At 32.8% G+C, this 57671-nt stretch carries 63 protein-coding genes (2 of these 63 cut by a window edge); 28 read left to right on the forward strand and 35 right to left on the reverse strand.

The features are described 5' to 3' along the window. Positions 1-186, reverse strand: the 5' portion of a protein-coding gene (locus HZC47_09230; GenBank protein ID MBI5681062.1) for a hypothetical protein. The gene continues 21 nt to the left of window position 1, outside the view; the window shows 186 of its 207 coding nt (coding positions 1-186); the start codon lies at positions 184-186; the stop codon falls past the left edge of the window. Between the two features lie 296 nt (positions 187-482). Between HZC47_09230 and HZC47_09235 the strand changes: the two genes are divergently transcribed. Further along, complete coding sequence (locus HZC47_09235) at positions 483-839, forward strand: hypothetical protein (protein ID MBI5681063.1); 357 nt, start codon at positions 483-485, stop codon at positions 837-839. Positions 840-883: 44 nt separating this feature from the next. Here the strand turns inward: HZC47_09235 and HZC47_09240 are convergent, their stop codons facing one another. Together HZC47_09240 and HZC47_09245 are read right to left on the reverse strand one after the other, a co-directional pair. Next, the gene (locus HZC47_09240; GenBank protein ID MBI5681064.1) at positions 884-2311 is read right to left on the reverse strand and encodes a replication factor C large subunit; all 1428 of its coding nucleotides are present in this window, start codon (positions 2309-2311) and stop codon (positions 884-886) included. Then, complete coding sequence (locus HZC47_09245; GenBank protein ID MBI5681065.1) at positions 2312-3277, reverse strand: replication factor C small subunit; 966 nt, start codon at positions 3275-3277, stop codon at positions 2312-2314. A 365-nt stretch (positions 3278-3642) separates the two neighbouring features. On the opposite strand from HZC47_09245, the gene HZC47_09250 reads away from it, so the two are divergent. Continuing rightward, the gene (locus HZC47_09250; GenBank protein MBI5681066.1) at positions 3643-3939 is read left to right on the forward strand and encodes a cupredoxin family copper-binding protein; all 297 of its coding nucleotides are present in this window, start codon (positions 3643-3645) and stop codon (positions 3937-3939) included. 28 nt (positions 3940-3967) lie between these two features. After that, on the forward strand, positions 3968-4186 hold the full coding sequence (locus HZC47_09255) for a hypothetical protein (GenBank protein MBI5681067.1): 219 nt from the start codon (positions 3968-3970) through the stop codon (positions 4184-4186). Positions 4187-4233: 47 nt separating this feature from the next. Here the strand turns inward: HZC47_09255 and HZC47_09260 are convergent, their stop codons facing one another. The 8 genes from HZC47_09260 to rnz all read right to left on the reverse strand — a co-directional run bounded on the left by HZC47_09260 (position 4234) and on the right by rnz (position 11575). Continuing rightward, a complete protein-coding gene (locus HZC47_09260; GenBank protein MBI5681068.1) occupies positions 4234-5469 on the reverse strand; it encodes a roadblock/LC7 domain-containing protein in 1236 nt (411 codons plus the stop codon). Between the two features lie 164 nt (positions 5470-5633). Beyond that, positions 5634-7082 (reverse strand): Ni/Fe hydrogenase subunit alpha, encoded by a 1449-nt coding sequence (locus tag HZC47_09265; GenBank protein MBI5681069.1) that lies wholly within the window; start codon positions 7080-7082, stop codon positions 5634-5636. A gap of 15 nt (positions 7083-7097) precedes the next feature. Next, the gene (locus HZC47_09270) at positions 7098-8009 is read right to left on the reverse strand and encodes a F420-nonreducing hydrogenase (GenBank protein MBI5681070.1); all 912 of its coding nucleotides are present in this window, start codon (positions 8007-8009) and stop codon (positions 7098-7100) included. Next, positions 8009-8563 (reverse strand): hydrocarbon binding protein (contains V4R domain), encoded by a 555-nt coding sequence (locus tag HZC47_09275; protein MBI5681071.1) that lies wholly within the window; start codon positions 8561-8563, stop codon positions 8009-8011. Before HZC47_09275 ends, HZC47_09270 begins: the two co-directional genes overlap by 1 nt. A gap of 12 nt (positions 8564-8575) precedes the next feature. Beyond that, complete coding sequence (locus HZC47_09280; GenBank protein ID MBI5681072.1) at positions 8576-8827, reverse strand: 4Fe-4S binding protein; 252 nt, start codon at positions 8825-8827, stop codon at positions 8576-8578. Between the two features lie 258 nt (positions 8828-9085). Further along, positions 9086-9691, reverse strand: coding sequence for a sortase (locus tag HZC47_09285; protein ID MBI5681073.1), 606 nt, complete (start codon positions 9689-9691; stop codon positions 9086-9088). Positions 9692-9799: 108 nt separating this feature from the next. Then, a complete protein-coding gene (locus tag HZC47_09290; GenBank protein MBI5681074.1) occupies positions 9800-10564 on the reverse strand; it encodes a mechanosensitive ion channel family protein in 765 nt (254 codons plus the stop codon). Positions 10565-10666: 102 nt separating this feature from the next. Beyond that, positions 10667-11575, reverse strand: coding sequence for a ribonuclease Z (gene rnz, locus HZC47_09295; protein ID MBI5681075.1), 909 nt, complete (start codon positions 11573-11575; stop codon positions 10667-10669). A gap of 157 nt (positions 11576-11732) precedes the next feature. Between rnz and nadC the strand changes: the two genes are divergently transcribed. Beyond that, complete coding sequence (gene nadC, locus HZC47_09300) at positions 11733-12569, forward strand: carboxylating nicotinate-nucleotide diphosphorylase (protein MBI5681076.1); 837 nt, start codon at positions 11733-11735, stop codon at positions 12567-12569. A gap of 244 nt (positions 12570-12813) precedes the next feature. Next, on the forward strand, positions 12814-13248 hold the full coding sequence (locus HZC47_09305; protein MBI5681077.1) for a hypothetical protein: 435 nt from the start codon (positions 12814-12816) through the stop codon (positions 13246-13248). A 221-nt stretch (positions 13249-13469) separates the two neighbouring features. Here HZC47_09305 and HZC47_09310 read toward each other — a convergent pair whose 3' ends face one another. The 3 genes from HZC47_09310 to HZC47_09320 form a co-directional block, all read right to left on the reverse strand. Next, positions 13470-14024: a ZPR1 zinc finger domain-containing protein gene (locus HZC47_09310; protein ID MBI5681078.1), complete on the reverse strand. Its 555-nt coding sequence runs from the start codon at positions 14022-14024 to the stop codon at positions 13470-13472. 102 nt (positions 14025-14126) lie between these two features. Beyond that, positions 14127-15086: an AAA family ATPase gene (locus HZC47_09315; protein MBI5681079.1), complete on the reverse strand. Its 960-nt coding sequence runs from the start codon at positions 15084-15086 to the stop codon at positions 14127-14129. Between the two features lie 121 nt (positions 15087-15207). Then, the gene (locus HZC47_09320; GenBank protein MBI5681080.1) at positions 15208-15555 is read right to left on the reverse strand and encodes a roadblock/LC7 domain-containing protein; all 348 of its coding nucleotides are present in this window, start codon (positions 15553-15555) and stop codon (positions 15208-15210) included. Between the two features lie 197 nt (positions 15556-15752). Between HZC47_09320 and HZC47_09325 the strand changes: the two genes are divergently transcribed. The 6 genes from HZC47_09325 (at position 15753) to HZC47_09350 (ending at position 21168) form a co-directional block, all read left to right on the forward strand. Further along, positions 15753-16805, forward strand: coding sequence for a DUF1611 domain-containing protein (locus HZC47_09325; protein MBI5681081.1), 1053 nt, complete (start codon positions 15753-15755; stop codon positions 16803-16805). A 55-nt stretch (positions 16806-16860) separates the two neighbouring features. Further along, positions 16861-17211 (forward strand): cell division protein SepF, encoded by a 351-nt coding sequence (sepF, locus tag HZC47_09330; GenBank protein ID MBI5681082.1) that lies wholly within the window; start codon positions 16861-16863, stop codon positions 17209-17211. Positions 17212-17361: 150 nt separating this feature from the next. Then, a complete protein-coding gene (locus tag HZC47_09335; GenBank protein MBI5681083.1) occupies positions 17362-18516 on the forward strand; it encodes a DUF4388 domain-containing protein in 1155 nt (384 codons plus the stop codon). A gap of 10 nt (positions 18517-18526) precedes the next feature. After that, positions 18527-19309 carry a P-loop NTPase gene (locus HZC47_09340; GenBank protein MBI5681084.1) on the forward strand — a complete coding sequence of 261 codons (783 nt, stop codon included), beginning with the start codon at positions 18527-18529 and terminating at the stop codon, positions 19307-19309. 20 nt (positions 19310-19329) lie between these two features. Then, on the forward strand, positions 19330-20118 hold the full coding sequence (locus tag HZC47_09345) for a P-loop NTPase (protein MBI5681085.1): 789 nt from the start codon (positions 19330-19332) through the stop codon (positions 20116-20118). Positions 20119-20289: 171 nt separating this feature from the next. Next, positions 20290-21168, forward strand: coding sequence for a carbohydrate kinase family protein (locus HZC47_09350; GenBank protein ID MBI5681086.1), 879 nt, complete (start codon positions 20290-20292; stop codon positions 21166-21168). An 11-nt stretch (positions 21169-21179) separates the two neighbouring features. Here the strand turns inward: HZC47_09350 and HZC47_09355 are convergent, their stop codons facing one another. Further along, positions 21180-21935, reverse strand: a complete 756-nt coding sequence (locus HZC47_09355) for a TatD family hydrolase (protein MBI5681087.1) — start codon at positions 21933-21935, stop codon at positions 21180-21182. Between the two features lie 180 nt (positions 21936-22115). On the opposite strand from HZC47_09355, the gene HZC47_09360 reads away from it, so the two are divergent. Then, a complete protein-coding gene (locus HZC47_09360) occupies positions 22116-22952 on the forward strand; it encodes a DUF1724 domain-containing protein (GenBank protein MBI5681088.1) in 837 nt (278 codons plus the stop codon). Between the two features lie 106 nt (positions 22953-23058). After that, entirely contained in the window at positions 23059-23925 is an 867-nt protein-coding gene (locus HZC47_09365; GenBank protein ID MBI5681089.1) for a DUF1724 domain-containing protein, read from the forward strand. A 46-nt stretch (positions 23926-23971) separates the two neighbouring features. Here the strand turns inward: HZC47_09365 and HZC47_09370 are convergent, their stop codons facing one another. Continuing rightward, a complete protein-coding gene (locus HZC47_09370; protein MBI5681090.1) occupies positions 23972-24679 on the reverse strand; it encodes a HEAT repeat domain-containing protein in 708 nt (235 codons plus the stop codon). 221 nt (positions 24680-24900) lie between these two features. Here HZC47_09370 and HZC47_09375 point away from each other — a divergent pair, with 221 nt between their 5' ends. Next, positions 24901-25053, forward strand: a complete 153-nt coding sequence (locus HZC47_09375; protein ID MBI5681091.1) for a hypothetical protein — start codon at positions 24901-24903, stop codon at positions 25051-25053. Between the two features lie 29 nt (positions 25054-25082). Here the strand turns inward: HZC47_09375 and glyS are convergent, their stop codons facing one another. From glyS to HZC47_09410, 7 genes are all read right to left on the reverse strand, one after another. Then, positions 25083-26813: a glycine--tRNA ligase gene (gene glyS / locus HZC47_09380; protein MBI5681092.1), complete on the reverse strand. Its 1731-nt coding sequence runs from the start codon at positions 26811-26813 to the stop codon at positions 25083-25085. A 111-nt stretch (positions 26814-26924) separates the two neighbouring features. Beyond that, complete coding sequence (locus HZC47_09385; protein MBI5681093.1) at positions 26925-27545, reverse strand: dCTP deaminase; 621 nt, start codon at positions 27543-27545, stop codon at positions 26925-26927. 42 nt (positions 27546-27587) lie between these two features. Then, the gene (locus tag HZC47_09390) at positions 27588-28739 is read right to left on the reverse strand and encodes a DUF1512 family protein (protein MBI5681094.1); all 1152 of its coding nucleotides are present in this window, start codon (positions 28737-28739) and stop codon (positions 27588-27590) included. Positions 28740-28772: 33 nt separating this feature from the next. Then, a complete protein-coding gene (locus tag HZC47_09395; protein MBI5681095.1) occupies positions 28773-29474 on the reverse strand; it encodes an RNA methyltransferase in 702 nt (233 codons plus the stop codon). A 40-nt stretch (positions 29475-29514) separates the two neighbouring features. After that, a complete protein-coding gene (locus HZC47_09400; GenBank protein MBI5681096.1) occupies positions 29515-31005 on the reverse strand; it encodes a succinate dehydrogenase/fumarate reductase iron-sulfur subunit in 1491 nt (496 codons plus the stop codon). Between the two features lie 320 nt (positions 31006-31325). Continuing rightward, entirely contained in the window at positions 31326-31616 is a 291-nt protein-coding gene (locus HZC47_09405; protein MBI5681097.1) for a hypothetical protein, read from the reverse strand. A gap of 81 nt (positions 31617-31697) precedes the next feature. Further along, entirely contained in the window at positions 31698-32270 is a 573-nt protein-coding gene (locus HZC47_09410; protein MBI5681098.1) for a M48 family metallopeptidase, read from the reverse strand. A gap of 157 nt (positions 32271-32427) precedes the next feature. Between HZC47_09410 and iorA the strand changes: the two genes are divergently transcribed. From iorA to HZC47_09425, 3 genes are all read left to right on the forward strand, one after another. Next, positions 32428-34278 (forward strand): indolepyruvate ferredoxin oxidoreductase subunit alpha, encoded by a 1851-nt coding sequence (gene iorA, locus HZC47_09415; protein MBI5681099.1) that lies wholly within the window; start codon positions 32428-32430, stop codon positions 34276-34278. 29 nt (positions 34279-34307) lie between these two features. Further along, complete coding sequence (locus tag HZC47_09420) at positions 34308-34901, forward strand: indolepyruvate oxidoreductase subunit beta (GenBank protein MBI5681100.1); 594 nt, start codon at positions 34308-34310, stop codon at positions 34899-34901. Positions 34902-34981: 80 nt separating this feature from the next. Further along, entirely contained in the window at positions 34982-36328 is a 1347-nt protein-coding gene (locus HZC47_09425; GenBank protein ID MBI5681101.1) for a PAS domain S-box protein, read from the forward strand. 81 nt (positions 36329-36409) lie between these two features. Here HZC47_09425 and HZC47_09430 read toward each other — a convergent pair whose 3' ends face one another. Then, positions 36410-36841 (reverse strand): acetolactate synthase, encoded by a 432-nt coding sequence (locus HZC47_09430; protein MBI5681102.1) that lies wholly within the window; start codon positions 36839-36841, stop codon positions 36410-36412. Between the two features lie 12 nt (positions 36842-36853). Next, positions 36854-38158 (reverse strand): phenylacetate--CoA ligase, encoded by a 1305-nt coding sequence (locus HZC47_09435; GenBank protein ID MBI5681103.1) that lies wholly within the window; start codon positions 38156-38158, stop codon positions 36854-36856. Positions 38159-38502: 344 nt separating this feature from the next. On the opposite strand from HZC47_09435, the gene HZC47_09440 reads away from it, so the two are divergent. Both HZC47_09440 and HZC47_09445 read left to right on the forward strand, forming a co-directional pair. Then, the gene (locus HZC47_09440; protein MBI5681104.1) at positions 38503-39360 is read left to right on the forward strand and encodes an MBL fold metallo-hydrolase; all 858 of its coding nucleotides are present in this window, start codon (positions 38503-38505) and stop codon (positions 39358-39360) included. Between the two features lie 105 nt (positions 39361-39465). Continuing rightward, positions 39466-40128, forward strand: a complete 663-nt coding sequence (locus tag HZC47_09445) for an alpha/beta hydrolase (GenBank protein MBI5681105.1) — start codon at positions 39466-39468, stop codon at positions 40126-40128. Positions 40129-40152: 24 nt separating this feature from the next. Here HZC47_09445 and HZC47_09450 read toward each other — a convergent pair whose 3' ends face one another. After that, positions 40153-42312 (reverse strand): hypothetical protein, encoded by a 2160-nt coding sequence (locus tag HZC47_09450; protein ID MBI5681106.1) that lies wholly within the window; start codon positions 42310-42312, stop codon positions 40153-40155. 146 nt (positions 42313-42458) lie between these two features. Between HZC47_09450 and HZC47_09455 the strand changes: the two genes are divergently transcribed. Beyond that, positions 42459-43280 carry a CPBP family intramembrane metalloprotease gene (locus HZC47_09455; protein MBI5681107.1) on the forward strand — a complete coding sequence of 274 codons (822 nt, stop codon included), beginning with the start codon at positions 42459-42461 and terminating at the stop codon, positions 43278-43280. Positions 43281-43548: 268 nt separating this feature from the next. Here HZC47_09455 and HZC47_09460 read toward each other — a convergent pair whose 3' ends face one another. After that, entirely contained in the window at positions 43549-44601 is a 1053-nt protein-coding gene (locus HZC47_09460) for a CPBP family intramembrane metalloprotease (protein ID MBI5681108.1), read from the reverse strand. Between the two features lie 203 nt (positions 44602-44804). Here HZC47_09460 and HZC47_09465 point away from each other — a divergent pair, with 203 nt between their 5' ends. Then, positions 44805-46349 (forward strand): MFS transporter, encoded by a 1545-nt coding sequence (locus tag HZC47_09465; GenBank protein ID MBI5681109.1) that lies wholly within the window; start codon positions 44805-44807, stop codon positions 46347-46349. 356 nt (positions 46350-46705) lie between these two features. Beyond that, positions 46706-47467 (forward strand): winged helix-turn-helix transcriptional regulator, encoded by a 762-nt coding sequence (locus HZC47_09470; protein ID MBI5681110.1) that lies wholly within the window; start codon positions 46706-46708, stop codon positions 47465-47467. 2 nt (positions 47468-47469) lie between these two features. Here the strand turns inward: HZC47_09470 and HZC47_09475 are convergent, their stop codons facing one another. Then, a complete protein-coding gene (locus HZC47_09475) occupies positions 47470-48132 on the reverse strand; it encodes an ATPase (protein MBI5681111.1) in 663 nt (220 codons plus the stop codon). A gap of 164 nt (positions 48133-48296) precedes the next feature. Continuing rightward, on the reverse strand, positions 48297-48776 hold the full coding sequence (locus HZC47_09480; GenBank protein ID MBI5681112.1) for a hypothetical protein: 480 nt from the start codon (positions 48774-48776) through the stop codon (positions 48297-48299). A gap of 229 nt (positions 48777-49005) precedes the next feature. On the opposite strand from HZC47_09480, the gene HZC47_09485 reads away from it, so the two are divergent. Continuing rightward, entirely contained in the window at positions 49006-49935 is a 930-nt protein-coding gene (locus HZC47_09485; protein MBI5681113.1) for a hypothetical protein, read from the forward strand. Between the two features lie 65 nt (positions 49936-50000). Beyond that, positions 50001-50609, forward strand: coding sequence for a DedA family protein (locus HZC47_09490; protein ID MBI5681114.1), 609 nt, complete (start codon positions 50001-50003; stop codon positions 50607-50609). Positions 50610-50704: 95 nt separating this feature from the next. Here HZC47_09490 and HZC47_09495 read toward each other — a convergent pair whose 3' ends face one another. The 3 genes from HZC47_09495 to aroD all read right to left on the reverse strand — a co-directional run bounded on the left by HZC47_09495 (position 50705) and on the right by aroD (position 52277). Then, the gene (locus HZC47_09495; GenBank protein MBI5681115.1) at positions 50705-50896 is read right to left on the reverse strand and encodes a YwbE family protein; all 192 of its coding nucleotides are present in this window, start codon (positions 50894-50896) and stop codon (positions 50705-50707) included. A gap of 62 nt (positions 50897-50958) precedes the next feature. Continuing rightward, positions 50959-51609 (reverse strand): S24/S26 family peptidase, encoded by a 651-nt coding sequence (locus HZC47_09500; protein ID MBI5681116.1) that lies wholly within the window; start codon positions 51607-51609, stop codon positions 50959-50961. Further along, positions 51606-52277: a type I 3-dehydroquinate dehydratase gene (gene aroD / locus HZC47_09505; GenBank protein ID MBI5681117.1), complete on the reverse strand. Its 672-nt coding sequence runs from the start codon at positions 52275-52277 to the stop codon at positions 51606-51608. Before aroD ends, HZC47_09500 begins: the two co-directional genes overlap by 4 nt. A 231-nt stretch (positions 52278-52508) precedes the next feature. On the opposite strand from aroD, the gene HZC47_09510 reads away from it, so the two are divergent. Genes HZC47_09510 through HZC47_09525 form a run of 4 tightly spaced genes read left to right on the forward strand, consistent with a single transcriptional unit; the run spans position 52509 to position 55984 of the window. Continuing rightward, complete coding sequence (locus HZC47_09510) at positions 52509-53240, forward strand: hypothetical protein (GenBank protein MBI5681118.1); 732 nt, start codon at positions 52509-52511, stop codon at positions 53238-53240. A gap of 3 nt (positions 53241-53243) precedes the next feature. Further along, complete coding sequence (sucD, locus tag HZC47_09515; GenBank protein MBI5681119.1) at positions 53244-54104, forward strand: succinate--CoA ligase subunit alpha; 861 nt, start codon at positions 53244-53246, stop codon at positions 54102-54104. Between the two features lie 54 nt (positions 54105-54158). Beyond that, positions 54159-55370, forward strand: coding sequence for a hydroxymethylglutaryl-CoA reductase (NADPH) (gene hmgA, locus HZC47_09520; GenBank protein MBI5681120.1), 1212 nt, complete (start codon positions 54159-54161; stop codon positions 55368-55370). Between the two features lie 35 nt (positions 55371-55405). Beyond that, a complete protein-coding gene (locus HZC47_09525; GenBank protein MBI5681121.1) occupies positions 55406-55984 on the forward strand; it encodes a TIGR00267 family protein in 579 nt (192 codons plus the stop codon). A 42-nt stretch (positions 55985-56026) separates the two neighbouring features. On the opposite strand, the gene HZC47_09530 is transcribed toward HZC47_09525, so the two are convergent. The 3 genes from HZC47_09530 to aroE form a co-directional block, all read right to left on the reverse strand. Continuing rightward, on the reverse strand, positions 56027-56872 hold the full coding sequence (locus HZC47_09530; protein ID MBI5681122.1) for a TatD family hydrolase: 846 nt from the start codon (positions 56870-56872) through the stop codon (positions 56027-56029). Positions 56873-57002: 130 nt separating this feature from the next. Then, entirely contained in the window at positions 57003-57353 is a 351-nt protein-coding gene (locus HZC47_09535; protein ID MBI5681123.1) for a hypothetical protein, read from the reverse strand. A 165-nt stretch (positions 57354-57518) separates the two neighbouring features. Further along, a protein-coding gene (gene aroE / locus HZC47_09540) for a shikimate dehydrogenase (GenBank protein ID MBI5681124.1) crosses the window boundary here: on the reverse strand, positions 57519-57671 show its end. The gene runs 690 nt beyond the window's last position; 153 of the gene's 843 nt are visible here — the last part of the coding sequence; the start codon falls outside the window, past its right edge; its stop codon occupies positions 57519-57521.

The following is a 57671-nucleotide window of genomic DNA, read 5'->3' on the forward strand; positions in this document are numbered from 1 at the left end:
TCCTAGTTCTTCTTCTTCCATCTTTTTTTCTTTTTTATGCCATTCCATTTCTTCTTTTATTTGTTCTTCTTCATCTTCGCCGCCTTTATTCCAGTTTAAGGCACCATAGATCACACATAAAAGCATGCTTAAAACACATAAGATGTATGCACTCCAGACCCATGGATCTTCTATTCCTAAGACCACTTTTTCACCTCCCTTAACCTGTTTGAATAATACACGATTAATAATTAAAGATTGGAGACTTTTATATTTATCTATTTCTTTTTTTTGATTAAAATTTGAAATAGTTATACATATTAACAGATTTAGTGTAAGATTTACAACTTTTATTGATTTTATAATAGGATTGTTTAATATAATAAAAATTAAAAAATAACTAATACATGAAACTATTAATTTATCTTTCAAAGTACTATAATAAAAATAAATAAAATTTTTTGATTATAATGTCAAAATAATTCTATATAATGGTGATAATAATGGATTTGACTGGAGAAGAAATTGAAATCCTTCAAGAGCAGATAATTATTGTTTATAAAGCTATAATTCGAAATAACTCGTATCAATCTGTTTTTTATAAAGGAATTGCTTTTAAACAACCTGAAACTGGAAGTAAACTTCTAAATAAACTTAACGAGATTAAAAGCCCAGAAGAAGTACTTAAAAAATGTATAGTTGAGTTAGAAGAGATAAAAGAAAATAAAAAATTAGAAGAAAAAGTGTTCTATGAAATAATTAAAAAACATGATTTAGAGGAGTTAAATGAAAAATATGGTATAAAAAGACCTGAAGATTTAGATAAGTTAGATATAAATGAATTGTTAGGATTGATCTAACATATGGTCTTTTAAAACGAGTTTATATCATTAATTCAGTTAAATCACTTGAAACTGAAAAGAGAAACCTGTCCTTTATCCTCTGAATTTTCATCTTCCTTTGGATTGTTGTCTTTCTCGTTTAATAAATCATTTTCAGATTTTTTAATCTTAGAAATTGTCTTTTTATTTTTGGATTTATGAATAACAGTGTTTTCATTTGATTTAGATATTGAAACTTTGCTATTTTTCACAGTTTTTACGTTTGTTTTTTTAGGTTTTTTAATTTTTCTAGACCTGAAAAGCTTTATTTCATCATCTTCAAGCCCAAAGTACATCATCATGTTATAAGCGAGCTCTTCATTTTGAAACATGATTTCAAAATATGGAAATTGGGAAATCGCAACTTTTTTAGATGTATGGAGCTTTTCAGCGATTTTTAAAGCAACTCTATCTTGTAAATCTCTTTTGCTCCTGTTTTTTGAAAGTATTGTATATACTGAAGAATTGGTGTATCTTGCAAATTTTTTGTAAGTGTCATCTTTAGAAAGTGCGACCCCTACACTCATGAAATCATAAGCATATTTCCAGTAGGTGTAAGCACGTGTTGAAAAAGCTCTTCCAAGATAAATATCGGCATTTGAAACCATTTCATATGCTTTTTCTATTTCATGTTTCTTTTCATATTCACGGGGAATGTTTTCTGTGATCATTTCCAGTAAGAGGGAAGGATTTGCTTCCACTTGCCTCATAGCATCTTTAATTCTAATTGGGTTTTTACTTTTTAATACGGTTCTAACAATATCAAAGATGGTTGACCGTTCATCTTTTGTGGATGTAAGTTCCAGGTCTTTTAAAGTGATTTTTTCTTTTCCCTGGGCTATTATTTCAAGATCGGTAATTGCAGATCGTAAATCTCCATTTGATCTTTTGGCCAGTGTCCTTAAAACATGTTCTTCAAAGTTTACTCCTTCTTTTACACATATCTTCTTTAAAAATGATAGTATTGAGTTTGTGTGAACTTTTCTAAGATTTATAACCTTACATTTACTTTTAAAGCTTTTAATTCTGTTACTGTAAGGGTCATTAGCCATCATAATAATTGGCTGCTGTCCTTCTTTTATTATTTTATTAATAGCTCTTGATCCGCCCCGATCATCATTACCATGAAGCCCATCAATCTCATCAAGGATTATTAACTTTAATCTGCCTCCAAAAAGGGTTTTTGAGGCTGATGCTTCACCTACAGTACTCATGATAATATCATATGACCTTTTATCACTTGCATTTAACTCAACAGAATCAGAAAATTCGCGTGCGATTAAATGGGCGAATGTAGTTTTCCCTGTTCCTGGGGGACCTACAAGAAGAAGGCATTTTTGAGGATTACTGTTGTTCCATTCTTCTACCCATTCAAGGATTTCTTTTTTTGCTTTTATATTTCCCAGAACATCATCAAAATTCTGGGGACGATATTTTTCTGTCCACAACATCTAATCTGCCTTTGCCTTTGATAAAAACTTGGTAAGAAGTGCTTCAAGCTGAATTCTGGGGTTTGATCCTTCTCTTATTCTAAAATCGTATTCACCAATGCTTTGAATTAGATCTACATACACATTTTCGTCTATCTTGTTTTCCATTGACATTCGTGAGATTTCTTGATAAATTTGAGTTATCATATCTTCTCCACTTGTACCCTGAATTACCATTACTTCTCTTAAAAGGTCTCTTGAACCTAAAAAATCTCCTCTCAATGCCATTTTCACTATTTTACGTACATCTTGAGGTTTTGCTTTAGATACAATTTCATGGATGCTGTCTTCTGTAATTTCATCAGTTGTAGATGCTGATGCTTGCAGAATGTTAATTGCTTTTCTGAGATCTCCTTCAGCAAAATAAACGATACTTTCTATGGCATTTCTTTTTATGTTCAAATTTTCTGCTTCTGCTACCTTTTCCAGTCTTTGAATTATTTGGTTTCCTTTAACTGGCGCAAATCTGAATATTGCACATCGAGATTGGATTGGATCTATAATTTTTGAAGAATAATTACATGAAAGAACAAATGAAGCGGTCTTAGTGTACATTTCCATTTCACGTCTAAGGGCGTGTTGTGCGTCCTTAGTCATGTTATCTACTTCATCAAGGAATACTATTCTAAATGGGGCTCCAACAGCTTTTAACCGGCAAAAACTTTTAATATTGGTTCTTACAGTTTCGATTCCTCTGGCGTCTGATGCATTAAGTTCTAAGAAATTCTGTTTCCAATATTCTCCTAAAATTGATTTTGCAAGTGCAATGGATGTTGTTGTTTTTCCAACACCTGCAGGTCCTGTAAACATTAAATTAGGCATGCTATGTTCGTTAACGTATTGTTTAAGTCTTTGAATTATATGATCTTGACCCACAACTTCGTCTAAGGTGCTTGGTCTATATTTTTCTACCCATGGTCCTTTCATTTAATCACCGTTAATGTATTATTTTTTTAATCTGTAAATTAAGTCAAAAAACGTGGAATTGAATCTTAATTTATACTAAATATAATGAGCAGTGGTTTTCAATCTGCATTATAGGTTTGTTAGAAAATAGGTATAAAATTTGTTGTTAATTATTTTTTGAGTAAAAAACTATTTTTTTAACAAATTATTTAAAGTGTAACGGGCATTATTTTTGAAGATTATGTCCATCTCATTGATTTTAGGCGGTTTTACAACTTTAATTATGCCAATTAACAGCTTTTTGATAGGAATGTTAATATGAAATATTAAATAGATATACTAATATGAAAAATAATTATGTTGGAATAGCTATTATACTTTTGATAATGGGGATAGTTGCATTTTCAGGTTGCACGCAAACTCAGCAAAATGTTCCACAGAACACAGTACTCATTCAAAATTTTGCTTTTAATCCAAACAACCTTACAGTAAAAGTAGGGACCACAGTTACATGGATAAATCAAGAATCTACCACACACGATGTTATAAGCGATGATGGAACATTTAGTAGCCCCCCTATAAATAATGGGGCTAATTACACGTTTACTTTCACTAAAGCTGGAGAATATCCTTATCATTGTGGAATACATCCGTCAATGAAAGCAAAGATAATAGTACAATGATGATAATCGGGTTTAAAGGGCAGATCTTATGTTAAGCGAAATAGCATATTATCCAATATTAGGGAAGCCATTAATTCTTTATTTGGGAATCATTACTCTTTCTTCATTCATAGCCACGGCTTTAATAGGATTGATGATATTTAGGGGTGTAAAGATTCCATTTAAACTGCATCCGACCTTTGCAATTATGTCATTAATTCTGGGAATAACTCATGGAACTTTAGCAATATCTGTGTATCTACAATAATTATCATTATTTAGATAATTTATTTTCATTGTATTTAAAAAATAGAATTATTGGAATAGTTCTGCAAGTTCTGGGTGGATTTTCTCTTTAATTCCAAGTTTATCCATTGCTTCACCATAAGAATCGCTGATAACTTTAAATTCAGGCCTTACTATTCCTCTAAATGCCCCATATCCCATTACTTTACCATAATTTTCAGTTATAATTTCAATTATCTTGCTAAAATTGTTTATAAGTACAGTTTCTCTTTCTTTTAGAGGTATATTTTCAGAATTTTCCTTTATTTTAACAAAATCCACTAATGAATTACTTTTTACGTCAACACCGTTTAAAAGGCTTTTACAGTCTTCAAGTGGTAAAAATTTTTTTATAAGGCCTCTTGCAGGGGATACTCCCATAATTCTACTTGCTCCAATAGACATTGCAAGAAATATGGATTCATATATATCTAAAATTAAATCAGATTTTTCTTTATCTCCAGAGGGTATTTTAACGTCTTCAGGTAATTTTGGAAATGAAATAGGGGGTTTAATAGTAGGTATGCTTCTTACAGGTTCCGGAATTTCTTCTTTTACAGGTTCTATTTCTTCTGGTTTTGCTTCAGATTCTATTTCAGGTTCGGCAATCTCTTCTTCAATTTCTTCTATTTTGATTTCATCTGAAACATCTGCAGATTCTTCAATTTCTATTTCAGCTTTTATTTCTTCAACTGGTTCTAATTTCTCTTCTGTAACTTCCACAGGGGTTTCTTCTTTAATTTCATCTGAAATATCGGAAGCTTCAATCTCAACTTCAGCTACACTTTCTGCAGCTTCAGCTTCTATAATTGCTGGTACTTCTGTTTTGGAGGTAACTGGAACCTTTTCTTCTGGAGGAGCTTCAATTATCTCTTCTATAGGTTCAATTGGAACCATATCTTTAGTTATTTCTACTATCTGCAATGCTATTCTTTTAGCTGAAACCATTACAAGTCCAACATTTGCTGATATTTCCATTAATACTATAAAATGTACATTTCCAAGATGTAAAAAGAGAGCTTTACCGCCATGTGATTCTACCAGCACCCTTTCAATCTTTCCTTGATTGGCAGATTTTAACAATCGTTTAGAGGAGCCAGTAATTACATGGGCCATCGATCCAAAAAGGGCGGTATCAGTTCCTCGTGACATGCTATGGTACATCACATTTCCATTACTATCAGCGATTAAACTACTTTCTATACCATTAATCTTGTTCAAATCACTTAGTATCCTTATTAATTGGTTTTCTATGTCTGCGTCCATATAACCACTTTTGATATTTAAATATATCAAGAATATATTTTTTAATATGTGTTAATGGTTCTTAAATATTATCTTAAAAATGAGCTATTTTGTGTATTTATTAGTAATAAAATAAAAAAAATTAATTAAAGGATAAAAAATTGAGAAATTTGTAGCTTATTAAGCTACAATAGGTGTCTTTTTAGAAGTTCTCCATTACTATCATGTATATCTACAAGTAATGGTGATTCTCCATTTATCATGTGGGTTGCACATGAAAGACATGGATCATATGCTCTAACAATCATTTCAAGCTGATTTTTAAGGCCTTCTGATACTTCTTCGCCTTTAATCATAGCTTTAGCTGTTTCTCTTACACCTATGTCCATTGAAAGGTTGTTTTGACCTGTTGAAACTATTAAGTTGGCACGGGTTATAAATCCTGCGGCATCTGTTTCATAATCATGAATCAGAATTCCTCTTGTAGCTTCGATCATTCCAACTCCTCTTTTGGTTTCGCTGGATTCTTTGGCTTCTTCTTTGGTCATTAATGGCTCTGAAAGTCCTTGTCTTATGTCGGTGCCAGTTATTGTATCGTCTTCTAAAAGTTGTACAGCTCTTTCTGATGCGTACATTAATTCTATTAAACGTGCATAGTGGTATAGGAGAGTATTTTGGGCAATTCCATACTTGTCTTTGTATTCTCCGAAGAGTTGTGATGCTTTTTCAGTTGGAATGTTTTCTGCAATATTTAATCTTGCGAGAGGACCTACTCTGTAGTTTCCTTCGGGGAATCCAATCTGTTTTAGATATGGGAATTTAAGGTAGGACCATGGTTGTACCTTTTCTTCGATATAATCTAAGTAATCCTTTGCTTCAAATTCATAAACAGATTTACCATCTTTGTCTATAATTTTTGCAGGACCGTCATATAATTCAATGTTTCCATTGTTACTTAAAGCACCGAAGTTTGTTTCAACAGGACCTAACATATCTATTGCTTCGCTGTATTGTTCAAATAATGGTTTTGCTACTCCAAATCCTTTTTCTACAAGTCCTACTGCGTTTTGGGCTTCTGTTAAAAGTTGGCTTCTTTCTTCTTCAGTTATTCCTTTGGATTGACCTCCAGGTATTGCTGTAACTGGGCTAATAGGTTTACCTCCAACTACTCCAGTTATTGTTTGTCCAATTTTCCGGGTTTCTATTGCCATTTTAGCAAGAGCAGGGTCTTTTTTTAAGATTCCTACAACATTTCTAAGGGCAGGATCGGATTCAGGACCCATTACTAGATCTGGTGCTCCAAGGAAATAGAAGTGAAGTGAATGTGAATGTATGTATTGGCCAAGTAGCATAAGCTCTCTTAATTTTTTAGCAGTTTCTGGTGGTTGCAGTCCAAATGCATGGTCTGTAGCTTTTGCAGCAGCTAAATGATGGGCTGTTTGACATATACCACATATACGTGGTGTAATTCGCGGTGCCTCTTCTAATGCTGCACCTTCAAGAAACTTCTCAAATCCTCTTATTTCCATAACGTGAAAGTGGGCATCTGAAACATTTCCAGAGTCATCTAATTGAACGGTGATTTTTGCATGTCCTTCAATCCGGGTTACAGGGCTTATTTCAATATTTTTCATAATTATCACCTTTATTTATTTCTTGACCAGCTGAGGGATCAAGGAAACCTGTTTTTCCTCCATTATTGTACTTCCAATAACAAATCCGTAAATGACATGTCCAATATCGTAGATCTGTTTTTCTACTTCTTTTTCTGGCATTTTAGAAAGGTGTGCAATCCTTTTGATAACTCCATTGTATACATCGTGGCTCGGTTCTCTTAAAACGTCTAATGCCGGGCCTCCACATCCATGACATTGAACTCCTGCTTCTGTACAGAGTGCACCGCACCTTCCAAGGGTTACAGAACCGAGACAAACATATCCCTGGCTTAGGAAACATTGTTGTGGGTCAGGTTCCCCTTCAACTCTACGGTGTATTTTATCAAACTCTACGTGGTCCATCCATCTTTGACAGTCGGCACAAACACTTTTTTTAGGAACATTTGGAGCTTCTCCATTAATCAGAGGAATTAATATGTCTCCAGTAAGTTTTTCTTTAGGTGGACATCCTGGTATGTAATAATCGACTTCTGTAAAGTCTCCTGCAGGGTGAACAATAGGTAGTAATTTGGGTACAACTTCTGATGGCACATCTGCAGATATTGTACTCGGATTATCTGAGTATGTACGTGATGTTACTTCTTCTGGACTGTATAAATCTGCCATTCCAGTTATACCGCCGTAACATGCGCATGTTCCATATGCAATTAGTGTTTTTGATTTTTTTCTTAATTCTTCAAGTCTTTCTTTGTTCTCTTCATTTCGAACAGATCCTGAGACTATTGCAATATCAACGTCGTCTGGAATTTCTTTTGAATCCATTAAGACAGGTGCATAAACTATTTCTGATTTTTCAAGTATCTTTAGTAAATCTTCATGTAAATCCAGAATTGATATTTCGCAACCTGCACAGCTTGCGAGGGCTTCCATAGCAATTTTAACCATTATTTACCACCCCATTTTATTGTTAGGGTTTTAAGACAAGCGTTTGGTCCTACGTGGTCAATATCAATCTTGCCTTTAATACTCATAACTTCCTCAACTGCGCCAACCATATATCCATATAATAGGTAGCAGAGTGGTCCTTTTTGAGGTAATCCTGTTCTTCTTAATGTTTGTCTAACAACACAATCCATAAATAAAAGTTTCACAATTGTTTCATTGCCTTTTTCAATTGTGTAACCTTCTTGACCTGCTGGTTTCCACATTTCAAAATAAAATTCAATTCCAAGAATCTCGCTCAATTCATTCATGGCTTTTTCGAGATTATCTGTTTTTTCCACCATTTTACCTGCTTCATGTCCCATTCTTTTCCCTGCCTGGTAAACAATAGCGTTAGCACCACGGCCTGAAACTTGTTCTAATGCGCTGGACATGGATCCTACAAATTTCATGAGAACGTGTAGGGCTTCTTCATAGTCGTCTATGTCCCCACCAGTTTCTTTAGGAATTAATTCAGGTTTAAAATCGCCTCTTATTTCTTCCCGTTCAATTTCCATATCTAAATCACCTTATATTATCTTTTCTAAAGCTCTATTAACTTTTCTGTCAATATATAACCTTTTAGCTACATGTATATCGTCGTGTTCCAGTGCTTGGGAAGGACAAATTTCGTGGCATGAAAGACAGGCCATACAATCTTCTTCATTCACTACAACTGTTTTTCCATGTTCTTTATCCAATTCGTATACGTCATTCGGACAGTCTTCAACGCAAGACCCACATCCAACACATGCATCTTCGTCTACTTTTATTTTTACCATACCAATCCCCCGATTTTTCCTTTTTAAAGCATTTGGGAAGATTTTTTTACATTCGCTAAAATCTTCGATGGGTTTATTAATCTAAAAATTTATGCTTTTTTAGGAATGTTTTTATATAAAATCTCTTTACTATTAAGGATTTATATTGAGTTTCTACACCTTCTAATGCAGGATAATAAGAAATTATTACTCGATAATAAAAAGTAGGGTGGCAATTTTAAGAAAAAATAGAATTTAATAATGATTTATAACATCAAATCATTTTAGTGGGGTTGTAGATACTAATTTACAATGACATATGTAAGCTGCTTGTTTTTTTCCAGGAGGATAACATGTAACAAGTAGTAATCTGGCCTCTCCGCTCTGGTCAAATTCAATTGGATTTTGTTTGTAATCCCATCTAATATCATTTCCGTTGGATGTGACTTTATAAGTGTATTTCTTAGATTTGGCGTAATCTTTTATTATTACTTCGTCACCTACTTTAAGGCTTCCTAACTTACCAAACAAACCTGAATATGTTGTTCTATGGCTTAAAAATCCGCATTCTCCATTTTGACCAGGTTCAACACTCTCAGTATAATGATAAACAGCATTGTAGGAGTTTACAGTATCTGAGCGTATGGATGCGTCAACCCCTATCTTTGGAATTACAATTCGTTGGGCTGTTGCACCTCCAGAAGCAGATTTGGATGATGTAGGATATAGTACATTGACAGGAACACTTTTATTTACTTTAGCATGCACTGTGGCTTGATATGCACCTAACTCTTGAGACTTTTCAAAACCAGCCATTATCATACTAAAAATTATTAGAATAGTGATACCAACAACAGCAACGGATAACAGTTTATATCTAAGCATTTCCCACACCTATGCATATACAATATTATGTTGAAATTTCCATCGTATATACTTTATTATATGATTACAAAAATCTGTTAAGTTTATTCTTACTTAATTGATATTGAATTAATTATTTTTAGATTCCATATTTTTTAATAGTTTTTTAGCTTCTTTTGCTAGATTGGATTTTGACTCTGCCACTTTCCATGCATCATTAATCCATATATTTAAAGTCAACTTAACTCCAACGTCAGATAATTCTTTAACAATAACTTTAGGCTGCGGAGTTTTTAAAGCCCATTGGCATTGTGAAGCCATATCTTCAAGTGCTTTCAAGGTTTTATCCAGTTCTATATCATTGGGCAATGTTATATTCAGATCAACTCTTCTTAAATCTGATGCAGTGTAATTAATGTAAGGGCTTGATGAAAAAATAGAATTAGGAACTTTAATAACTCTTTTATCATAGGTAAGTAGTGTAGTAGTTCTAAAACCCATTTTAGCCACTTTTCCTTTTTGATTGGATATTTCAACAATATCTCCAACTTTAATACTTTTATCTGCAAGTATAAAAAGCCCTGAAATGAAATTTGATATTGTGTCACGTGCTCCAAAACCAATAGCAATACCGAAAATACCTAAACTCAAAACAACTGCAGTTAAATTATATCCTAATTCATTAAGGATAATAATTAGGGCAATTAAATAAATAGAATATTTTGTAATTTCTTGAGAGGCTTGAATTAGAGTCAAATCTACGTCCCATTTCTCATGGGTTTTTTTAAGCAAATATGTTGCCCATTTAATAGATAATAAAGCTCCAAGTAATGTTACGGCTATTACGATAATATCCTTAAATCTTGGATCTCCTAGCAACGATTCAATATTCATTATTTCACTTCCAAAAAACATTTCATTAGTTTTTATTTTTGTATATAATATTAAATAGTTTTAGTTAAAAAGAGAATGAGTTTCAATTAGGTTTTCAGTTGATTATTCGTTGTTGCGTTTTATTTCCATGCTCATAAAGTCTTTTGCAATGGTTGAATTTTTAAATATTTCTTTTGCTTCAGCTTCAAGTAAATCTGAATTTTTATATCTGGTACTTATATGGGTAATTATCAAATTTTTGACATTTGATTTTTTTGCAATCTCTGCAGCTTGAACGGAGGTTGAATGACCCATTTCACATGCTTTTTCATTATATTTACCTTCAAAGGTTGATTCATGAATTAAAACATCAGCCTCCCTTGCAAATTCAACCATTTCCTTGCAGGGTGATGTATCACCAGAATAAACGATTATTCTACCTTTTCTTTCTTTTCCAAGTACTTCTTCAGGTTTTATTTGTCTATCTCCAATATTTACTGAAATACCCTGTTGAAGCTTTCCAAAATCAGGCCCTGGTTTTATTCCAAGGGCTATTGCAGTTTTTTTAATAAATTTAGGCCTTCTTTTTTCCTCTATTTTGAACGCGAAATTTAAAACACTATGGCACATTTTAGAACAGCTTATCATGTAATTTTCTTCTTCTAAAATAATTCCATCATTTATTTCATGGACGTGGATTTCAAAGGTAAGGGAAAAATATCCAAAGTTTTTTATCATTTCAATTATTTTAATTAACCCTTTGGGGCCATATACGTGTAATGGGCGGTTTCTTCCCCTAAATGCCATTGACTGTATGATTCCAGGAAGGCCAAGTATATGATCTCCATGTAAATGGGTTATAAATATTTTTGTTATTTTCATTGGACTTATTTTGGCTTTTAACATTTGAAGCTGTGTATTTTCGCCACAATCAAATAACATTACTTCCCCAAATGCTTTTAAAGTAATTGCGGGGTGACTTCTGTGGTTTGTGGGAAGTGCTGCTGATGTTCCTAAAAATACGAGCTCCATTGATTTCACCTTTAGTAATAAGAATTTCTAGTAGTTATAAATTTAGTATAATAGTATGATTCAATTTATTTATGGTGTTGCATCGAAAATTGAGTATAAATATTTCTACAGTTAATAATTTATATCTTTTATCTTATATAGCTAAATAGGGATAATTATGAAGGATATTTTAAAACAGATGGTTTATGAAGATATAGGTTTTGAAGATATAACAACTAATGCACTAATTCCAGAGGATTTAAAAGCCAGAGGCAAAATAATAGCTAAAGAAAACGGAATTATCGCAGGTATGGATATTGTAGGGTGTTTAATTGATGAATTTGGACTTAAAAAATCATTAATAAAAGAAAATGGAGATACTATAGCTGCAAATGAAACTATCCTGGAAATCAGTGGTGATGCAAGGTTAATTTTAAGCTTAGAACGTACACTACTCAATTTTCTTATGAGAATGAGTGGTATTGCCACTTTAACCTTTAATACTTTAAAAGAGATACGTGAAGTTAATAAAAACGTTATTCTTGCATGTACACGCAAAACAACTCCGGGATTACAGATATTTGAGAAAAAAGCAGTTAAAATTGGCGGCGGCGACACTCATAGGTTCAGATTAGATGATTGTGTTCTTATAAAAGATAATCATATTGAAATAGTGGGCAGTGTTAAGGATGCAGTGATTATAGCAAAAAATAATGTTAGTTTCACCAAAAAAATAGAAATTGAAGTTGAAAACGTTGAAGATGCAATAACTGCTGCAAAGGCCGGTGCAGATATCATAATGCTGGATAATATGGCTCCATCTAAGATTGAAACTGTTTTATCTTCTCTTGAAGCCCAAAATTTAAGAAAAAATGTTTTAATAGAAGCTTCTGGAGGTATAAATCCTGAAAATATTATAGAATATGCCAAAACAGCTGTAGATATAATTTCAACAGGTTATATAACTCATTCAGCAAAATCACTGGATATAAGTCTTGAAATTACTCAAAAATAATATTAAATTTTTAAATACTGAATTTTAATTTCCAAGTGATTTTATTCAATGACTTTTCTATAAATGATGCATTTTTATTATAACTACTAATTAGTTTATAAAGCTTGCAGAATAATTGAAGAGATGAGCAGTATTTATGCATAGATTTATAAGTATTGATGTTTAAAATGAGACTATATGTTAAATTCTTTTACATACACTATTATTCATTCTTATACTAATAATTAATTTATGGAGGAATTTTATGGACGAAGAAGAAATACAACAAACAGAAGAAAATCAGGAAGAAATACAAGAAGAGATATTAGAAGAAGTTCCAGATGAAGTTCCAGAAGAAGCTGAAGATTTACCATTTGCTAAAGCAGAAGTTGTAAGGTTAATGAAACAGAACTTAGATAATGACAAAATGATAAGAGAACGTGTTAAAGTTGAAATGAACAAATTCTTGGGTCAAATTTTGGAAAATGTCTGTAAACAACTAAATGAATATCCTTATACCACAATCGAGTATGAAATGCTCAAAGAATCCATATATACATACAAAAATGTGGAAAGGATAAATGAAGAAAAAGAAAGGATTTTAAAGCATTTAGATGCTATTAAGGCTGACTGTGATGCTTTAAGTCTTGATGTTAGAAGGACTTTAAAGTTAAAAGAAGTGGAAGATACAGTATATTAATAATTAATATAGTATACTTCTTTATTTTTTTAAAAGTTTTTCTTTGCTTCTATTTTTTTAGTTAATATATGAATTTTTTATTTTTAAGTCAACATTATATATTATTTATTTTGGCCGGCCTTTAAGATAAAGACGGCCGAATTTTATGGTTATATAACTAATTATAACACATAATCCTATAATAAGTGCCAATATCCCCGTACTTATGAAAACACCTTCATTTATTGTTCAATTGTTGTAAAACCTGTTTTTAAACCTTTAATTTCATCTTCTGTTAATTTTCGCCATGATGCATCTTCATGAATTATGATACTGTGTCCAAATGGGTCCTCAATTATTAGTTCTGCATTTCCTTCTCCATGCTTAACATTTTCTATCTCAACAAGTATTTTAGATGCATTCCTTTTTGATTCTTCATCATCAACAAAGTTTAAAGCAGTTTTAACAGCATCTTCAAATCTTTTTAGCACACCTTCAACATTAGATATATAACCTTGTGATTTAGATCCAGGCTCTACCTTCAGCCCCAATTTAGGTATTGTAACCGTCGCAGTCTGGGATTTTACAACTCTTGCATTTAAAGTGTTCTTGTTAATTTCTAAAGAATATCTTAAAGGTTCCTTTTGCTCAAGACATATCATATCAGAATGTTTATACCCGCAATTAGAACATATAATTGTTGATTCCATAATCTTACCAAAATATGGTATTTCTTCGGTTTTAGAAATAAATTCAATAGTTCCAGTTGTTTTACAGACAGGACAATCTCCTTTCATCTCATTCAAAATTAATTCTCTCCTTAATTATTAATTTATAAAATATTACTTCAAATTTAATATATTGTGGAAACCCAATATAATTAGAAAGGCAATAATTGTTTAAGGATGTTCCTTCTCTTCAAACAAAAATCCTTTTTCTTTCAGTTCGTTTATCATTAGTTCAAGGCTTTCATCATCTGGAGCGCATAATCGATGGCTGTGAAAATTATCTGAAAGTTCATAAAGTCCAGCTAAGTCATCTCTTCGCTTTTTATTTTTCTTTAATAAATTAAAAAAGCGTTCAGCTTCCTTTGGATCATACACATCAATCTTTCTTCTAAGTGGCTCAGAAAAACCATGTATAAAATAAGAGATATCTTCCATTCTTCCACCATATTTTAAAACTATGCCTGTTTCACTTTCTATATCATCTGCAGAATGTTTAAAAATCATAGTTTTACATATTTGCTTTATATGGGTGAGCATTACTTTAACGGTAGTTTCAATATTATCATTATAAATAACTGGAACACCATGTTCGGCTGCTTGTTTAGCTAAGTAGTCGTGTATTATTCGGTTTTCTTTGAAATATTCTAAATGTTTGCCGCCACGTTTGATTTTCATAGCTCTTTTCACGAATCGTTCTTTATGAGCTTCTTCTTCAGCATTTAGCACAAAAAAATGAATCGACGCATCATCACTGAACTGATCAATATTTACAAAACCAGGTACTAAATGTACTCCTTCAATCACAATATCGTCAAAATCATCTACAGCTCGTTTAATGACTTTTTCAATTGCAGGAATAACAAAAGAAGCGTGTTCTTCAAAACCAGCACTTATTAGACTTTTACCATTATCTTTGTATCTCTCTTTATCCCTTATAGTAACATATGCATCAAAAGAAGATTTATGGAGTGCCGGAGCAAACTCCGGACCAATTATGCCTCTTACAATCTCCCTAATGAAGTCAGTTTCTATTAGGTGTTTTATTCCTAATTCTTTAGCTAGTTCTGAAGCTATAGTGGATTTACCAATACCTGAAGCACTTCCTATTAATATAACATATGGTTTTCTCAACGTGACATCTCCCTATATAAAAAAATCACATTATTATAATTGAAAATATGGTTATTTGACGGGATATTATCAGTAATTACACAATGTTATATATGAATGCTTATTTTATGACAATTACGAATTATGTAAGAAGATCGATAATACGTTCAGCACTTCTTCTCATTTCAATTCTGATTAAACCCAAATTAATATCAATATCAGTTATAACTACTAAAATTCCTTCACCTGCATCTATCATAAGAGTTTTACCTTTTTCTCCTTCTATCATTACTTGTTGTAATGGTTCGTGTTTCATTTCCTCAGCAGATCGTTCAGCTGTACCGAAAACTGCTGATGACATTGCTGCTACAAGTTCAGAATCTATATCTCCTGGAACTTCACTTTCTATGATTAAACCATCTTTCCCAACCACTAAAGAACCGTTTACTCCGTTAATTCTACCTAAATCTTTAAGTACTCTTTCTATCATATTATGCCTCCATAAAAATTTTTATTTTTATGGGGTTCAGAATAATGCTTTGCATTTTTCTTCAACCTCCACAATAGATTGCCTATCCATACCCAAATTATATATCTTAAAGTATATATCTTGGTTTAACATTTATTAAATAAATAGGTAATGTATATTCTCATAAAATCCTAGTAAATGATAATAGGAGTGATTATTTGTATGACATAACTTCTGTAAAAGAACTTCAAAAGCTTAACCCTTTTGCGGTTGTTGGATGTGGTGGCGGAGGTGAAAAATTCGCTAATTTTGAAGGTATAAAAGCTGTTGGATTTGTCGATGATGATATTAAAAAACAGGGAATGGAATTTTGCGATAATTTAATATCCTCAAGCTTAAGTGAAATAATTGAAAATAATGACGTTAAAAGTGTTGCAATAATGCTCCCAATTGGTGCTGAAGGTGCAGCGCTTAAGTATGCAGTTGAAGCGATAGATAAAGGAAAAAATGTTGTTGTTTCATTTAGATCATTATCATTAAATGAAAATAAATCGCTTTTAATGTTTGCCAAATCAAAAGGAGTGCTTATTAAGGAAATTAGTCCGCGTTTAGATGTTATAAACAAAATATTTGGAACATCTCCACTACAATGTACTGAAGTACTGCCTAAACTTAAATATAAACCCAAAGTACCCGTTGTTTTTATAGGAGGTACTTCTCAAGAATGTGGTAAAAGAACTACTACAAGAATTCTTGGAAAAACAGCTGAAGAGAAGGGTTTAAATGCAGCTATAATTTCTACTGATGAAATGGGGCTTGAAGATCCAGTTGATATGAATTTTAGGGCAGGAAGTCTTTCAGTTATGGATGTAGCAGCTGCAGTAATGGGTGCAATGAAATATATGGAAAATAAGAAGAATCCAGATATAATATTCATTGAAGGCCAATCCAGTCTTACTGAAGATGGAAATCCTCATCCGAGAGGTCTTTCAGCTGCAATACTTATAGGGGCCATGGCTGACGCTACTGTTGTTTGTCATAGACCTAATCATCCGTTTAGGAAACCGCGTGGAATAGGAACTGAAATTAAAGCTATAGAATCACTGGAACCCACAAAAGTTGTTGGTATATCTTTGAATATGAGAAATGTCCAAAACAAAAATGATATATTAAAGTATGAGGAAAGATACAAATTGCCAGCAGTAGATATTAAAAATGGTGGAGCATCAAGATTACTTAATGTAATCATGGATTATGTTGGACTAAATTAATGGTGTTAAAATCATTTTAACCAGTTAATAAACTGTTTATAGGGGAATTTTAAAAATGAAAGATGTCATGGATTATATAAAGAAAAATCTAGGGTTAGAAGATGAAAAAGAAGAGGAAGAAGTAGAAAATATAATAGTTCCTGAGCATTCTTTTTATGAAATAATCTTGATGAAGGCCCATGGGATTCATGATTTAGATGATGCATTGAATCAAATAAAAGAAGAAAAGAATCCTATTATATTGGATATGGGTTTTATAGATGATGATCCTGATGAATTTAAACAGGCAGGCGAAAAATTAAGAGATTTTCGAAACACAGTAGGTGGAGAAGCAATATTACTGTGTAAAAGCGGTAAAAACGTGGTAATTATAACTCCTCCCGAAATTAAGCTTGTAAGAAAGTAATTGCTGAGTATTTAATTTTATTAAGTTAATATAAGCTAAAAATAGAAAAGGATAATATACAGTAACATAAAAATATTCAGTAATATAATAAATTCAATTAATTAAATATCAATAAATTCTACTATTAAATGTTGTCTTGAGGAATTAAAAATGCAGTTACCGATTACACGACCTTCCCGAATGTCATATGCTGATGAACTTAATTTCAGTGAACTTTTAGGGGAACTCAAATCAAACAGATTTAATGGATTTATCAGAGTAACTTCTGGATCTTTGGAAGGCTATATCCTTTTTAATGAAGGTAAACAAGTTGCAGCGTCATATGGTGATTATTCTAAGGTAGATGCAATTGAAAACATAAAAGTAGCGATAAAAGACAGTAAAACATTAATTGAAGTCTTTGATATTAGAGAATCTCAAATTAAATATTTTATGGACATGAATAAACATTATTTAATTAGTATTGATCCTAAATTTGATGTTTTGGACGAACTTCAAAAATCAAAATCAGATGTAGAAGAAAAAATAATGCCTACAAATTCCGAACCATCAAAATCTGAAATGGAAAATATTCCAGAACCAGAACCAAAGACACCAAAAGTGCCTGAAGAGGTTAAAAAAGAGCCTGAAGAATCAGTAGTGGCTGAGACATCTGCGGAGCTGGTTCAAGAAGAGCCAAAAGCTGAAACAGAATCTTTGAATAATTCAGATGAACTAAAATCAGAAAAAGCTCCAGAAACAGAAATAAAACCCGATATTAAAGAACAACCGGCTGCTGAAGAACATGATGTAAAACCCGATATTAAAGAACAACCTGCTGTGGAAGAAGCCGAGATTAAAGAGCCTGAAAACATTGAAGAAATTGAGTTTATAGAGCCCGGTGTTGAAGCTGAAGCTGTTGATAGGGCTGAATTAATGAAAAAATATGGTTTAAAAGATGTTGGGGAGACAGAAGTTGACAACATCCTGGAAACATATAAAGGCGGATCATTAAGTGATGAAGACATTGAAAAAGTAGAATTAACTCTTATGAACAAAATTAAAAAATCTATTTTAGGCATCCCTAAAATTAAGGGAACTGAAGTAATGGTTTTTTTAGATAATAGCAGTGAATTAACTGGAAATATAAATATAATTACAGAATATGAATCAAAAGGATTTTTATCCAGAATTGTTGGTGATTCAAAAGGTATTGAAAAGTTAAGAAAGCAAATAATAAATATAACTCAAATTGAAATAAAAAAAAGTTTTAGAGGATATCCCGAAATTGTAGATGATTTTGAAATAAATGTAGAGATCAGCTAGGAGGTACTAAATGACAAGAGTTATAACTGTCGCCTCAGGAAAAGGCGGAGTTGGAAAAACAACCGTAACTGCAAACTTAGGAGTAGCTTTATCGACTTACGGAGAAGAAACCATAGTGCTTGATGCAGATGTAGCTATGGCAAATTTAGAACTTATACTGGGAATGGAAGGAAAATCAGTAACTTTGCATGATGTTTTATCAGGGGAAGCTACTATTGAAGATGCCATATATGAAGGGCCTGGTGGTGTTAAAGTAATTCCTGCAGGAATTTCACTGGAAGGACTTCGTAAAATTAGATTAGATAGGCTTGAAAATGCTTTAGAGACAATAGTTGAAGAGGCAGATATTCTTTTAATCGATGCACCTGCTGGGCTTGAAAAAGATGCTCTGGCAGCAATAGCAGCAGCACAGGAACTTATATTAGTTACAACACCGGAAGTTCCATCTATAAGCGACGCATTAAAGACTAAAATTGTTGCTAACAAGCTGGGAGTGGACATAATTGGAGTTGTTATTAACAGGGAGCAGCATGATAAAACATTTTTAACTGTTAATGAAATTGAAACTATTTTAGAAGTTCCAGTAATTGCAGTAGTTCCTGATGACCCTGAAGTAAGTAGAGCAGCTGCATTTGGAGAACCTCTCGTAATTAGAAACCCCAAATCTCCTACAAGCAATGCAATCATGCAATTAGGAGCAGATCTTATTGGAGAAGAGTATCATCCTATTGAACCAGATAAAAAAGGAGTTATCTCTAAACTGGTTGAAGGTTTACTTGGAAAAAGAGGATAAAGCTCAAATAAATGGTTAAAATGTCAAAATTTATAGTAATTGCTTCTGGAAAAGGAGGAGTTGGCAGAACTACACTAACATTTAATATTGGTGTAGGGATGTCATTATTCGGCAGAAATGTGGTAATGTTAGATTTAGACTTAGTTATGGCAAATATGGATATAATAACTGGCCTTTTAAATCCAGATGTCACATTACATGATGTACTTGCTAAAAATAGGTCTATTGAAGACTGTGTTTATGAAATTGATCATGGTATTCGAGTTATTCCTACTGGAATACATTTTGAAACATTAAGACATATAAATCCAAAATATATATCCTGGAGTAAGATATTAGATGAAATATCAGAGTATGGAGATGTTTTCTTAATGGACATGCCTGCAGGTATTAATTCTAACATTTTTGAAGGGCTTCCTGAAAATTCAGAAATGATCATTGTCACAAATTCTACAATGACTTCAGTTGCAGATGCCCTTAAAATCAGAATTTTATCTAATGAGCTTAGCATTAATATAATTGGATTTGTATTGAATATGTGGTATGATGATGGTTTCCTGCTTTCTGTAAACGAAATAGAATCCATACTGGAAGTTCCTATGATTGGAATTATTCCATATGACCGCGAAGTTGAAAGATCAATGGCTCTTGGAAAATCAGTTGTTGAAATCAACCCATCATCCCCTACAAGCAATGCTATCATGCAACTTACAGCACATTTGCTGGGAGAAGATTATAAGCCTATTGAACCAGATAAAGCCGGCATCCTAAATAGATTGAAGAAATTTATAGGTATACTGCCAGATTAAGGCCATATATTGCATTTTAAATCATTTTTTAATTATATTATTTATTTCAAGTTATTTTCAACCATATTTTAGTTATTAATGTGGATTATGTTAATTTTTAGAAATTTAGTAAAAGTTATTTTCCAAATAAACCTATTTAGAACTAAATAAAATGAAAATGGGGACAAATTTTTGCCAGTGGATGTAGTCGGACTGGGGGCGTGTAATGTTGATTTTATCCAAAAAGTAGATAAATTTGCAGCTCCAGATGATGAAGTAGCTATAAAAGAACTTATCCTATCTGTTGGAGGATCAGCATCTAATTTTACTATTGGCATTTCACGTTTAGGTGTTAAAACCGGCATTATGGCCAGAGTTGGTCATGATTATTTTGGTGAAGTGGCAGAAAAGGAATTTAAAACAGAAGGAGTTGAAACTCAAAGATTTTTAATGACAGATGAAAAAACAGGCATGGTTTTTATTGCAGTTGAGCCACAGGGAGAAAGATCAATGTATACGTTTATAGGGGCAAACCAGAAATTTCAACTGGAAAAAGAGGATATTGATTATATTAAAGAATCAAAACTCCTTCATGTTACTCAAATGTATCAGAATGTGGTTGAAAGGGCATCAAAACACGCTAATTGTCTATCATTTAGCCCCGGACCGATACTTTCATCTTTTGGACTTCATAAACTTGAAAAAATCCTCAAAAGAACGGATATTTTATTTTTAAATAAAAAGGAAATGACTATTTTAACTGGAATGCAAATGGACGAAGGTGCACAGATACTTATTGATATTGGAGTTTCTAGAGTTATTGTAACCTCTGGAGAAAAAGGTGCGACTCTTTACACTCGAAATGAAGTTATTTATTCACCAGCAAAAAAAGTTAAATCAATAGACACTACTGGAGCGGGAGATGCATTTGCAGCAGGTTTTATTGCAGCATACATTAAAGAAAAAGAGTTAAAAGAATGTATGGAGTTTGCAAATAATGTAGCATCTTATTGCGTGAATAAATTAGGTGCTTTAAACACTCCAAGACTTCAGGATTTGGGTTTTAAATAGTTAAAAAACATTTAAATTCCAAAAAACATTGCTGCATTATCATGTGAAACTTTTTTGATATATTTTTCTTCAAAACCAGCTAATTTCATTTTATGAACAGTTTTGGGTACAGACAAACTATCAGAAGGTGAAGAGCTTATGTCACTATCAATGGTGAACTTTTCAAATCCATATTCTGCGATTAATGAAACAGCTTCGTCAGGAGTCATTTTTTGGGGCTGAACAGTGATTCCAAGCATTGAATCAAGCTCAATAACATCATCAACTATAGTTTTATCTACATGGTCTATGATAACCAATGCAGGGTCTATAGTTTCTTCTATAATTGAAGCTGTAACTTTACTTACATCTTTTTTGTTTGTACGTGGTGTGTGGACAACGACTTTCATTTTTAAGTCTTCAGCAAGTTGTAATTGTCTTTTAAATATTTCTTTTTCAGAATCTGAAGCTTTTTCAAGACCGATCTCACCAATTGCAACTATGCAATCATTTTTAAGCCAGGAAGGCAAAGCTTCAAGTGCCCTTTTGAAGTCTTTTGAAATGCTTCTTGGATGAATTCCAATGGCTGCATACAACTTTAAACCATTTTCTGCAGCTCTTTTAATATCATTGTTTAAAATACGGTGCCAATGGTCAAAGACTACATCAGAGGTAGTCATGCGAAAAGGGTCATGAGCGCAAGTTATAGCAAGTTCAACGCCAGCTACTGCCATTTTTTCAAAGTCTTCATAAGGCCTTGTATCTGCATGTATATGTGAATCTATCATAAAATCACCAATAGGAGTTATTTGGGTTTAAATCTGGTTATAGGACTAATATATTTATGCTTTATCTTAAAGGTTTATTTACATAAATTTAATATATTTATAGTTAAAAAGCATAATATCCTTATGATTAGTGAAATGATTCATAATATAGCTTAGCATATCCTTATAAAGGAGATTATTATGGATACAAAAAATATTTTAGATGTGTATGAATCTGTAAAAAACGATATAAAGTTTATTACAGCGTCAGCTGTCCGTACAAAGATTATTTTATCATTAAATAAATCGGATAAATGTTTAAATGACTTTAAAAATGAAATGAATTTGCAGTCGTCTTCCATATTGCGTGCACTTAAAGCACTTGAAAATGAAGATATGGTCTTTAAATTGGAAGGTAGATATTTTTTATCGGAATTTGGCAGGATTATTGCCCTTAAATTGGAAAATTTTTTTAAATCAGTTCATGCAATTACAAAATGCGAAAAAATATGGCTGGATCATTGTATAAGTGGAATACCTCCATTTTTAATTATAAAGATAGGGCATCTTAGTAATTCTTTTATTGTAGAGTCTACATCTACAGACATCATTAAGCCACAAACATATTATGCTGAAATATTGTCTAAATGTAATAGAATAAGAGCTGTTAATTCAATTTTTTATTATCCCTATTTAGAGTTATATAAAGAAAGATTTAAGAGTGAAGCAGAAGTAGAAATGATATTAACACCATTAATATTGGGTGTTGTTAATAAAACTGTATCTCGTGATAAATTGGAGAAAATAATATCTTCTAACCATTTCAATTTATTGGAAATCGATGAGGATGTTAATATAAAATTCACAGTCACTGAAACATTCTTTAGTTTGGGTTTATTTTTAAATGATGGATTATATGATGCTACAATGAATTTAGTAAGCTATGATAGAGATGCAATTAAGTGGGGAAATGAATTATTTGATTATTACTTAAAAAAATCCCAAAACTTTAATTTAGACGAGTTAGAAAACCTTTAAATGATAAAAATTTATTTTATTATAACTCTTCTCATGTCTTTTTAAATAACTATTTTTATATGGTTGTTAAATATCAATATTATATTATAATTTTACAGGTGAATCTATGTATACTGATGATATTTTTCTTTTTCATGATGAAGTGAAGGATGATTTAAAATTCTATGGCATATCAAGTGTCAGAATGAAAATCATGATAAGTTTAAATGATGGGCCTAAAAAAACTAAGCAATTAAGAAAATTGACCGGGATACAACCATCTACCATTATACATGGTATTAATGAACTTGTAAAACAAAAAATAGTTTTAAAAGAGGAGGATACTTACTATCTATCGGAAATCGGAAGAATATTGGTGCCTAAATACATTGATATGATTAAATCAATGGTTATACTGAAAAATAGCCAAAATTTATGGCTTAAACATGAGATAGATGCTATTCCTCATCACCTGTTAATGGAAATTGGTGATTTAAGTAATTCGCAGCTAATTGAATCTGATAACACAGATATTTTCAAAACCCATGGAAATTTTGTAAATATGGTATCTCAATCCGAAAATATAAGAGGAGTTTCTACGGTTTTTCATCCAGATTTTGTAGGCGTATTTAGAAAAATAATAGATAAAAACAGTGAAATTAAAGTGGAACTTATATTAACGGATGAAGTATTAAAAAAAACCATTATGTCCATTCATAAAACGAATTTGAAAGATTTAATCAGGTGGGTTTCCAAAAAAAATCTGATTCTGTGGCGATTAAATGAAGATGCAAAAGTAGGATTTACAGTTACAGATAATTTTTTATCATTGGGTTTGTACAAAAAAAATGGAACATATGATTCTTTAAGGGATTTGATAAGTGAACATCCTGATGCTATTGCATGGGGCAATAAGTTATTTGATTATTATCAAAAAAAGGCAGATAAAATCGAATTAAAAAGACTGGATAAACTGATATCTATTTTGATATAGTTTTATTTTTAATTAATGTTAAAAATAAGATTTTATTTATTAAAAATCATTTTTTTCTATTTTCTAGTTTAGTTATAGCCTCTCTAAGTGCGTCTTCAAATCCTTGGGATTCTCCTTTGGAATTTTTTAAGGCAGCATTCAAATAGGGGAGTGCAGATTCGTCGCTTATATTGCCTAATGCATTTGCTGCATTTACCCGGACTAAATAACTTTCATCATTTAAAGATCCAACAAGGGACATGATGGCTCGATTGTCACCTAATTTGCCTAGAGAAATAGCAGTACATGCACGTAAGAGATAATCTTTATCTTTTAAAATTTCCATCAATGGTTCCACAGCTTGTTTATCTCCAATATCTGCAAGGGCCTCAACTATTTCACATTTAACATTAACACATCCGTCTTGCAGTGCTTTGATAATGGGTGCAACTGCTTTTTTATCTCCTATTAAACCAAGAGAAAGGGCAGCAATTTCTCGAACATGCCAATATTCATCTTTTAAAAGACGGATTAAGGGATCTACTGCATTTTTATCTCCAATTCTTCCAAGAGATAATGCAGCAGCTTTCCGAATAGGCCAATGATCATCATTTAGTAACTTAATTAGTGGATCAACAGCTTTTGCATCTCCTAAATCACCAATAAAATAGGCTGCTATCTCACGAGTTTTATTATCTTCTGTATCGTTTAAATTTTTTATGAGACCTTCAATGTCTTTATTGTTTCTCATTTTTTCTAGATCTTCATAAAGCATTTGGTTGCTCCTTTTTAACATTTCTTATAAAATTTGCATTTATCTGTTTAATATACAATTATGATTCAGGTTAATTAAAACTTTACAAAATATTGTATTAAAATTTAAGCAGGAAATTGAATGTTATTTAAATAAAAAAATTGTATTTCGCTTAATTTAAAAGTAAATTATTTATATATTCTAATAAAAAATGTAAATTAAAATTAAAGGAGAGGATTTGATTGGATGTAGAAGAAATGGCTAAAAAAGCAAAACTAAAAGATTTGAAGGAAATTGCCAAAAAAAATGATATAAAACTTGGACGTTGTCCAACAAAGCTGGATATAGCTAAAAAGATTCCAAAAAAGGAATTAGAGAAGTTGGTATCTGAATAAATATAAAAAAATTTGAAAACTGAACTTTTTTATTTAATATCTTCAAATTCAACTCTATAATTCATTAGATCATCTAAAATAGTGCTAATATTGGAGATAGGTACTCTTTTTTGTTTTAAGTCATCTCTATTTCTTATTGTGACCTTTTTATCTTCTAATGATTCATGATCAACTGTTATTGCAAAAGGAACTCCTATTTCATCGGATCTTGCATATCTCCTCCCAATGGTACCGGAAGCATCGAATTCTGCTATTAATCCTTCTTTTCTTAGATTATCTTTTATTTGAATAGCTATATTTCTCAGTTCTTCTTTATTTAAAAGTGGAAAAACATTTACTTCAACAGGAGCTATATCTTTTGGTAATTTGAAATATTCACGTTCGTTTTCTTTATCCTCTGTAAACGTGTGTAAAAGCACAGAGAAGATTATACGGTCAATACCGTATGAAGGCTCAATAACATGTGGAAATATCTTTTTTCCCCTCACAGTTTCTTCAACTTCTTCAAAACTCACGTGTTCTGGCAACAATTCAAACGATTTATCTTCAATCTGAAGTTTGAATGCACCTTCATTCTCAATAGTATCTTTAACAGTTTTTAGTTGAATATTTTCAAGTTCTTTAAGTATCTTTGGTGCATCTCCTTTAAATGAAGGTCCAAATTTGCCCATATTGGGTTTTAAAGCCAACTTTTTAATTTGTTTAGGCTCATCGTATTCAACAAAGACACTTAATTCTTCTTTACTATGTTTACTGTGGGATTTCAAGTCAAAATCAGTCCGGTCGGCTATTCCAATTATCTCAACCCAGCCGTATCTTTCAGTATAAACTTCAACATCCCAACAGTCAATAGCATAATGGGCCATTTCAGCTGGAAGATGCTGTCTAAATCTTATAACTTCATCAGGTATTCCAATTTCCTTTAAAAATTTACTTGCGATATATAATTGGTAAATAAGTATTTCACTGGAAACTAAGCCTTCTGCAAGTGCATCTAAAGCCGATATTTCGATTGAATCACCTTCAGCCATTTGAATTTCTGCAGGATAAAGTTTGAGCATTTTATCTTTAATTTCAGGGAACTTTGCATGTGTTTTATCCTTTGGATCAACAAAAATCTCTGCTTCAGCTTGTGTAAACTCACGGAGCCTTATAACGCCCTGTCTTGGTGAAATTTCATTTCTGTAGGCTTTTCCTATTTGAACAACACCAAATGGTAATTTACCTCTAAAGAAACGTAAAAGTCTTTTAAATTGAATGAAAATTCCTTGAGCTGTTTCAGGACGCATATAACCTGTTTTTTTACCTTTAGCGCCGATTAATGTCTGAAACATTAAGTTATAATTCCATACATGACTTAAATGGCCGCCACATTTAGGACAAGCTATTTTTTCATTGGAAATAATTTCAGTAAGCTTTTCATTGCTTAAACTTTCTACATCACGGTTAATCACTTCTTCAATTATGTGATCTGCTCTGTAAACTTCCAAACAATCTTTACATTCAGTCATAGGGTCTGTAAAATGGTCAACATGTCCTGATGCTTTAAGAGCCTCTTCAGGCATTACTGTTGGTGATTCTATTTCATAGAAACCTTCCCCTACAATATAATATTTTCTCCATTTCTGGATAATTGAATTTTTTAGTATGGCACCAAGGGGGCCGTAATCATAAAATCCTGCAACACCTGCGTAGATTTCAAATGAAGACCAGAGGAAACCTCTTTTTTTTGCAACATTCATTACCTTGTCATGTTTCATAATATCAACTCTATTATTATTTACTTAAATTTATGAATTAGATTAAATATTAAAACTAAAGGCCATAAACGCCTTAATTAATTAGATAATTGTATTTAAAGATATTTTAAATTATAATTTCCCGTCAGCTTTTTTTATTTTTATTTTTTTAAGCAAGTCCTGATCATGCTTGATTCTGCTTGATTCCGGACGGTCCTGTCCCATATATTTGCTGTCTCGCTCAGGATGTCCATATGGTTTTTCTGAGGGGGATGTCATGGTTTCAAAAACGATTTGACACACTCTTTGGCCAGTGTACAGTGCAACGGGCATTTTCCCAATGTTTGAAATTTCAAGGGTTATTTTTCCGCAGAATCCCGGATCTATGTAACCTGCTGTAACGTGCATGGTCACTCCAAGCCTTCCCATGGATGATCGCCCTTCAACCCTTGCAACAAGGTTATCAGGTAATTTCACGGTTTCATAAGTGGTAGCAAGGGCAAATTCACCTGGATGAATTATAAAAGGTTCTCCATCATTAATATAAAAGGATTGCATGTAAGAATCTAAATCTGATTCATCCATTGGATCTATGCATGGTTTTTTAATTATTCTAAAACCTTTAAATTCATTTCCTATTCGTAAATCAACTGATGATGGTTGTATCTGTATATCTGGATCATCAAGGGGATCAATACTGATTTTTCCTGAATCAAGATACTCTTTGATATGTTTATCGCTTAAAATAGCCATTTTATGCCTTCTTTTTCTTTTTTTCTTCACTCAAAAATCTTTTTATTTTCGGCGCCCCGAAACTTTAGTTTCGTGGGCTTTTTTAACTTCTATTTGTGAGATATCTTCAATAATATTGGGAATTCCGCAGCTGTTTCCAACTCCAACTACAAGAATATTAATGTCATCTTTTGAATTTAAAATTGATCTTTTTACCACTCGTAGTGCTTCTTTAGAGGCATCTGCTATTTTCTGGTTCATGTTACTTATAGCTTCTTCAGGGCTCATTTTCACAATAACTGCGTCAATATCAAGGTCTTTTTTAACAATTTCTTCTTCAATTGTCCATTTATCCACACCCAATCCTCCAATTACGACCCCAATACCTTGCGCTACTTTCCCTGTTTCCTCACCTTCAAGTTTAACTGCAGCGTCAACTGTTATAATTTTGTTTATATTTTCAGTTTCAATAAGGGATTTTACAACTTTCCCTACCTTTCCCATACGGGCTCCAGGACCTTTAGCGCGAGCTATAACTAATTTACGTTCATTCATTAACTTTTTAGCAATGAACATATCTTCCATTTCAGTTATTTCTTCGTTTTTATAATCTTTCATCAGCATGCCGGCTACAAGTGGGCCTAATCCGTCCCCAATAGGTTTGCCCTCAGAAAATGATTTTGCACCTTCAAATTGGGCCTTAACAATCCTCATTATAAGTGGAAGACTCATTTGAAGCATCAATAATATCTGTAAATTTCCAGTTTTCCTTGAAAGTTCCAGATTATGCCTTACTTGTTTTGCAACAGCATTAATTCCAAGCGTGGCTTTTAAAGTCATTACAATATTTGATTTAGTTTCTGCATCGGCTAAAGGAGCTATTATACTTACCATTTGTTTAAATCTGTCTTCACTTAAGTCTAAAATCTTTTCAAACTTCTTCACAATACCATTAGGATCGAGATCTACTGGTGGAACTACAAAAAACTCCATAAAGTCTTCAATAGCTTCTGATTGGTCAAGAACAGGTTTTCCTTTTTCTTTAGACATTTTTATGAGTATTTGTTTTGATTTTTCAACCATATCCTCTAATTCCAGTGTCGTTTTAGTAACACCAGATATCATTCTTACTCTTAAAATCCATGGGAGCAGGAAAATGAGTAAAATAAACACCAATATTCCAATTAAATCAAATGGACTTAAACCAAATAGCATTTTGCTCCTCCAGTAAATAAATAAATGTTTTAATTATTTTTTCTTTAAATTTATTCTTATTTTTCGTATGGTGCCAATTAAAGTATGTGCTTCTCTTCCAGCAATAAAAGCTCTTCCAATTATTCTTCTAAAGACTGTAGACGATGTTTTTTGTTTATGTTCAGGATAACCGGTGCATTTAATTAATTTATCCATTTCATGAATTAAAAGTTCTTTTTCAGATTTTGATGCCTCTTCCAATTCTTCTCGAGGATATTCCTTTTCTTTTTTGAATAATTCGTATAATATGATTGCTGCAGCATGTGATACGTTTAATACGGGATAAGAGTCATCTGTGGGGATGGTTACAACGATATCGCAGAGTGCAACTTCTTCATTAGAAAGTCCGTTGCCTTCTCTTCCAAATACTATGGCAATATTTCCAGTTATATTTAATGATTCTGCAAGCTGCGCTGGCGTAATGGCAATTCTTGAAACATTGTAACTTCCGCCAGCCATTCGTGTGGTGCCCACTGTAAAATCGATATTTTCGTTTTCAATGAATTTTCCAAGTGATTCATATGATTTATGATTCCATATCACTTCTTTTGCATGCATTGCCTGATAATAAGCTTTATTTTCTAATTCACATGGATTAATTAGCACTAAATCTTTAAATCCAAAGTTTTTCATAGTTCTTGCTAGAAATCCAATATTCCCGGGCGATTCTGGTTCCACAAAAACTATATAAATCATTTTTTTTTACACCGCATAATCTTTAATTAAAAATAGGAACTTATTTCTCATAAGCCCTCTCAAGAAGCTGTAATATGTTTAATACAGGAATTTCAACACCCTCTTCTTTTAAAGACGCCTGAATATTGTTTTGACAGAATGGACAGATAGTTATTACTGCATCAACATCTAATTCTTTTATCATTTGGGCTTTACTTTTACCTAAAGCAGCAGCTATTTCAGGTTTACCTGAGCGAACTCCGCCACCAGCCCCGCAACATTGATTTGGATTTTTCATTTCCACAAATTCAAGTCCTTTGATTTTTTTTAATAGCTCACGTGGCTCTTTAGTAATTCCCTGACCTCTATTAAGATGGCAAGGGTCATGATAAGTTACCCTCATATTTAAAGGCTTCATATCCTCAGTATTTAAGTTATCAACTAAAAATTCACTTATATCTACTACATTTAGCTTAACACCATATCGGGGATAATCATTCTTTAATGTAGCCCCGCAACCAGCACATACAGTGATTATTGTATCATAACCTTCAAATACTTCCTTATTTTTTGATACAAGCTCCTCGACAAGGTCAGTTTGTCCAGTTCTAATTAAAGGAGAGCCGCAACAAACCTGATCTTCAGGTACAATAACATCTATGTCATTGTCTTCTAAAACCTTAAGAAGGGCAAATCCAATTTCAGAATGTCTGTAATCAACAAGACACCCTGTAAAGAATGCTATATTTGGATTTAATTTCTTATTTTTAGTTGAAACTGCTTTAATAAATCCTTCACCTAATGGTTCAACTGATCGTCCTGTTTTTGATATTAATTCCTTTACTTCTTTGTGTGGAGGAAGAGGTCCAACTCCTTCATTGCATGCAATTTCTCTTAACTTTTCAATTGCCCCTCCAACAGTGCTTATTTCCTTTGGACAGACTTCCCTACATTTCCCACAGGTTGTACAGCAATAAAGTCCTTGATCAAACCCAATTTTGGCGCGATCAGATTTATCTCTTGGATCAAGGGCGAATTTTGATAAATAACGCATAAAATAAGGGCCGGCATATTCTTCTGTTTCTTTTATAACGGGACATGCGGAAATACATGAAAAACATTCTATACAACTTCTTAGTTTCTTTGAATCCGCATATTCATCTGGTTTTAAAACCATAAGGCATGATGCACTGTCTTGGGTTATTTCATCTGCATTTAAGGAGAGTTTCATATCTTTAATTTTATTTTCAATTTCGCTTCTATTAACCACAAGGTCTTTAATGATATCAAAGTCAAGTGGCTCAATAACAGATTTATCTTCAATTTCAGCCTTACATGCAAGCACTACTTCGCCGTTCACCTTTAAAGCACATGATCCGCACTGTCCTGCCCTACATGAACATCTATAAGCTATATTTGCATTATATTGTTCATTAATATAGTTTAATGCATCTAGAACCTTCATTTTCTCTGTTTTCTGAACATTATATGTTTCATAATGAGCGTTTTCATCTTTTAGAGGATCAAATCTTAAAACTTTAACTTCTATCATTTCTATCTCCATATTTTTGGTTAAAAACATGCTAAAATAATTTTAAATTCATATAACTGGATTAAATCCAATATTAATGAAAGTATAGTCTATTTTATAGTAAATATCAGTTTATAATATCTTATATTTATAATTGATTTTAGAATATCAAAATAAAATTATAATCCTAATTTAAAATTTAAGAGCAATATTAAGAATTATCATTAAAAATTAAACATAAATATTGTATATTAAAAAGAAGGGGGAGGTATATAACGATAAAATTTTAAGAAATCATTAAAATTATTATAATTTAAAGTTATAGTTACCGATAAATGTTATTAATTGAGTTTCGGTGTTTCTCCATGCTTTTCTTTGTATTCTTTTAAGAGTATATTCTGTCTTTGTTTTGAACTCCTCTTACTGTCGTTTTCACGGTATCTAAAGTATGTAATTTCTTCAGATGCGTCTGATTCGTCTAAAAGATGTGTTAAAATGTTATGTTTCAATTTTCCTTCACCGATATAGATGACTTCTTTTTTATTATCTGCAAACTGAAAGACACCGTATGTATTTGGCAGTTCATTTATATTTTCTTCATTGAAATCAATCCAACGTTTTGATACTGGCATTCTCTTACCTCCAATTGTATAATATCCTATTTTTCAATATTTTGTATTTGGTGTATATAAGCACTTAGGTTTTGACTAAGTTCAACTGGTTTTAATTATTTTTTCTTTGATTGCAAACCAGTAAATTGAAAGTTCTTTTTCAATTTCAGTATAATTTGGAAATTTAGCCGATATTATGCTCCAAAATTTTTTACTATGGTTTAATTCAACAATATGAGCTATTTCATGGAAAACAAGGTATTCAATTAAATTTTCAGGTAAATATATCAAATATTTATTTATTGAAATGTTTTTTCGGGAGCTGCAACTTCCCCATCTTGATTTCATCTTCCTCAAATAAACACGATTCACACTTACATTAAGTTCAAAAGAAAATTCCCTAACATATTTCTGGATTAAATCGTTGAATTCATCTTCGCTACGACTAAAATTTAGTTCCTTTAAATTAGCCTCTTTTTTGGATGCATTAATGGCCGTAAATTTTTTATAAATCCAGTTTTTATGTTTATCAATGATTTTTTCATGATTTAGGCCGCTATTTGGTGCAATAAGAACTAAATTTTCATCTTTAATCTCTAATCGCCAGTATTTAACATTACGTGGGATTACTTCATATTTTACAGTTAGTTCATGAATTTTAACACTTTTTTGCATTATTCTTCCCTTTTTCCTTATTAAAACATGCTATGGACATACTCATACATAAAACTTAATTTAATATAATGATGATAATTAAATTAATCTAAATTCTATTTATCACTATGAAAAATAAATCAATTAAAATTATGCTCAATGATTATAAGGAGATATTATGAACTTAAAATCTATTCTAACGAATAAAAAAGATGAAAAACTGTTCTTATTAGGTAATGAAGCAACCGTACGCGGAGCTCTTGAAGCTGGCGTTTCTGTTGCTTCAACATATCCTGGAACACCTTCATCTGAAATTGGAAACGTTTTATCTAAAATTGCAAAGGAATCAGGAGTTTATTTTGAATTTTCAACCAATGAAAAAGTAGCACTTGAAGTTGCAGCCGCAGCAGCAGCATCAGGACTACGTTCATTTACTTTTATGAAGCATGTGGGATTAAATGTTGCATCAGACTCATTTATGAGCATTGTTTACACAGGAGTAAATGGTGGAATGATAATTCTTTCAACTGATGATCCTTCAATGTTTTCATCACAAAATGAACAGGATAACAGACATTATGCGCGAATTGCAAACATTCCAATGATGGAACCTTCAAATCCTCAAGAAATTAAGGATTTAATGAAATATGGATATGAATTATCTGAAGAGTTTCAAATACCGGTTTTAATGCGTACAACTACGCGTGTATCTCATATGAGGGGAATAGTGGAAGTAGGGGCGGTTAAAACTCCTAAAAAGACAGGTTACTTCAATAAAGACCCGCGACGTTTTGTGCCAGTTCCTTCAAGTGCAAGAGAAATGCATAAATCCCTTGTCTTAAAAATGGAAAAAATAGCGGATGTGGTGAATAATTCTCCATTAAACCAAATATTTGACAACAATGGTAAAATAGGCATAATAACCAGTGGAAGTGCATTCAATTATGTAATGGATGTAATTGATGAAAATAATCTTCCAATAAATGTTTTAAAAATTACTTTATCTTACCCTTTCCCTGAAAAACGTGTTTTAGAATTTATAGATGGGTTGGATAACATAATAATTGCTGAAGAAGTTGATCCTGTAATGGAAAAGGAAATTTTCGCCGTTATTGGAAAAAATGGGCTAAATAAAAAAGTTCATGGTAAACTGGATGGAACATTACCTTTGATTTTTGAGTACAGTCCAGATATTATTCTTGAGGGCTTAAAAAAAGTTATTGACATTAATTTAGATAAAAAAATAGCATATGAACCTGAAATACCTCTTCCAGCACGTCCACCAACTTTATGTCCGGGATGTCCCCACCGTGCTGCTTACTATGCTGTTAAAAAGGCAGGGGAGAACTTGGATCTGGATGTGATTTATCCAACCGATATAGGCTGTTACACTCTTGGAATAGAGTCTCCGTATGAAATAGCTGATTATTTACTTTCTATGGGTTCAAGCATAGGTACAAGCTGTGGATTTTCAAGATCAACCAATCAGAGCATTGTAAGTTTTATAGGAGATTCTACTTTCTTCCATGCAGGAATTCCTCCATTAATAAATGCAGTTCATAATAAAGACAAGTTTGTGCTTGTTATTTTAGATAATAGGACAACTGCAATGACTGGTGGACAACCGCACCCTGGAATTCCAGTTGATGGGATGGGTGAGGTAGCTCCTGAAATTTCAATCGAAAAAATTGTGGAAGCATCAGGTGTTGAATTTTTAAAGGTTATTAACCCGCTTAACATCAATAATTCTCAGAAAATATTTGAAGAAGCGCTTCAATTTGAAGGTGTGGCTGTAATTATTTCAAAATATCCGTGCATGTTAATTAAAGGCGAAAAAAAGAGAAAGCACGTGGTTGTTGGTGTGGATTCTGATAAATGTGATAACTGCATGGATTGCCTAAGGGAGCTTACTTGCCCTGCAATTTATCTTGCAGATGATGAATCCGTGAATATTAATGCTGCGTATTGTAAAGGATGCACAGTTTGTATTCAAATGTGTTCCAAAAAGGCTATTGGAGTTAAAAAGTAATTATTAATAATATGTTTAGGTGAAAAAACATGAAACCATATAATATTTATATTTGCGGTGTTGGAGGCCAGGGAATCATAAAAACATCTATTGTTATTGGCGAAGCTGCAATGAAAACTGGAATAAATGTTGTAATGAGCGAAATACATGGAATGGCACAGCGTGGTGGTGTGGTATCAACAGAACTTAAAATTGGAGATTCGAAAAGCCCAATTATTGAAGATGGTAGTGCTGATCTTTTAATTGCTTTTGAACCTATAGAGGCATTAAGAGCGGTTTCAAAGGCAAGTAAAGAGACTTATGTAGTTGTAAACACTTCTTCTATAATGCCTTTTAATATTCAGGGAAGTTCTATTCCTTATCCTGAAGTTTCTGAAGTTTTAAGGGAACTTGAATCAAAAGTAAAGCATGTTTTTGCTATTGATGCTGAAAAAATAGCTAATGAAGCAGGACATGTTCTTTCACTTAATATGGTAATGCTTGGTGGGGCAGCAGGAATTTCTGGGTTTCCCATAAAAAAAGAAGTTATCATAGAATCAATGATGAAAAATTTACCTGAAAAATCAACTAAAATCAATATGAATGCATTTAATGAGGGTTATAAAAAGTGTCATTTGAAATAAATTAATATGATAGTATAATCTTATTATATAACAAGTAAAGATTACTGAACAACTAATATTATGAAAAGTTTGGTGAAAAAATGGAAAATATTAATTTTTCAGAGGAAAAATTTAAAATTATTTTTGATCACGACCCAGATGCTTATTATATCAGTGACCTTAAAGGGAATTTTATAGATGGAAATGAGGCTGCAGAAGCATTAATTGGACATAAAAAGGCTGATTTTATTGGGAAACATTATTCTAAGATCAATATTGTTTCTAAAAGTCAAACATCTGAATTTGATGAATTATTTTCTAAAAGTGCATTAGGTCAGGATACGGGTCCTGATGAATTCATTTTTAATAGGAAAGATGGCCAAGAAGTTGACGTGGAGGTAAGAACTGTTCCTATTGAACTTGAGGACGAAAATCTTGTTTTATGGATTGTAAGGGATATTACGTTACTTAAACGAGCAGATAGTGTGAAAGCTCAGCTTGCAGCTGTAGTAAAATATTCTCAGGATGCTATTGTATCTGAAGATTTAGATGGGAATTTTAAAAGCTGGAATAAAGGTGCTGAAAAGATTTATGGGTATTCTGCTGATGAAATAATCGGTAAAAACCTTTCTATTTTGATTCCACCAGATAATCTTGATGAATTACCAAAAATCATTGATAAAATGAAAAAAAATGAACCTTTGGAGCAGTATGAAACATTAAGAGTGAGAAAAGACGGTAAAATAATTAATGTGGCCTTAACAATGTCTCCTGTTAAAAATGCTAATGGAGATATTGAAGGATTTTCTGCAATTGCTCGTGATATAACAGAACGTAAAAAAATGGGTGATGCATTAGAATGGGAAGTTGAAGTGAACAAAGCATTAGCAAAATTATCTAGTAAACTTTTATCTTCAGCTTCAATTGAGGAAATATCGGATCTTGTACTTAAATATGCAAAACGCCTTACAGAAAGTGAATTTGGTTTTGTAGGTTACATTGATCCAGATACGGGTTTTATAGTACTTACAACCATGACTCGTGATATATGGGATCAATGCCAAGTCCCAGATAAAAGCGCGATTTTTGAGAAATTTGGTGGCTTATGGGGATGGGTATTAGATAACAAAGAGTCATTAGTCACTAATAATCCTGAAGAAGACCCTAGATCTACGGGTACTCCGGAAGGACACATAAAAATCCAACGTTTTTTATCAGCACCTGCTTTAATTGGAGAAAAACTTGTAGGACAAGTTGCACTGGCCAATTCAAAACGAGAATACAATGAACAAGATGTATTGTTGGTGGAACGATTAGCAGATATTTATGCTATTGCCATAAAACGTAAACAATCAGAAGATGCATTGAAAATAAGCGAAGAAAAATATCGTAGAATAGTTGAAACGTTTATAAAAAGAGTTACAGAAATTTTAGGTGATTTAAACTAATATTAAGAAGTTAAAACTTAATATTTATTAAATTTCTCTTTTTTTATTAAAATTAAAAATAAAATGAAAATTTAGGTTAAATCATAAACCATAAATCTCATCTGCAGAAATAACTGTTGCTCCGCCATCTTGCAATGCTTTAATTCCTGCATCGATATTTTCAGGATGTAAAAGAACAATAGCTCTGTTTTCTTTTTCTTCTACGAATGCATAAAGATATTCAAGGTTTATATTATTATCATCGAGAATTCCAAGAATTATTCCCAGCCCACCAGGCTTGTCATACATTCTAACTGCAATAACTTCCCCTATTTTCACAATAAAGTTATTCTCTTCAAGTAATTTTTTAGTTCCTTCAGGATCTGGCACTATTAACCTTAAAATCCCGAAATCGGATGTATCTGCAATTGAAAGCGCCCTTATGTTCACTCTGCCTTTCTCAAGTACATCTAATGCTTTACGCATTCTTCCTTTCCTATTTTCCAAAAATATGGATAATTGTTTTATTTTCAATTAAATTCCCCCTTAATTATCGAAATTTCTTTTGTCAATAACTCTAACAGCTTTCCCTTCACTTCTTGGAAGTGTTTTAGGCTCAACAAGAGTCACATTTACTCTTAAACCAATTTCGTTATGTATATAATTTTCAATCTTCTTTTTTATACTTACTAATTCTTTAATCTCGTCAGAAAAGAGTTTTGGTGATGCTTCAACCTGTACTTCCATTACATCAAGGTGCTGAGGTCTGGAAACAATGATTTGATAATGGGGTTCAAGACCATCCATCTTTAAAAGTGCTTTTTCAATTTGTGAAGGGAATACAGCCACACCTCTAACTTTTAGCATGTCATCAGTTCTTCCAGTTATCCTATCCATCTTAATTAATGTCCTTCCACAGCCACATTCTGTTTTTCGCAACGTTGTAATGTCTTTGGTACGGAATCTGAGTATAGGCATGCCGTGCCGGGTTAATGTGGTTAAAACAAGTTCTCCTTTTTCTCCTTCGCCCATGGTTTTCAGTGTTTCTGAATCAATTATCTCAGGATAAAAATGATCATCCATAACATGTAATCCTTCTTGTTCAGGGCATTCAAGGGCTACTCCGGGACCTATTATTTCAGTTAGGCCATAAATATTGTAAGCTGGAGCTTTAAACCTTTTTTGGATTTCTTGTCGCATTTCTTCTGTCCACATTTCCGCTCCAAAACCAACTGCCTTTAAATTCAATTCCTCTGTATCTAATCCTTCTTCTTCTGCAACTTCTGCCAAATAAAGTCCGTAAGAAGGTGTGAAAATTATTATACTTGCGCCAAAATCTTTCATTATTTCAATCTGTCTTTTTGTCTGGCCTGTGGATATGGGAATAACTGTTAAACCTACTTTTTGAGCTCCATAATGCACTCCAAACCCACCAGTAAAAAGACCATATCCGTGTGTATTCTGGATAATATCATCTTCTGTCGCCCCAAACATGGTTAAACCTCGAGCCATGACTTCACTCCAGATTTCAATATCTTTTTTAGTATATCCAGAGACTGTAGGTTTTCCAGTTGTTCCAGAGGAAGTATGTACCTCTACAATTTCCCTACGGGGAACTGCAAACATCCCAAAAGGATATGCTTCTCTTAAATCATCCTTCGTGGTTAATGGCAGCTTTTCTATATCTTTTAATGTTTTAATGTCCTCGGGCTTAATTTTATTGTCATCAAAGCGTTTTCTATAAAATGGCACATTTTCATATGCTCTTTTTACAACTTTTTGTAATCTTTTAAGTTGTAATTCTTCTTTTTCCTCATGCGACATGCATTCTGCTTCTTTATTCCAGATCATTTTTATCCCCTGATAACTGTTGATTAATATGATTTATAACTGAATTTTCCTTAATTTACCCATTAAGAAAAATGTATAATCTAATTTAATTGGAAGAAATTTATAAAACTTTTTATATTAATTTTGTAATATGGCAAACTGTAATATTTTCACTAAATCTGTTTTAAATAGAAATAAGTGGTAAGTAGTAGTTTTCATTCTTTTAAAGAAGACAGGATGTAAGGTATTATCAATAATTTTTAATAATTTGCATGAATATCCATTTTTGACTGAATTCAAAGTTTTAATAAACAGGGATTAATATAATAAAATTATAACGGAATGTACAAATTATTGGTTTTATGATGAAAAGAGAAAAATTTAAAGTTAAAAGCAGCAATTTCAATGATTGGAATGAAATATTCAAAAATCCGGAGCGTATCTCAGTTAAAAGCTTTATTACAGGGTATGTGAAAATAAATAAGAGAGGTACATTGAATCCAAAGCATCCAAATGCGGGAAATATTGAAGATGAATCCTTAAATGTTCCAATACTTGTCCATTGGATTCATCACCATAAATTTGGAGATTATCTTGTGGATGCAGGTCTTGATAGCTCTTATTATCAAAATCCTCATGGAGAAATGAAAGGATTATTTGCAGGGCTATTTAAAAAATTAGGATTGGGGGATACATATTTTCAAGAAAAGAATCAGGATATTGCATATCACATAAAAAAGAATTCAATTAAACTAAATGGAGTTTTTTTATCACATTTACATTCTGATCACATGACAGGAGCCCGTGATCTGCCTAAAAACATTCCATATGTCGTTGGGATGGGTGAAAAATATTTTGAACATAAACCGCTCTTCTATGGAGATTATCTAAAAGGAATTGAAGTTCTTTATGAAATAGATTTTTTAAATGCCCCTAATATGCCTATTTTAGGTCCGTGTGCAGATATTTTTGGGGATGGTTCATTTTGGGCCATAAAAACTCCAGGGCATACACGAGGGCACATTTCTTTTTTAATAAATTGTATTGATGGGCCTGTTTTGCTTACAACTGATGCATGCTTTATTAGATTGGGATTTGAAAAAGGAATTGCTTCAAGCAGTTATACAGATGATGTGGAAATGGCTCAAGCATCATTAAATAATTTAGTTGAGTTTAAAAGAGTTTACCCGCAGGTTAAAGTTTGTCCGGGCCATGAGCTTTGAAAAAAACGTTATAAAATGGATTGGAGATTATTTCATATTATTTGCGCTAGGATAAGTTAAAATAAGACGAAGATATAATAAAAGTATGTAAAAGGATGTGTTTAAATGGAAACATATGTTCTAGTTCAAGGCGGCAATATGTCAACAGAAACCTGGAATAAGCTATCTGGACAAAATATTTCTACAGAAGACGGACATATGGGTGCCAGATACTGGGATGGAACTGTTGATGCTCTTAAATTCGTAGGGCACCGTGTTTTTGCACCAACAATCTCGGACGAATTTTCAAGCAATCTGACTGATCATATCATCCAGATTTGCACGCTGATTGTTGAAAAGGACTTGCAAGATATTATTCTTGTAGGACATAGTTATGGGGGATTCGTCATCACTGGCGTTGCAGACAGGATGCCCGAGAGAATTCGTCTTTTAGTTTATCTTGATTCTGGAATACCTGATCCTGGACAGTCCCTCGTTGATGCCCTAAATATGGTTTATTCAAAAGAGGATTATGCTGCAGCCGTTCCCGATCCAAATCCGCCGTATGCAGAAAAACTGCATTATGATCCAAAAAGAATTGAAGGGATTAAAAAAATTTATATTCGCTGCATGAAGAGCGAGTTTATCGATGTTACTCGCATTGCCAAAGAAAAAGTAGATGCTGCAAAAGAGGGGTGGACCTACTTTGAGCTGCCATCTTCTCATGTGCCCATGGCTGACCTTCCAGAAGAGTTTTATAAACTTATGCTTGAGATCGCGAAATTATAATCCGTTTAAAGAAGATGAAGGTGCCTAATTTCTTTTTTCAGTGCCAAGAAATCCTCCAACTATCATTAAGATACTCAGAACTATTCCAGTTAATGGTAATCCGGTTTTTTGCATCTCAATGGTTTTGCCAGGAGCTGCTATTACCACTGTGGCAGGTTTAGGAGTCATGAACCCATCTAAGATAGCGTAGAGGTGGGCTACTCCCCATCCATCGTTGGCTCTTAGCATGGTGGTGAATATCCCTGCAATTGTACCTCCGGTGACAGATTTGCTTCCAACATTTCCAAGGTCAGTGGTTATAGTTATGGGAGTGCCGTCAGGTATGTGGCCCATATTGGAAGTATCTACACCGTCGCTGTTGATGGTTACACTGGCAATAACTATGGATGTGCCTCCGAAAGGTATGCTAGTTGGACTGGCTTTAATGGTTAATATTAACCAGGGATCAGCGTCAATCATCTCTATTTGGCCTCCAAAGTTATGGGAACTGTTTTTAGGGTCATTATTGGATCCCCACCAGTTATTGGTAGCATCCACTGTGCCATCGGAATATATGGCATTCGCTCGATTTGCAGTGTTAAAAACGATTCGATTAAGATGCACATTCCCTGTACCATTATTCCAGATAACACCACCGTCTCCACCTGCAGAATTTCCTGTAAGGGTGCTGCGATTTACATTCAAAACGCAGGTACCAAGGCCAGAAACTGCATTTAATGTACAATGGTTAGAGATGGCGCCGCCGTTTCCTCCTGCAATGTTACCTGTTAAGGTACAATCATTCACATTCAAAACACAGGCACCAAAATTTAAACCATCGGTAGTTACACCTGAAACGCTTACTGTGCAGTTATTTGAAATAAAACCACCACTTCCTCCTGCAGTGTTACCTGTGAAAATACAATGATTCATGTTTAAGACGCAGGCACCAAAATCTAAACTCTTATTATTCAATCCTTTGACATTTATGATGCATTGATTTGAAATTGCTCCACCGTCTCTACCTGCACTATTACCTGAAAAAATACAATGGTTAATGTTTAAAACGCAAGCAGCAAAAGCAGAAGTGTTAACATTAATTGTGCATTGGTTGAATATTGCTCCACCATCTCTTCCTGCTGCGTTACCCGTTAAAATACAATCATTTAAATTTAAGATGCAAGCATCAAAACCAGAATTAACTTCATTAAACAAGCAAACATTCATGATGGCGCCGCCATCTTCAGATGCGGCATTGTTGGCGATGTAACTATTTGAAATAGTAAAGTTACCATCGGCGTTGGTGATTCCAGAGCCAATAACTGCATTATTATACTGGATATTAGAATTGGTAACAGTACAGTTGCCAAATTGGTTCCCTATTCCTCCAATGATACTTGCAGAGTTGTAGAGAATTTCACATCTTGTAATTGTACAGTTACCGCCATAATTGACGATTCCAGCACCATGATTTGCTTTGTTATATAGGATTTTACAATCAGTTATAGTACAGGTACCGTTCTGGGTCGCGATCCCTCCAGCATTGGCATTTGCAGAGTTGTAGGTAATGTCAGATCTGGTGATGGTACAGTTACCTCCATCATTTATGATCCCTCCACTGGCATTTGCATAACCCGTCCCTGTTTGGTTATTTCTGGTTATAGTGCAATCAGTTATCGTACAATTCCCTGTACTGTAAATTCCACCCCCATATTCAATAGCTGAGCATTCCATGATGTTGCAAGATGTAAATGTTACTGAACCCTGATTATATATGGCACCGCCACTTGTGGTTGTATATCCGTTGGTTAAGGTTAGGTTAGAAAGAGTAACGTTTATTTCAGGTAAAATCTTGAATATCCAGTTGGTGTCTGTCCCGTTAATTATAGTTTCTTCGCGGCTTTGACCAATAATGGTCATGTTCTTGTCGAGTGTTATGTTGGTGTTATTTTCTCCGCTGTATTGGCCATTAGCGATTCTTATTACTCCGTTTGCATCTACATTATCTACACCTTTTTGTATGGTGAGATATGGATTTGTAGCAGTACCAGTTCCTGTGTCATCGTCTCCAGTGGTGTTTACATAGATTTCGTTAGCTGCAGAAACAGTATTTATACAGAAAATTAATGTTAAGATTATAAGCACTAGTGGAATGAAAGTTTTAGCTGTAATTACTTGTTTTTGAATGTTTTCACACTCCTCCATGCTAACTAAGAAAATTTGATCATAAATATCGTTTTTAATCAATAAATTGATTTCTATTAGATCATATAAGGAAATGAATAATGGTAAGAATTGAGTAATATAATCTTGAATTATTTATATATTTAAAAAAATATAAATTAAAGAATATGAAAGAGAATGAAAATATTTCCACTATTAAAAAATCTATTATTTGTTTTGTGCTACTTACTTTTGCCTTAAGCACTATTTTCTATTATTTAATTATAGCCAATGGATTTGGAGGCCTCAATGTTTTTCTATTAATGTGGATGCCTGCTTTTTCAGCTCTAATCACATCTTTGATATTTTTTAGAAGTATTAGGGGATTTGGATGGGGGCCAGGGAAAGTTAAATATCTGATCTTAGCTTATATTCTGCCTATTATTTTTTGTATTATCACTTATGGTATATTCTGGCTCTTTGGTCTGGGCACCTATACTGGGAATTTACACAGTAATATCATAATTTTTGTGGCCATAGGCACCATCAACGGCATTATATCTGCATTAGGAGAAGAGATCGGTTGGAGAGGATTTTTAGTACCTAAACTCGCCAAATTAACTACTTTCACATGGGTTGCGGTTATTAGTGGAGTAATATGGGCACTATGGCATTTCCCATTGATGATGTTTTCCACCTACAACAGCGGCACTCCTCTATGGTGGTCTCTACCCATATTTTTTGCTAGTGCAGTAGCAATAAGCTTTGTATTTGCCTGGTTAACCATAAAATCCAGAAGTCTATGGCCTGCAGTACTGTTACATGCAAGCGAAAACTTATTTAATCAATCAGTTTTCGGTCCTTTAGCTGGTGGAAATCTATCCCTCTGGTTAGTAGGTGAAACTGGATTAATTATGTTAATTGTAACAATCATAATAGCATTGATATTCTGGATGTTTAGAGATAAATTACCAGATTTAAGAATCAGGAAGTCTGAAGATATGAATTAAATACAGAGGGATTGCTAAAAATGGTTGACACATGGATTAAAATTTTATCTTTAGTTGTTTTCATTGCCATTATTGTTAGCGTAGATTTCCTGTACCTTAAGAATGATTTCAGGAAGCGTTTAGCTTTCAATGTTGGAATTTTCTTGGTATATTTGGCTATATTCCTCACATTCTTAAATAATTGAATGATTAGTGATTAATTTTCTTTTATTGAGCAAGTAGGGTGTGGACTGGCCATGAACCTTGAAAATAGTTTTAGTTATATTTTTTATTTACTTTTAGATATTTCATCAATTTTCCATACTTTAGACCTTAATAAAATCAGTGCAACTACTGCCATAAGTGCAGAGCCATAAATTCCTGATCCAAAGGATAATACTGGATCAATTGAGGTTGCAAGATATAATTCGGATGGTGTTTGTGTCATATCAGTAATTAAGTGTAATAATACTGCTACCCAAACGCTTCCAGTCTTTAAAACAGCATAACTGAAAATAATACCCATTACAATGGTAGATGATATCATTGCTACATTCCCTAGAATAGGTTGTCCGGGATAATTATTTCCAAGTAAAATGGTTCCACTGTGCCACACTCCCCATATAATACCAAGTGTTAAGACACCTTTATAGCCTCCTAATAGTGGGAATAGTCTGTCTTGTAGGTATACTCTCCATCCATATTCCTCTCCAAAAACTGCTGGCCACAATAATAAGGCACCTGTAATCAACAGGCCTATAAATGTTGTAAAGAATAAATTTAAGTTAAATTCCTTTCCAGGAATGCCTAATCCAGTGATATAGTTTAAAATATAACTTAAAATAAGTATAAATAAAAAAATCAGTGGTATAATGGCATAATATTTAAGATTTCTTCCAATGAATAATTTTGAGGGTTCAAGTTCTTTTCTCCATTTCTTTTTTATGTTTAGTATAATCACAGTTAATATTCCCAAAACTGCAACAATAGATGAAACAAGGGGTAATTCTAGGGGTAAAAAACTGGTAGTACTCATTATTTTATAGAAATAACCTTCAAAGAAAAATAAACCAGTATAAATCAAAAAGAAAGCAAATATAATCTTTGTTTCCCGACTTAGGGCAAGGGACTTAAAATAAACCATACAAATTATGGCTGCGGTAGCAGGGAAAAGCATATGTGCAATGCCTGTAATTCCCCATATGCTGGCATTTGATGCTGTTTTTACACCATAAATCATATAAACAATAAGATCCAGCAAATAAGTTGCTGCGAAAGTTATGATTAAAAATATTAGCAATTCTTTTTTAAGCTGTCTACTTTCTAAAATTGCCTTATTCAAGAAATATTCCCCCATCAATGTCTTTCTATCATAACATTATATCTCCAACTTGATATTAATTTAACTAAATGGTTACGGTAGCATCGATAAATGTTCTTTGAAGTAATTATTCATTCTCAACTTAATTAGACTTGGGAAAAGTATATTTGATGACCCGATAATTTATTGTTAGAAATATTTTTTTTCGACTGGAGAGGAGTACTGTGAGAAGAGGGGGTTGGTTCACATTAATTATAATGTCGTTAGCGACATTTATAACATGTTTTGATGCTACTTTCATGAATGTGTCCATCCAGAACCTTATTCAGGATTTAGACACTACTCTTCCCTTTGTGCAGGCAATGATAAGTATTTATTCCCTTACTATGGCGTGTCTCATACTTCCGGGAGCTAAATTACAGGATATTCTTGGTCGAAAGGAAACGTTCATTCTTGGGGCTGTTATTTATGGAATTGGGGCTTTAATTTCCACTTTAAGCGTTAATGGTATCATGCTTCTTGTAGGATGGTCTCTTTTGGAGGGTATTGGGGCAGCAATGATGATACCGGCTACTGTAGCGTTTTTAACTGCCACTTACCACGATGAGGATAGAACATTTGCTTTTGGAATCTGGTCGGCTGTTGTGTCGATTGCAGGATTTGTGGGACCCATATTAGGAGGTTTTATCACCACATGGTACAGTTGGCGCTATGGATTTGCAATGGAAATCATAATAATAATTTTCATGTTATTATATTCTAGGAAACTTATAAAAATAGATCCAATACTCAAATGGGAAGAATTGGATGTTTGGGGTGCAGTACTGTCGGTTTTGGGAATATTTTTACTTGTTCTAGGAATATTAGAACTAAATAATTTAAAGCGATGGGATATAGCAGGGTTTACAATAATTGCGGCGATAATTATTTTGGTAACCTTTTATTGGTGGCAAAAAAAGAGGATCAACCAAGGGTTAAATCCCTTGCTTAATATAAACCTCTTTAAGAATCTTGAATTCAAGTTAGGAAGTTTTATCAAAATAGTTGATAGCTTGGGATCTGCAGGAATAAGTTTTGTTATTCCAGTATTTATTTTGACAGTTATGGACGGAACTGCATTTACTGCAGGTTTGGCACTTTTTATTCCAGTTACTGGTCTTTTAATTGCGTCTTTAACTGTATCACGAATTACAAAGATTATTAAACCCATTAAGGTTATCAGTATAGGATTCGCACTGGCTATTGTGGGTTGTTTTATTCTAAGTAACACTTTAAACCTTGAAAGTACATTATGGGATATTATACCTGGAATGACCTTAATTATGTTTGGTTTAGGTTTGGTTATTCCATTAGGTACAAATTTAATAATGAGTTCTGCTGGTGAGAGAAAAGAGTCTGACGCTTCGGGTGTAGCTAATGTTTCAAATACTCTTGGAAGTAGTATGGGCACGGCTTTAATAGGAGTTATATTAATATTGGGAGTTTTTTGGGGTTTACAAACTTCAATACAGGATCAATTCCCCGGAAAATATTCTACTCAGGAAATTAACGATAATCTACCTACATGGTATGATCAGATTAATAAAACATCTCTTTCTGTTTTAAAAACAACTAGAGATCCTGATAATATAGTTGCTGGGCGCATAGTTGATGGAACAATACGCAAATCTACTTCCATCACATTTTATAGTATTGCGTTTGTCTTCTTTTTAGGGTTAATATCGTCATTGTTATTATGGCTAAGGACTAGAAGCTCTGTAAAATATTAATAAGATAATTATTTTATTATTAAATTATAAAAAAGAAAAAAATAGAAGGTATTTATAAATTTATAAGTTTTAATTGCATTTATTCTGCGTCCATCATTTCGCCATATTCTACTTCAATTTGGCAACCTTTAGGACCGCAACAGAAGTGCTGTAAGTCAAATTGTACTTGCATTTTTTCACCTCAAAATCTTTGATTTTGGGTTCGAAAACATTTGTTTTCTCAACCTCAAATTAACATTGTCTAACTATAAATATATACTTAATGGTTATAAGAATATACTGGATTGATGTATTAAACTAACTTTGTAGGTCTTGATGGAAACCTTTATTATCAAAAAATTAAATAATATATCTTAATGTTAAATGAGAATGAAGATTACAAGAAAGAGATTACAGAGATCAAAGAAAGATTAGGAAATATTCAAAAGGATATTAAAAATCTCATGGAAAACACTAATCAGCAATACATCGATTTACTTCTTTCAAACTCAAAAAAAGAATTTATTACTGCACTTACAGGATATCTAAATCATGATATTGAAAATACCCTTGAAAAAGGGATGATTATTGAATGTGAACTGAAAAATGAATGTAAAGTGATATTTAAAACATTTTTACAGAAAAATGCCAGCCTAATAAATCAGGATAATATACCTGAAGAGGCCATAATTGAAAATCAAGCAGAATTAAATAAAATTAAAAGTGAAGCGCCTTTTGAAAAGTGTAAAACATGTTTTAATGAAATTTCAGTTCTTTTTGAAAAACAAGTAAATTTAATGCGTTCACTTTGTATTTACAGCACAAACCAAGAAAAAAAGCAGGATATATCTACAATTTGTGAAGAAACTCTTGTTAAACATGTTCTTGAGCCGTTATCCAACAGACAGAGGCTTCAAATTCTTAAATCAATGGCTAATGATACAAAAACATTCTCCTCACTATCAGAACTTACAGGGCTAAAGGGCGGAAACTTACTTTTTCATCTTCAAAAACTCCTTGATGGAGACATGATTCTTCAACGCCATGAAAGAGGTGATTACATGCTAACAGAAAAAGGATACAAGCTTCTTGTAATGCTTAGCGAAGTAAACGTTCTTTCAGGGCAAAAAACAGATTAATATTATTTATCTAAAAATAAAGCCGATTTATATAAATTTTCCCTAACATCTGGAATTATTGTTTCTAAAAAGTTTAATAACTCTTCAGAAGAATTATATTCTTGTTTAAATTCCTTTTCTGTGTTATCATCAGTCCAAGAGTATATCCAGGATTCGGGCAGATTTATTAGTGGGTAAATCAATTTATTACCATTATATTCTTCAGCAGCACTTAATAATTTTATTTTTTGGCCATTTAAAATTAAATTTAAAATATTTCGAGCCTCATCATCCAATGTAACCGGCAACGCAATTGAATCAATATCTAAGTCATTAGTTTCACTGATATCATCTCCAGAAAGAATTTCAATGCCATATTTTCTTTTATATGGCTCTAAAATCATAGAAAGCGTGAAATTATTGGGATCATCTCCTTTAATTGCAAATATTTTGTCTTTAGGAGAAATACAGTGTGCAAGATTTCTTGAAGCTCTAATGCAAATTTTTTGGAAAATGGTGGATCTTATAACTTCAATTTCAGGAAAATTCTTTTTAAATACTTCTTCTTTCTTTCTTGAAAACCTTGAAAATTTTAAATTATTAATAAAAACTTTATTAGGGCCAATACTTACAAATCGTGTGTCTACACCAATTTTTTGTAAAAATCTAACAAGATCTCTTTTCATTTAAATCACTAGTTTCAAAAAGCCTGCTTTAGTAAATAATTGTTTATTAAAAATTATTTTTAATTTTCAATGTTAATTAATTTGACTATTAAAATGAAAAACGGTTAATTAACATAATAATTGGCTTAATAAAATAAAAAAATAATTAAAATGGTTTAAATTACTTAAGGTGTAACTGTAACCATTTTATAGCCTTTTCCACTGCAGAAACTGCATAAAACTTTACCATCACCGCCGCAAGAGGCACATGCTGATTTAATATTTCCTGTTGCACCGCATGTTGGACACGGATGGCATAAAATTGTTACCATGCCTTCAACAGGAGGTTTATCTCCATCACCACCGCAATCTTGACATTTAACTATTTTATATCCGCTACCACTGCAAGCACTACATGTAAAGTATCCTTTACCGCTACATTTTGTACAAGTCTGTTTTACAGTCTTGGTTGTTGCTTCAGCTTTTGGAGTATCGTTTGACACAGAATTTGTAACATTCGTAGTGGTTACTGCACTTTCTGTGGTTGTAGGTGCTTGTACTGTTTCAGGAGCTTTTCCAGGGTTATTAATCACGTAATTACATCCTACAACTCCTCCAACAAGAACAAGAGCCACTATTATTCCTATAATATATTTCATCTCCATTAATTAAGCCTCCCCTTTCAATAATATTTTTTGTATAGCTATGATATTGGTATTTTTGCTATTCACAAAGACTTAATCATAAGGACAGTGTAATGTGAATAATTTCACAATTATCTAATCTATCTTATTAGTATCTGGTGATTTTTAGAGCCAATGGTATTTATGAACTCTTAAACTGAAATCAAAGAATTTTTAAGTATGTAAGGAGAAACTTAATCACGTGATTATAATGCTTAAACTGTTTGGCAGGAAATCAAAGGAAAAAGAAAGGAAAATATTGGAGATAGACTTAAAACAACCAGTAGATTGTCTTTGTGACTTTACCTACAATTTTTTCTGGCAACATAAAGGAGAAAAGCTTGCTCCTGAATGGAAAATTCCCTATAACCAACATACTTTTTCTGATTTGGTAAATCACCTAAATAATGGAGGAAATGTTAAAATAAATGGAAATGTTGGCCATAGACTTTGTTCGAGCATGGGAGTTGATTTAAAATATTTCGGTGGAACTGGGAGTGAAATTGAAGTCGGTGATGTCATTATAAACGGCGATGTAGATACTAGAATGGGAATAAGCATGATTAAAGGTAGTATTTATGTTAAAGGAAATATTAAAGCTCCAATCGGGAATTTAGTTGAAGTTAAATCAGATATGAAAAATTACAGAAAATTTAAGTCAATTACAGATATTGTAACCAACGGCCTAAATGGAAATAAGCTCATTGGAAGTGAAATAATAAATAACGGGATTTTAATAAATGATGGCATTGTAAGAGATACTGTAGGCTCAAGAATGGATAAAGATGCAGAAATAGTTGTAAATGGAAATGTTGATTTAAGTACGGGGATACTAATGAGAAATGGAACTGTAAAAGTCAATGGAAATGCCGGAAAAAACACAGGAGCTCTTTTAAATGGGGGAAATGTTGTTATAGATGGAAATTGTGATGATTTTACAGGTATAGATATGATTAAAGGGCATATAATTGTAAATGGGGATGTGGGAAAGTTTTTAGCTGCCAATAAAAAAAAGGGAGTAATATTTGCCAAAAAAGGGAGCCCTATACCTCCAACTAGTAAAAAGAGTCTTAGCACTGACGATAGCACTAAACTTTTAAATATGGGATTTAATCCAAGGGAATTTAAAAAGTTTGAATAATTACACAAAGCTTTTATTCTTCAATATTATACTAAATAAAAAAAACTTTTTTTAGGAGTTATGTAATGATAAGTATACTTGATTATGTAAGTCAAATTGCAATTAATCTAATCGAATATTTAGGATATTGGGGAGTTTTCATAGGGATGCTCATAGAAAGCGCATGTATTCCATTGCCAAGCGAAGTAATAATGCCATTTGCAGGATTTGCAGTTTCTGAAGGGAAGATGACTCTATGGGGCATAACTATTGCAGGAGTATTAGGGAACCTTGTTGGATCATGGATCGCATACTTTGTTGGTTTAAAGGGAGGAAAACCATTTTTAGAAAAATATGGTAAATATGTCCTTATAAGCCAAAGAAAACTGGATATAGCCCACAACTGGTTTGAAAAATATGGTCATGAAGCTGTTTTAATAAGCAGAATGTTACCAATTGTCAGGACATTTATATCTCTTCCTGCAGGAATAGCCGAAATGAACTTTAAAAAATTTACGGTATACACAGTTATAGGTTGTTTACCGTGGTGTTTCATGTTGGGTTATATAGGAGTTATGCTTGGCCCTCATTGGGATGTTATAAGAAATTATTTCCATATATTGGATGTATTTGTAGGAATAGGAATTGTAGCAGTTATAATTTACATTATATACCACTACAGAAACAGTGACTAATCAAAAAAGATTTAAAATCTTTAATTCTTTATTTTTTTTTAATTTTATCAATTAAACATATATTGATGGAAAATTCGAAGTATATCACTTATTTATTATATTACAGACTGTACACGGCCTATTTGTCCATCTTTTAGCCTTACTTTTATTCCATGGGGATGAAAAGACGATTTTGTAAGTATATCTTTAACTACTCCTCGAGTTTTTTCCCCAGTACGCTGATCCCTTTTTAAAACAATATAAACTTCTTTTCCAGGAGATATATCTTTTCTATTTTGTCCATTCATTAAATTCACCAATCTTATTCAAAAATAAATAAAAATAATAAGGATTTAGAAGAATCCCTTTTTTAATAGACTTTTACTACACCAATAACGTTTTGTTTAGGAAGCCATGTGTCTAATGGAGTTTTTTTAATGGTATCAATTTCTACCACTCCGTTTCCAAGATTTTTTTGAGTGGTATAAGTTTCCACTTTTCTGTTATCACTCATCAAGTATACTCTGTCCCCTTCAATTTTTTTTAGTCTTTTTACAATTAGATTGTATTGGGGGTGGTATGCTACTACAATATCGTCAACCTTAAAGTCTTTTGTTTTAAGAACCATTATGTTCTGCCCATCTTGAAGTGTTGGTACCATGGAAGTTCCACTTACTGAAGCAGGCATGGATAACTGATCAGCTCCAAATTGAGACTCAAGAGTAACCTTTGTGGTGTAATTATACTTTCTTGCAATTGTGTTAATATCACTCTTTATACTATCTACGGTACTATTGTAATTGTCTATATCTTCCAGAATTTTGTTCTTTACTTCACCTTCCATCTGTGCCGATGGGCTGTTAAATGGAGATGACGTAAATGAAACTGTTGTGGTATCTATTGTGCCGTTAGTTTTAATGTTAACGCCTAAACTGTTAGCTTCGTAAGTTGAATAAAATACAGACGCTGCTATAACTCCTATTATAAGTATTCCTATTATTAACCCGGATTTTGATTTCAATCTATCACCGCTAAATTCCTTAAAATATTTTTTGTTGTAATAATATCTAATTGTCCCGGCGCTGATTCTGTGTCAATAGATGCAAAAGTGATAGGAGATCCAAAAATTGGAGCCACAATACGTGTGTATCTACCAATATCTCCCATAGCAATTCCAATTGTGTTTTGAACTTCAGATAGTACCTTAAGGACGGTTAAAGTGTCTTTTTTATTGTGAGGCATTACAGCAAATTTTGCTATATCCCCAATTTCTTTTTCTTTTTCCACCACGCCCAAAATCTCTTTAAATGAAGGAGTTTTTTTGAAATCATGGTATGATATTATTGTGGATTTTGAAGCTTTTATAACTTTCGATCTCAAATCTTCATCTGTACATAGTTCTATGTCCACTATATCTGCATATTTAGCAGCTTCTTTTAAAATAGAAGTTCTATCTTCTTCAGAACCCTTAAAAAACCCGCCTTCATTTGGTATTCTATTTGTAGCAATTAAAGGATAATTTATTTCTTTAATCAACTGCGTAATCTCATCTATATCTGGATTTTCAATTGCATCTATCCTAAACTCCAATATATCTGCACCTAAACTGATGGCTTTTTTTGCAGATTTTAATACAGATTCTGATTCCTTTTCAATTATGGGGGCGCAAATCATCGGTTTTTTAAACATCAAATACTACCTGTTTAGTTTATATTTTTTAATTATCATGGCTTTAATTATGAATATAATATGAGAGAACATGTTAATAATTTCATGTATTTTTGGAAGTTAACTTTATTTTCCTATTATTATTTAAGTCTTTATCACTGATTGACAGAATGTATTCGCAAATATATAAAAAGTAGTTAATTGAAATATAGCTTGTAGAGAATTACATTAAATATTATTAAAGGTGATCACTTGAAAGTAACTGCTATTGGCGCAGATATATCAATAAATGATGTTTCATGCAGCCATTCCCTTATCACAAATATAGAAAATGATATTCCTCAATTAATAGATATTGGGGCTCACAGTGCAGCTTTAACCAATATAACTGGAGATGACATAGTTATAGGTGCATTTGTACCTGATGATAAGCTTGAATCTGTAAATTCTGGAATAATAAATATACTAAGGAAAAATGCAGAAAATCTGGGAGATATTGAAGGAATCTCAGATAATCCTAACGATGCAGGAGAAGGTATCTCTTATGCAGAAGCCAAAATAAGGCAGGATAGATATCCTGATGCAATAATAGTGGCATTTGACACATATGGTGGCGAAGAAATCGTTGGTAAAGTGGCAGATTCAGTAATGAAAGCTGCAAAAGGTATGGATGATGTTAATGATATTGGAGGGGGCGGAGTTAATGGAACCCTCAAAATACCTGGTGTAGGTTACGTTTCAAACCAAACCGATGACCCTGTAGTTGTAGCAACAGTTGATAACATTGAGAGCATTGGAATTGTTGCAGGAGCTATGGTGGGTGCTGCAATTGGTGATCAGCATGTTCATCTTGTTAAAAGAGGAACACCGTCTTTTGTAATCCCTCGAGGGATTATAATGTCTGTTACTGCTTATATGAATGGAAATGTAATGGATTTAGCCGTGCCTTTATCAGAAAGGATGAGAATTTTAGGAGAAATGTAAAATATGATACTTCTTAACCATAATACAAGATGCATAGTGCAGGGAATAACAGGAAAGCAGGGATCTTTCCACACAGAGCAAATGCTCAATTATAACACAAAAATAGTTGCAGGAACTTCTCCAGGAAAAGGAGGGCAGAAATTCGGCTCTTTAAATGTTTATAACTCTGTAGAAGAAGCTAAAGAAGAATTAGATATCAATGCATCAATAATTTTTATCCCGGCACCATTTGCAAAGGATGCGGCATTTGAAGCAATATCACAGCTCGAACTTGTAATCATAATCACAGAACATATTCCGGTCCATGACTCCATGGAAATAGTAGAATATGCAAAAAGACATAATACAACAGTAATAGGCCCAAATACGCCAGGAATAATTTCTCCAGGTGTTGGAAAGCTGGGTATAATGCCTACGCACATATTTGATGAAGGAAACATTGGAATCGTGTCAAGAAGTGGAACACTCACCTATGAAGTTGCATATCAAATAACAAAAGCAGGAATGGGTCAAAGCACATGTTTAGGTATTGGGGGCGATCCCGTTGTGGGATTAGATTATGCAGATGTGCTTTCAAGGTTTGAAGATGATGATGGAACTGATGCAATAGTAATGATCGGTGAAATTGGTGGAAATGCAGAAGAAAAAGCTGCAGAATTCATATCTAAAAATATATCAAAACCAGTTATATCCTACATTGCAGGGGTCACCGCACCTCCCGGCAAACGAATGGGACATGCAGGGGCAATAATTGAAGGAGAAAGCGGAACTGCAAAAAGTAAAATGAATGCACTTAAAGATGCAGGTGTAAATGTAGCAAGCAGGCCCTCTGAAATTGTGGATATCATAAAAAACAAAATATAACGATATTTACAGAAATCATTAATTTTTAAAATAAAAAGCATAATCGTGAGAATTATGGTAAATGAAAGAGAAATAATTGATAAACTAATAAATGGCGATATTAAACTTCATGAAATTGAAAAATACGCTGAAAACATTGATGAAGCCCTAACAATTAGAAGAAAGTTTGCAGAAGAAATCAGCAACACAGAGCTTAAAAACATATCCAATTACTCTATTAACATGGAATTAGCCTCTAAAAAGAACATTGAAAATCCTATAGGTGTAATACAAATACCATTAGGTATTGCAGGTCCCTTAAAAGTCAATGGAGACCATGCAAACGGAAAATTCTATGTTCCTCTTGCAACATCAGAAGGAGCACTTTTAGCATCTATAAACAGAGGATTTTCAGTTATATCTGCATCTGGAGGAGTCACAACTAAAATACTTGACGATAAAATGACCCGAGCTCCGGTTTTAAAAGCTAAATCAGTAACTGATGCGATTCAAATCAAATCATGGATCAATAATAACTTCCAGGAACTTAAAGAAGCAGCAGAAACCACCACAAGACATGGAAAACTTATAAAAATAGATCCAATCATGGTAATTGGAAAATACATTTACCCAAGATTTGTTTTCACCACTGGAGACAGTATGGGAATGAACATGGTCACAATAGCCACTGAAACTGCTTTAAACCTTTTAAACACTAAAACTGGTGTTCACGTTGTTGCATTAAGTGGAAACGTATGTGTTGATAAAAAACCATCCTCATTGAACTTCATTGAAGGAAGAGGAAAGAGTATCACTGCAGAATTAGTTGTTCCAAAGGATATAGTTAAAAACAAACTTAAAACAACTCCAGAATCCATAGTTGAAGTTAACACGGCTAAAAACCTAATTGGTTCTGCAATTTCAGGAAGTATGGGATTCAATGCACAATATGCAAACATGATAGGTGCCATATTTTTAGCAACGGGACAGGATGAAGCTCATATAGTTGAAGGAAGTTTAGGCATAACCACTGCCATGGTTGAAGAAAATGGAGACCTTTATTTTGCAGTTACACTACCTGACGTGCCGTTAGCTACTTTTGGCGGTGGAACAAGCCTTGAAACAGCTCGTGAATGCCTGGAAATAATGGATTGTTATGGAAATGGAAAGGTTAAAAAGTTTGCTGAAATCGTTGCAGGAACAGTTCTTGCTGGGGAGCTTTCATTGATGGGTGCTTTGGCTGCAGGGCATCTTGCAAGGGCGCATAAAGATTTGGGAAGAGCTTAAGTTTATTTTTAATGTTTTATGGAGAAAAATAAGAAATGAATATAAGAGAATTCATTGAAGAATACCTTAAAATGAGCAGATATGTTGCACTGGGTACTTTAGACGGAATACTGGCAGTTATGGGTGTAACCCTCGCTGCAAGCGGTGTAGCTGCTGCAAGCGGTGCAGATATCTCAAATTATGTCATAGGACTTACAGGATTAAGCGGAGGAATAGCTCTGGCAATGTCCAATGCATTTGGCTCATTTATCGGTGAACGTGCAGAAGAATCACGAACACTCAGAGAACTTGAAGAAAAAATGATGCTGAGTGAAGGGGAACTTGATGACACTCTCATTCATAAACAAGCCAAAAGAAGAATATACATGAGCATGTTTACCCATGGGTTTTCAAGTTTCATAGGTTCATTTGTGCCAGTAGTTCCATTTTTATTAATTGCAGATAGATTAACAGCTTTAATAACTACATTAGTTGCCTGTTTTATTGCATTAATTATGCTGGGAATATATCTGGGTAAAGTCTCCCGAGAAAGTCTGATAAAAACAAGCATTGAAATTGTAGCTATAGGTGTACTTATCAGTGTTATATCTTTCTTAATTGGGGGAAGTCATTAAAATAAAGTTAAAAATGAACTTTAAAAATTAAAATTTCTATTTTTAATCAATATCAATGCCATACACTTTTTTTACAGTTTCAACATGGATTTTATAAGCATCATCTTCAGTCATTGTTTCATTCCTTAAAAGTTCATTGGTACGTCTTGGAACTGTTTTTGGACCGAGAACTGCACCTGGACGACTTTTCATATCCAGATAATCTGTTTCCATCAAAAAACCATTTCCTTTTTTTAAACCTTTGGTAACAACATCTCTTGTTGCAATTAAAGAGGGTGTTAAACTATGGTTCTCTTCTTTATTGACTAATGGGCCCGAAAAATGTTTTATAACTTTATATCTGGCTAAACCGGCTTTATCTGCTATTTCTGCAAATTCTAAAAATTGTTCTTCAGCAGCACTTTCTGTGTGGAGCTGTATGGCACAATCAGCATCTGCTGCAAGTTCCATTGCATATAAAATAAGATTATTATGTATTTGAAGCTCTTCAGGAGAAACTTCATAATGTGGCCGTCCAATTTCACCAATTCCAATGGCTTTGCCTTCTGTAATTAACATTTGCGCAGTTTTAAATGCATCTTTCATCATTTGTTCTGCTTTTTTAAGTTTTATCCCTTCTTTTATGAGTCTTGAAAGTTCTGCTGGATGGGCACCCACAACAGCAAAAGCACGTACATCTGTATTTTCATTTATTTCATTTACATATTTAATAACAAGTTCCATTGCATCTTTGAAGCTGCATGATTTCCCCACTGTCCATGTTGGCTTGTTGGGAATGATCATCACATTTCCGCCAGCTCTCCGGAATTTTTTTGCAACCTCCAGTGGTCCTTCGCCATTAATAGGATCAACATGTATATGATTGTCTGTTATTATGATATTTTCCATTGAATTACCTCAAATTAAATTTATGATAATATTCTATTGTTTAAAATATTTAATCTGAACTTAATTAATTCAAAATAAAATTAAGAAAAATAATAATAATGAAATTAATAGTTTTAAACTTTTTAAGGGCTTATCCGGAGTATCCTTTATCTTTGGCATTGATGCGACCATCGCCTCCGCATGCTTCACATGTAAACTTACCTACGCCATTACATGATTGACAAACACTATTTCCATCTTTACCTGTTCCATTACAGAGTGCACATAACTCCTTACCTGAACCATTACAAACAGGACATATTGTTCCTTGAGCATTTGCAGTACTATTACTCTTTTGAGTCATATTGCCTGAAATATTAGAACTCCCATTTGACATGTTTAATTTAATGTCTGTTGATGGTTGAAAAACAATATAACCTACAATGGCAATTATTAATATTATTACAACTATTAATCCTATATTTCTGGTTTTATCATCCATTACTTCACATCCATTAAATATAGTAACTGTTTTGACGACTAAAAATATATTATTTGTTATTTAAATTTTATAGAAAGAATAATAAATAGAAAAAATAAATATATTATTGATCTATAAATTTATCCTATTACTAATTTTTATTTAAAATTTATATCAATATTTAAATTAGATTTGATCTAATGCCTTTTTAAAAACATCAAATGGAGGATTAATATCTGTCCATATTTTAAATGATGCCATGCCCTGATAAATCAACATTTTAATTCCAGATAATGGTATTGCTCCAGCTTTTTGAGCCTCAACTAATAATCCTGTTTT

Source organism: Methanobacterium sp. (genome assembly GCA_016222945.1).
GTDB lineage: Archaea > Methanobacteriota > Methanobacteria > Methanobacteriales > Methanobacteriaceae > Methanobacterium_D.

Coding starts and splice junctions, on each gene's coding strand:
- HZC47_09385 (MBI5681093.1), bottom strand. CDS start 27,545: ATGGCTATTTTAAGCGATAAACATATCAAAGAGTATCTTGATTCAGGA.
- sepF (MBI5681082.1), top strand. CDS start 16,861: ATGAAAGATGTCATGGATTATATAAAGAAAAATCTAGGGTTAGAAGAT.
- HZC47_09360 (MBI5681088.1), top strand. CDS start 22,116: ATGGATACAAAAAATATTTTAGATGTGTATGAATCTGTAAAAAACGAT.
- HZC47_09445 (MBI5681105.1), top strand. CDS start 39,466: ATGGAAACATATGTTCTAGTTCAAGGCGGCAATATGTCAACAGAAACC.
- HZC47_09480 (MBI5681112.1), bottom strand. CDS start 48,776: ATGGAGATGAAATATATTATAGGAATAATAGTGGCTCTTGTTCTTGTT.
- HZC47_09440 (MBI5681104.1), top strand. CDS start 38,503: ATGAAAAGAGAAAAATTTAAAGTTAAAAGCAGCAATTTCAATGATTGG.
- HZC47_09420 (MBI5681100.1), top strand. CDS start 34,308: ATGAAACCATATAATATTTATATTTGCGGTGTTGGAGGCCAGGGAATC.
- HZC47_09345 (MBI5681085.1), top strand. CDS start 19,330: ATGTCAAAATTTATAGTAATTGCTTCTGGAAAAGGAGGAGTTGGCAGA.
- nadC (MBI5681076.1), top strand. CDS start 11,733: ATGAAGGATATTTTAAAACAGATGGTTTATGAAGATATAGGTTTTGAA.
- HZC47_09250 (MBI5681066.1), top strand. CDS start 3,643: ATGGGGATAGTTGCATTTTCAGGTTGCACGCAAACTCAGCAAAATGTT.
- HZC47_09470 (MBI5681110.1), top strand. CDS start 46,706: ATGTTAAATGAGAATGAAGATTACAAGAAAGAGATTACAGAGATCAAA.
- hmgA (MBI5681120.1), top strand. CDS start 54,159: ATGGTAAATGAAAGAGAAATAATTGATAAACTAATAAATGGCGATATT.
- HZC47_09285 (MBI5681073.1), bottom strand. CDS start 9,691: ATGCTTAGATATAAACTGTTATCCGTTGCTGTTGTTGGTATCACTATT.
- HZC47_09390 (MBI5681094.1), bottom strand. CDS start 28,739: ATGCTATTTGGTTTAAGTCCATTTGATTTAATTGGAATATTGGTGTTT.
- HZC47_09240 (MBI5681064.1), bottom strand. CDS start 2,311: ATGTTGTGGACAGAAAAATATCGTCCCCAGAATTTTGATGATGTTCTG.
- HZC47_09255 (MBI5681067.1), top strand. CDS start 3,968: ATGTTAAGCGAAATAGCATATTATCCAATATTAGGGAAGCCATTAATT.
- HZC47_09435 (MBI5681103.1), bottom strand. CDS start 38,158: ATGATCTGGAATAAAGAAGCAGAATGCATGTCGCATGAGGAAAAAGAA.
- HZC47_09485 (MBI5681113.1), top strand. CDS start 49,006: ATGCTTAAACTGTTTGGCAGGAAATCAAAGGAAAAAGAAAGGAAAATA.
- HZC47_09525 (MBI5681121.1), top strand. CDS start 55,406: ATGAATATAAGAGAATTCATTGAAGAATACCTTAAAATGAGCAGATAT.
- HZC47_09405 (MBI5681097.1), bottom strand. CDS start 31,616: ATGCCAGTATCAAAACGTTGGATTGATTTCAATGAAGAAAATATAAAT.
- HZC47_09475 (MBI5681111.1), bottom strand. CDS start 48,132: ATGAAAAGAGATCTTGTTAGATTTTTACAAAAAATTGGTGTAGACACA.
- HZC47_09495 (MBI5681115.1), bottom strand. CDS start 50,896: ATGAATGGACAAAATAGAAAAGATATATCTCCTGGAAAAGAAGTTTAT.
- HZC47_09455 (MBI5681107.1), top strand. CDS start 42,459: ATGAAAGAGAATGAAAATATTTCCACTATTAAAAAATCTATTATTTGT.
- HZC47_09320 (MBI5681080.1), bottom strand. CDS start 15,555: ATGATAGAAAGAGTACTTAAAGATTTAGGTAGAATTAACGGAGTAAAC.
- HZC47_09245 (MBI5681065.1), bottom strand. CDS start 3,277: ATGAAAGGACCATGGGTAGAAAAATATAGACCAAGCACCTTAGACGAA.
- HZC47_09400 (MBI5681096.1), bottom strand. CDS start 31,005: ATGATAGAAGTTAAAGTTTTAAGATTTGATCCTCTAAAAGATGAAAAC.
- HZC47_09270 (MBI5681070.1), bottom strand. CDS start 8,009: ATGGTTAAAATTGCTATGGAAGCCCTCGCAAGCTGTGCAGGTTGCGAA.
- HZC47_09305 (MBI5681077.1), top strand. CDS start 12,814: ATGGACGAAGAAGAAATACAACAAACAGAAGAAAATCAGGAAGAAATA.
- HZC47_09370 (MBI5681090.1), bottom strand. CDS start 24,679: ATGCTTTATGAAGATCTAGAAAAAATGAGAAACAATAAAGACATTGAA.
- iorA (MBI5681099.1), top strand. CDS start 32,428: ATGAACTTAAAATCTATTCTAACGAATAAAAAAGATGAAAAACTGTTC.
- aroD (MBI5681117.1), bottom strand. CDS start 52,277: ATGTTTAAAAAACCGATGATTTGCGCCCCCATAATTGAAAAGGAATCA.
- rnz (MBI5681075.1), bottom strand. CDS start 11,575: ATGGAGCTCGTATTTTTAGGAACATCAGCAGCACTTCCCACAAACCAC.
- HZC47_09335 (MBI5681083.1), top strand. CDS start 17,362: ATGCAGTTACCGATTACACGACCTTCCCGAATGTCATATGCTGATGAA.
- HZC47_09425 (MBI5681101.1), top strand. CDS start 34,982: ATGGAAAATATTAATTTTTCAGAGGAAAAATTTAAAATTATTTTTGAT.
- HZC47_09365 (MBI5681089.1), top strand. CDS start 23,059: ATGTATACTGATGATATTTTTCTTTTTCATGATGAAGTGAAGGATGAT.
- HZC47_09260 (MBI5681068.1), bottom strand. CDS start 5,469: ATGGACGCAGACATAGAAAACCAATTAATAAGGATACTAAGTGATTTG.
- HZC47_09535 (MBI5681123.1), bottom strand. CDS start 57,353: ATGGATGATAAAACCAGAAATATAGGATTAATAGTTGTAATAATATTA.
- HZC47_09450 (MBI5681106.1), bottom strand. CDS start 42,312: ATGGAGGAGTGTGAAAACATTCAAAAACAAGTAATTACAGCTAAAACT.
- HZC47_09530 (MBI5681122.1), bottom strand. CDS start 56,872: ATGGAAAATATCATAATAACAGACAATCATATACATGTTGATCCTATT.
- HZC47_09280 (MBI5681072.1), bottom strand. CDS start 8,827: ATGGTAAAAATAAAAGTAGACGAAGATGCATGTGTTGGATGTGGGTCT.
- sucD (MBI5681119.1), top strand. CDS start 53,244: ATGATACTTCTTAACCATAATACAAGATGCATAGTGCAGGGAATAACA.
- HZC47_09395 (MBI5681095.1), bottom strand. CDS start 29,474: ATGATTTATATAGTTTTTGTGGAACCAGAATCGCCCGGGAATATTGGA.
- HZC47_09290 (MBI5681074.1), bottom strand. CDS start 10,564: ATGAATATTGAATCGTTGCTAGGAGATCCAAGATTTAAGGATATTATC.
- HZC47_09235 (MBI5681063.1), top strand. CDS start 483: ATGGATTTGACTGGAGAAGAAATTGAAATCCTTCAAGAGCAGATAATT.
- HZC47_09410 (MBI5681098.1), bottom strand. CDS start 32,270: ATGCAAAAAAGTGTTAAAATTCATGAACTAACTGTAAAATATGAAGTA.
- HZC47_09490 (MBI5681114.1), top strand. CDS start 50,001: ATGATAAGTATACTTGATTATGTAAGTCAAATTGCAATTAATCTAATC.
- HZC47_09310 (MBI5681078.1), bottom strand. CDS start 14,024: ATGAAAGGAGATTGTCCTGTCTGTAAAACAACTGGAACTATTGAATTT.
- HZC47_09275 (MBI5681071.1), bottom strand. CDS start 8,563: ATGGAAATTGAACGGGAAGAAATAAGAGGCGATTTTAAACCTGAATTA.
- HZC47_09340 (MBI5681084.1), top strand. CDS start 18,527: ATGACAAGAGTTATAACTGTCGCCTCAGGAAAAGGCGGAGTTGGAAAA.
- glyS (MBI5681092.1), bottom strand. CDS start 26,813: ATGAAACATGACAAGGTAATGAATGTTGCAAAAAAAAGAGGTTTCCTC.
- HZC47_09355 (MBI5681087.1), bottom strand. CDS start 21,935: ATGATAGATTCACATATACATGCAGATACAAGGCCTTATGAAGACTTT.
- HZC47_09265 (MBI5681069.1), bottom strand. CDS start 7,082: ATGAAAAATATTGAAATAAGCCCTGTAACCCGGATTGAAGGACATGCA.